This window comes from Streptomyces sp. NBC_01089, from assembly GCF_045162975.1.
Lineage (GTDB): Bacteria > Actinomycetota > Actinomycetes > Streptomycetales > Streptomycetaceae > Streptomyces.
In genome coordinates this window covers 7,184,419-7,241,925 of sequence record NZ_CP108660.1, presented here as the reverse complement: position 1 = coordinate 7,241,925, position 57,507 = coordinate 7,184,419, and the positions used below count along the sequence as shown (strand labels likewise).

At 72.3% G+C, this 57,507-nt stretch carries 46 protein-coding genes (2 of these 46 cut by a window edge); 21 read left to right on the top strand and 25 right to left on the bottom strand.

Annotation, left to right across the window (positions count from 1 at the left end; all coding sequences use genetic code 11):
* Positions 1-1,153, bottom strand: the 5' portion of a protein-coding gene (locus OG510_RS32580; RefSeq protein ID WP_406141511.1) for a nitrate- and nitrite sensing domain-containing protein. Its footprint begins 1,688 nt before the window's first position; only the first 1,153 of its 2,841 coding nucleotides appear in the window; the start codon lies at positions 1,151-1,153; its stop codon lies off the left edge, out of view.
* A 377-nt stretch (positions 1,154-1,530) separates the two neighbouring features.
* Between OG510_RS32580 and OG510_RS32575 the strand changes: the two genes are divergently transcribed.
* Entirely contained in the window at positions 1,531-1,956 is a 426-nt protein-coding gene (locus OG510_RS32575) for a hypothetical protein (protein WP_406141509.1), read from the top strand.
* Between the two features lie 66 nt (positions 1,957-2,022).
* On the opposite strand, the gene OG510_RS32570 is transcribed toward OG510_RS32575, so the two are convergent.
* The 4 genes from OG510_RS32570 to OG510_RS32555 form a co-directional block, all read right to left on the bottom strand.
* Positions 2,023-6,996: a hypothetical protein gene (locus OG510_RS32570; RefSeq protein WP_406141507.1), complete on the bottom strand. Its 4,974-nt coding sequence runs from the start codon at positions 6,994-6,996 to the stop codon at positions 2,023-2,025.
* 101 nt (positions 6,997-7,097) lie between these two features.
* Positions 7,098-7,997: a hypothetical protein gene (locus OG510_RS32565; protein WP_406141505.1), complete on the bottom strand. Its 900-nt coding sequence runs from the start codon at positions 7,995-7,997 to the stop codon at positions 7,098-7,100.
* Positions 7,994-8,122: a hypothetical protein gene (locus tag OG510_RS32560; RefSeq protein WP_406141503.1), complete on the bottom strand. Its 129-nt coding sequence runs from the start codon at positions 8,120-8,122 to the stop codon at positions 7,994-7,996. The genes OG510_RS32565 and OG510_RS32560 overlap by 4 nt, the downstream gene beginning before the upstream one ends.
* Entirely contained in the window at positions 8,119-9,645 is a 1,527-nt protein-coding gene (locus OG510_RS32555) for a hypothetical protein (protein WP_406141501.1), read from the bottom strand. Before OG510_RS32555 ends, OG510_RS32560 begins: the two co-directional genes overlap by 4 nt.
* A gap of 325 nt (positions 9,646-9,970) precedes the next feature.
* Here OG510_RS32555 and OG510_RS32550 point away from each other — a divergent pair, with 325 nt between their 5' ends.
* From OG510_RS32550 to OG510_RS32540, 3 genes are read left to right on the top strand one after another with little or no spacing between them, the layout of a single operon-like run.
* A complete protein-coding gene (locus OG510_RS32550; RefSeq protein WP_406141499.1) occupies positions 9,971-10,774 on the top strand; it encodes a LamB/YcsF family protein in 804 nt (267 codons plus the stop codon).
* Between the two features lie 49 nt (positions 10,775-10,823).
* The gene (locus OG510_RS32545) at positions 10,824-11,468 is read left to right on the top strand and encodes an allophanate hydrolase subunit 1 (protein WP_406141497.1); all 645 of its coding nucleotides are present in this window, start codon (positions 10,824-10,826) and stop codon (positions 11,466-11,468) included.
* Entirely contained in the window at positions 11,465-12,376 is a 912-nt protein-coding gene (locus OG510_RS32540) for a biotin-dependent carboxyltransferase family protein (protein ID WP_406141495.1), read from the top strand. The genes OG510_RS32545 and OG510_RS32540 overlap by 4 nt, the downstream gene beginning before the upstream one ends.
* A gap of 102 nt (positions 12,377-12,478) precedes the next feature.
* Here OG510_RS32540 and OG510_RS32535 read toward each other — a convergent pair whose 3' ends face one another.
* Complete coding sequence (locus tag OG510_RS32535; protein WP_406141493.1) at positions 12,479-13,897, bottom strand: HEAT repeat domain-containing protein; 1,419 nt, start codon at positions 13,895-13,897, stop codon at positions 12,479-12,481.
* Between the two features lie 200 nt (positions 13,898-14,097).
* Positions 14,098-14,490 carry an ankyrin repeat domain-containing protein gene (locus OG510_RS32530; protein ID WP_406141491.1) on the bottom strand — a complete coding sequence of 131 codons (393 nt, stop codon included), beginning with the start codon at positions 14,488-14,490 and terminating at the stop codon, positions 14,098-14,100.
* Between the two features lie 228 nt (positions 14,491-14,718).
* Between OG510_RS32530 and OG510_RS32525 the strand changes: the two genes are divergently transcribed.
* Positions 14,719-14,913 carry a hypothetical protein gene (locus OG510_RS32525; RefSeq protein WP_164267853.1) on the top strand — a complete coding sequence of 65 codons (195 nt, stop codon included), beginning with the start codon at positions 14,719-14,721 and terminating at the stop codon, positions 14,911-14,913.
* Positions 14,914-14,952: 39 nt separating this feature from the next.
* Positions 14,953-16,608, top strand: a complete 1,656-nt coding sequence (locus tag OG510_RS32520) for a hypothetical protein (protein ID WP_406141489.1) — start codon at positions 14,953-14,955, stop codon at positions 16,606-16,608.
* Positions 16,609-16,837: 229 nt separating this feature from the next.
* Here the strand turns inward: OG510_RS32520 and OG510_RS32515 are convergent, their stop codons facing one another.
* Positions 16,838-18,337 carry a PLP-dependent aminotransferase family protein gene (locus OG510_RS32515; protein WP_406141487.1) on the bottom strand — a complete coding sequence of 500 codons (1,500 nt, stop codon included), beginning with the start codon at positions 18,335-18,337 and terminating at the stop codon, positions 16,838-16,840.
* 30 nt (positions 18,338-18,367) lie between these two features.
* Between OG510_RS32515 and OG510_RS32510 the strand changes: the two genes are divergently transcribed.
* The 4 genes from OG510_RS32510 to OG510_RS32495 all read left to right on the top strand — a co-directional run bounded on the left by OG510_RS32510 (position 18,368) and on the right by OG510_RS32495 (position 21,881).
* Positions 18,368-19,090: a YitT family protein gene (locus OG510_RS32510; RefSeq protein ID WP_406142675.1), complete on the top strand. Its 723-nt coding sequence runs from the start codon at positions 18,368-18,370 to the stop codon at positions 19,088-19,090.
* The gene (locus OG510_RS32505) at positions 19,087-19,851 is read left to right on the top strand and encodes a glycerophosphodiester phosphodiesterase (protein WP_406141486.1); all 765 of its coding nucleotides are present in this window, start codon (positions 19,087-19,089) and stop codon (positions 19,849-19,851) included. The genes OG510_RS32510 and OG510_RS32505 overlap by 4 nt, the downstream gene beginning before the upstream one ends.
* Positions 19,852-19,868: 17 nt before the next feature.
* On the top strand, positions 19,869-21,251 hold the full coding sequence (locus OG510_RS32500; protein WP_406141484.1) for an MFS transporter: 1,383 nt from the start codon (positions 19,869-19,871) through the stop codon (positions 21,249-21,251).
* A gap of 255 nt (positions 21,252-21,506) precedes the next feature.
* Entirely contained in the window at positions 21,507-21,881 is a 375-nt protein-coding gene (locus tag OG510_RS32495; RefSeq protein WP_161311542.1) for an RNA polymerase-binding protein RbpA, read from the top strand.
* A 186-nt stretch (positions 21,882-22,067) separates the two neighbouring features.
* On the opposite strand, the gene fxsA is transcribed toward OG510_RS32495, so the two are convergent.
* The 4 genes from fxsA to OG510_RS32475 all read right to left on the bottom strand — a co-directional run bounded on the left by fxsA (position 22,068) and on the right by OG510_RS32475 (position 26,144).
* Positions 22,068-22,640, bottom strand: a complete 573-nt coding sequence (fxsA, locus tag OG510_RS32490; protein WP_406141483.1) for an FxsA family membrane protein — start codon at positions 22,638-22,640, stop codon at positions 22,068-22,070.
* Positions 22,641-22,686: 46 nt separating this feature from the next.
* Positions 22,687-23,454 (bottom strand): polyprenol monophosphomannose synthase, encoded by a 768-nt coding sequence (locus OG510_RS32485; RefSeq protein ID WP_406141481.1) that lies wholly within the window; start codon positions 23,452-23,454, stop codon positions 22,687-22,689.
* 540 nt (positions 23,455-23,994) lie between these two features.
* Positions 23,995-25,635, bottom strand: coding sequence for an amidohydrolase (locus tag OG510_RS32480; protein ID WP_406141479.1), 1,641 nt, complete (start codon positions 25,633-25,635; stop codon positions 23,995-23,997).
* A 68-nt stretch (positions 25,636-25,703) separates the two neighbouring features.
* Complete coding sequence (locus OG510_RS32475; RefSeq protein ID WP_164266613.1) at positions 25,704-26,144, bottom strand: Lrp/AsnC family transcriptional regulator; 441 nt, start codon at positions 26,142-26,144, stop codon at positions 25,704-25,706.
* A 203-nt stretch (positions 26,145-26,347) separates the two neighbouring features.
* Here OG510_RS32475 and OG510_RS32470 point away from each other — a divergent pair, with 203 nt between their 5' ends.
* Complete coding sequence (locus OG510_RS32470; protein ID WP_406141478.1) at positions 26,348-26,749, top strand: hypothetical protein; 402 nt, start codon at positions 26,348-26,350, stop codon at positions 26,747-26,749.
* Here the strand turns inward: OG510_RS32470 and OG510_RS32465 are convergent.
* The 3 genes from OG510_RS32465 to OG510_RS32455 all read right to left on the bottom strand — a co-directional run bounded on the left by OG510_RS32465 (position 26,705) and on the right by OG510_RS32455 (position 30,683).
* Positions 26,705-27,898, bottom strand: a complete 1,194-nt coding sequence (locus OG510_RS32465) for a phosphotransferase family protein (RefSeq protein ID WP_406141476.1) — start codon at positions 27,896-27,898, stop codon at positions 26,705-26,707. The genes OG510_RS32470 and OG510_RS32465 overlap by 45 nt on opposite strands.
* Positions 27,899-27,928: 30 nt before the next feature.
* Positions 27,929-29,053: a hypothetical protein gene (locus OG510_RS32460; RefSeq protein ID WP_406141475.1), complete on the bottom strand. Its 1,125-nt coding sequence runs from the start codon at positions 29,051-29,053 to the stop codon at positions 27,929-27,931.
* A 457-nt stretch (positions 29,054-29,510) separates the two neighbouring features.
* Positions 29,511-30,683 (bottom strand): acyl-CoA dehydrogenase family protein, encoded by a 1,173-nt coding sequence (locus OG510_RS32455; RefSeq protein WP_406141473.1) that lies wholly within the window; start codon positions 30,681-30,683, stop codon positions 29,511-29,513.
* Between the two features lie 299 nt (positions 30,684-30,982).
* On the opposite strand from OG510_RS32455, the gene OG510_RS32450 reads away from it, so the two are divergent.
* Positions 30,983-32,260: a glycoside hydrolase family 18 protein gene (locus OG510_RS32450; RefSeq protein ID WP_406141472.1), complete on the top strand. Its 1,278-nt coding sequence runs from the start codon at positions 30,983-30,985 to the stop codon at positions 32,258-32,260.
* A 64-nt stretch (positions 32,261-32,324) separates the two neighbouring features.
* On the opposite strand, the gene OG510_RS32445 is transcribed toward OG510_RS32450, so the two are convergent.
* Positions 32,325-32,963 (bottom strand): TetR/AcrR family transcriptional regulator, encoded by a 639-nt coding sequence (locus OG510_RS32445; protein WP_406141470.1) that lies wholly within the window; start codon positions 32,961-32,963, stop codon positions 32,325-32,327.
* A gap of 322 nt (positions 32,964-33,285) precedes the next feature.
* Between OG510_RS32445 and OG510_RS32440 the strand changes: the two genes are divergently transcribed.
* The 3 genes from OG510_RS32440 to OG510_RS32430 all read left to right on the top strand — a co-directional run bounded on the left by OG510_RS32440 (position 33,286) and on the right by OG510_RS32430 (position 36,963).
* A complete protein-coding gene (locus OG510_RS32440) occupies positions 33,286-35,193 on the top strand; it encodes a serine/threonine-protein kinase (RefSeq protein WP_406141468.1) in 1,908 nt (635 codons plus the stop codon).
* Positions 35,194-35,312: 119 nt separating this feature from the next.
* A complete protein-coding gene (locus tag OG510_RS32435; RefSeq protein ID WP_406141466.1) occupies positions 35,313-36,026 on the top strand; it encodes an FHA domain-containing protein in 714 nt (237 codons plus the stop codon).
* Between the two features lie 73 nt (positions 36,027-36,099).
* Positions 36,100-36,963 carry a right-handed parallel beta-helix repeat-containing protein gene (locus OG510_RS32430; RefSeq protein WP_406141464.1) on the top strand — a complete coding sequence of 288 codons (864 nt, stop codon included), beginning with the start codon at positions 36,100-36,102 and terminating at the stop codon, positions 36,961-36,963.
* An 83-nt stretch (positions 36,964-37,046) separates the two neighbouring features.
* Here the strand turns inward: OG510_RS32430 and OG510_RS32425 are convergent, their stop codons facing one another.
* The 3 genes from OG510_RS32425 to OG510_RS32415 are packed head-to-tail and all read right to left on the bottom strand — an operon-like array spanning position 37,047 to position 40,653.
* Complete coding sequence (locus tag OG510_RS32425; protein ID WP_406141462.1) at positions 37,047-37,937, bottom strand: ABC transporter ATP-binding protein; 891 nt, start codon at positions 37,935-37,937, stop codon at positions 37,047-37,049.
* Entirely contained in the window at positions 37,934-39,715 is a 1,782-nt protein-coding gene (locus OG510_RS32420; RefSeq protein ID WP_406141460.1) for a dipeptide/oligopeptide/nickel ABC transporter permease/ATP-binding protein, read from the bottom strand. Before OG510_RS32420 ends, OG510_RS32425 begins: the two co-directional genes overlap by 4 nt.
* Positions 39,712-40,653, bottom strand: coding sequence for an ABC transporter permease (locus tag OG510_RS32415; RefSeq protein WP_406141459.1), 942 nt, complete (start codon positions 40,651-40,653; stop codon positions 39,712-39,714). Before OG510_RS32415 ends, OG510_RS32420 begins: the two co-directional genes overlap by 4 nt.
* A gap of 326 nt (positions 40,654-40,979) precedes the next feature.
* Here OG510_RS32415 and OG510_RS32410 point away from each other — a divergent pair, with 326 nt between their 5' ends.
* Entirely contained in the window at positions 40,980-41,624 is a 645-nt protein-coding gene (locus tag OG510_RS32410) for a TetR/AcrR family transcriptional regulator (RefSeq protein ID WP_406141457.1), read from the top strand.
* On the opposite strand, the gene OG510_RS32405 is transcribed toward OG510_RS32410, so the two are convergent.
* A complete protein-coding gene (locus OG510_RS32405) occupies positions 41,614-42,561 on the bottom strand; it encodes an SGNH/GDSL hydrolase family protein (protein WP_406141455.1) in 948 nt (315 codons plus the stop codon). The two genes, OG510_RS32410 and OG510_RS32405, sit on opposite strands and share 11 nt — an antisense overlap.
* Before the next feature lie 298 nt (positions 42,562-42,859).
* Between OG510_RS32405 and OG510_RS32400 the strand changes: the two genes are divergently transcribed.
* Positions 42,860-45,316, top strand: coding sequence for a glycoside hydrolase family 3 C-terminal domain-containing protein (locus OG510_RS32400; RefSeq protein WP_406141453.1), 2,457 nt, complete (start codon positions 42,860-42,862; stop codon positions 45,314-45,316).
* Between the two features lie 245 nt (positions 45,317-45,561).
* On the opposite strand, the gene OG510_RS32395 is transcribed toward OG510_RS32400, so the two are convergent.
* Positions 45,562-46,143, bottom strand: a complete 582-nt coding sequence (locus OG510_RS32395) for a TetR/AcrR family transcriptional regulator (RefSeq protein ID WP_406141451.1) — start codon at positions 46,141-46,143, stop codon at positions 45,562-45,564.
* 10 nt (positions 46,144-46,153) lie between these two features.
* On the bottom strand, positions 46,154-47,437 hold the full coding sequence (locus OG510_RS32390) for a glycoside hydrolase family 1 protein (protein ID WP_406141449.1): 1,284 nt from the start codon (positions 47,435-47,437) through the stop codon (positions 46,154-46,156).
* A 189-nt stretch (positions 47,438-47,626) separates the two neighbouring features.
* Here OG510_RS32390 and OG510_RS32385 point away from each other — a divergent pair, with 189 nt between their 5' ends.
* Positions 47,627-49,249, top strand: a complete 1,623-nt coding sequence (locus OG510_RS32385; protein WP_406141447.1) for a family 20 glycosylhydrolase — start codon at positions 47,627-47,629, stop codon at positions 49,247-49,249.
* Between the two features lie 96 nt (positions 49,250-49,345).
* Here the strand turns inward: OG510_RS32385 and OG510_RS32380 are convergent, their stop codons facing one another.
* The gene (locus OG510_RS32380) at positions 49,346-50,830 is read right to left on the bottom strand and encodes an ABC transporter substrate-binding protein (protein ID WP_406141445.1); all 1,485 of its coding nucleotides are present in this window, start codon (positions 50,828-50,830) and stop codon (positions 49,346-49,348) included.
* A gap of 379 nt (positions 50,831-51,209) precedes the next feature.
* On the opposite strand from OG510_RS32380, the gene OG510_RS32375 reads away from it, so the two are divergent.
* The gene (locus OG510_RS32375; protein ID WP_406141444.1) at positions 51,210-52,757 is read left to right on the top strand and encodes a sulfatase-like hydrolase/transferase; all 1,548 of its coding nucleotides are present in this window, start codon (positions 51,210-51,212) and stop codon (positions 52,755-52,757) included.
* A gap of 128 nt (positions 52,758-52,885) precedes the next feature.
* On the opposite strand, the gene OG510_RS32370 is transcribed toward OG510_RS32375, so the two are convergent.
* On the bottom strand, positions 52,886-54,286 hold the full coding sequence (locus OG510_RS32370) for a peptidase C39 family protein (RefSeq protein WP_406141442.1): 1,401 nt from the start codon (positions 54,284-54,286) through the stop codon (positions 52,886-52,888).
* A gap of 172 nt (positions 54,287-54,458) precedes the next feature.
* Between OG510_RS32370 and OG510_RS32365 the strand changes: the two genes are divergently transcribed.
* Positions 54,459-55,040: a uridine kinase gene (locus OG510_RS32365; RefSeq protein ID WP_406141440.1), complete on the top strand. Its 582-nt coding sequence runs from the start codon at positions 54,459-54,461 to the stop codon at positions 55,038-55,040.
* A 430-nt stretch (positions 55,041-55,470) separates the two neighbouring features.
* A complete protein-coding gene (locus OG510_RS32360) occupies positions 55,471-57,372 on the top strand; it encodes an AAA family ATPase (protein WP_406141438.1) in 1,902 nt (633 codons plus the stop codon).
* Between the two features lie 82 nt (positions 57,373-57,454).
* On the opposite strand, the gene OG510_RS32355 is transcribed toward OG510_RS32360, so the two are convergent.
* On the bottom strand, positions 57,455-57,507 hold the 3' portion of the coding sequence (locus OG510_RS32355) for a hemolysin family protein (RefSeq protein ID WP_406141437.1). It continues 1,048 nt past the right edge of the window; only the last 53 of its 1,101 coding nucleotides appear in the window; the start codon falls outside the window, past its right edge — the gene reads right to left on this strand; its stop codon occupies positions 57,455-57,457.

Genomic DNA, 57,507 nt, shown 5'->3' with positions numbered 1-57,507 from the left:
CGTCCTTCGCGTACTCCAGGCGCGGCGCCTCGGTCTCTATGTCGACCTGTTCCCCGGCCGCGAGCCGGCGCATCACAGCGGGCAGCCGCACGCCGGAGACCTCGTGGGCCTCCTTGCGCAGCCGGCTGAGGTCGCGGATGAGTTCGCGCCCGATGCGTACGGACACCACCAGGGACACCAGCAGTCCGCCGATGCCGAGCAGCGCGGCGATCCCCGCCTTGGCGAAGACGCCGACGACGGCCGGCTTCACCCGGCCCTGGAAGTCCTCGCGGGCCTGGGTGTCCAGCGTGTCGAGATGGCTGAGGGTGCGGCCTGCGTCGGTGCTCCAGCGGGAGGCGGAGCCGGTGATGGTGGAGCTGCCGGGGTTCTTGCTGATCGCCGTCGACTCGGCGGTGCGTACCGGGATGGTCGCGGGGCCGCTCCAGTACGCGTCGAACGCGTCACCGCCCTGGCCAGGCAGCGAGGGCAGGCTGACGGTGTAGTACATCTTGCGGGCGGTGACGAGGTCCGAGATGTCGCGCAGGTCGTGGGGGTCGAGCCGGCCCGATGTGAGGGCGGAGCCGAGGAGAGCGTCCTCGCGTGAGAGGGACTCGCGGGCCCTGGTGATACCGACGAGGCCGCGGGCCTCCTTGTCGAGCCCGGAGTTCTGCAGGGTGGGCAGGTCGGCGAGGAAGTCGAGGACCTGGTCGCAGAGCCGGTTGTACTGGTCGTACGCCTCGCGGCGGGTCACCTCGTGGTTCCCGGCGTTCTGGCGCAGCGAGCCGAGGCCGGCGAACCCGTCGAGGACGGCGCTCAGCTGGCGTTCGGACTTCCCGCCCAGCGCGGAACGGGCGTCGCTCCGGCCGGAGCTGCCGCGCAGCCCGGCCACGGCCGCGTCGGTCTTCTCGCGCTGGGCCCGCAGTGCGGACTGGATGTCGGACGCGCCGGGATCGACCAGCTGCCGCAGCGTCAGGGAACGTTCCTGCTGGACCTCCCGGAGGGAGTCGACCAGCGGATGCGCCACACTCTTGTAGACGGTTCCCGTGCGCATCAGTTGCAGGGCGTCCCGGCCGGTGAGATAGACGGAGAACGTCCAGATCGCCGTCAACGCGACAAGTGGGACCAGCAACAGCGCCACGATCTTCCTGCGGATGGACTTCCCGCGAAAGCGCATGGCCTCCCCCAGCTCAACCCCGCCCCGCGGGGGTGGTGTTCCGTCAACAAACGGCGTGAGCCTACTACTGCCGCACAGGCAACTCGAAGGGACGTCCGGACTATTTTCAGCCTCTCACAGGGGAGTTGATCATGCGATGTCCCGGTATCCCAGCAGATCGTCTTCCCTGATCCGGTGAGATAACCCCGGCAGGACGGCACTTTCCACCCCTACGCAGATGGCTGGAATTCTATGGACGGCGGGAATCTTCGACGGGAGTTGTTCGTCATTGCGTACGAGGGGCGCACCACGGGCGGGGACGCTTGAACCGACCCAAGCCGGGCATCCGTTCTGGAGTCGGACAGCGCCGAGGCGTGAAGGTCGAGGGTGAAGTGAGCATGGCCATCGAAGAGGGCGAGGCCCCCCTGCGGACGTTGTGGGTCGAGGAGCCGGTCGGGCGGTACCGGCTGCCGGATCCGGTGCGTGGGAGCGCGGTGCGCGCCGTGCTCATCGTGTCCGTGACGCTGATACAGGCGGTGACGGCTTTCCTGTCCACGGTGGCGGGCTCCTGGCTGGCCTTCCCGATGGTGCTGAGCAGTGTGGCGAGTACGGTCGTCGCGACCTGGGCGGTGCTGGACGTCTGGATCACCCGCCAGGTGTGGAACCAGCGGCACGGCGTGACGTCCTCCCCCAGCAGCACGGCCCGCCGGCTCCGCAAGGAGCGGCGGGCGGCACGGCGTGCGGCCCGCCGCCAGGAGCACGACCACGAAGCCGAGCGAATACCCGCCGCCCACCGCACCACCCGGCTCTCGCCCCAGCCCTGAGCGGCTCGGACCAGCCTCTCGGGCCAGGGGCCCTCGGACCAGCCCCTCGGACCAACCCTGAGCGGCTCAGACGGACCGGTCGCCCTCGACCGTCTCGGCGCCCTGAGCCGGTACGTCACCCCGGGCCCGCTCGGCGCTCTGGGCGGGCCCGGCGCTCTGGGCCGGTAGGTTGCCCCGGTTCGGCTCGGCGCCCCGGGCCGGCTCGGCGGTCTGTGTCTCGGTGATCTGCGTCGGCTCGGCTCGTTTGAACATCCGGGTCGCCGTGATCTCGCCGTGCACCTGCTCCCCGCCCGGGTCCTGCTGCGGGAGGCCCGGCCGCAGATGCTCCTCCACGCTGATGTACTTCAGCCCGGCCCTGAGGTCCGCGTCATTGCGCAACCTGATGACCAGGGGGAATTCGGCGAGCGCCGTGGTGTCGAACAGGCCCGTCGTATAGAGCAGCTGGACGCCGAGAGCGTCCGAGACCGCACGCTGGAGCTCCAGCAGATAGGTGGCGTTGGCCCGGCCGATCGGGTTGTCCAGGAAGAGCGTGCCCGCGTGCCGGTGCTTGTCGCGGCCCCGGTCGTTGCTGCGCAGGGCGGCCATCGTGCAGTAGAGGGCGATCGCCGCGGTGAGCAGCTGTCCGCCGGAGAAGACGTCGCCCATCTGCCCGACGGGGACCCGCTCGGCCCGCAGCACGGCGTCCGGCTTGAGGATCTCGACGGCCACCCCCTTGGGTTCGAGCGCCGCGTGCACGGCGCGCAGCAGCAGCGACATCCCGTCCCTGCGCAGATCCGAGTTCTTCTTCAGGGCCGCGCTCGTCGCCTCGTCGATGACATCGCCGAGCCGTTCTGCGAGGGTGGCCTGGTCCGGCTCGTCGAAGCGGATCCGCAGGAACTCCTGGCCCGACCACTCTCCGAGCCCTTCGGGCAGCCGGGAGAGCCGCTGGGCGGAGCGCAGTGTGGTGAGCGCGGACTCCACGAGACCGCGCAGCCGGTCGACGATCGAGTCGCGGTTGCGCTCCAGCTGCTCCAGCTCGTCGGTGAGCACCCGCAGCCGGGGTGCGAAGGCCGCGGCCCACTTCTCGGCGTGCTCGGGCAGCGCGGCGGCGGGCAGTTCGCGGATCTGCTGGCGTGCCGGGGTGCGGACCTGCTCGAAGCGGGTGGCGTTGGCATGCCGTACGAGGATGTCGCTCGCCTCCCGGACGGCCGACTCGGCGGCCGACAGGTCACCGGCGCAGCCGCGCAGGGAGCGGCGGGCCTCGGCGGCCGACTCGCGCGCCTCCTCCTGGCTGCCGGGGTACGGCTCGGGCGGCCCGGAATCGGTGCCCTCGTCGTCCTGGTGCGGGTCACGGAGCAGGTCCCGCAGCAGGGCCGCCGATTCGTCGAAGCCGCCTGCCGCCTCCTCCGAGGCCCGGTGGGCGCGGAGCAGTTCGGCGTGGACGGCGCGGGAGGTCTCCAACGCGTCGGTGCGGGAGCCCAGTTCGGCGGTGGCGGTGCGCAGCAGGGCCTGTGCGGCGTCCGCGTCGGCCGGGGCCAGTTCGGCGGGCAGTTCGGTATGGGCGTCCGCTCCGTCGGCGGGGGCCAGCCGCTCGGCCTCGCCGCGCAGCCTGCCGAGCTGTTCGCTGGCGGCCGACGCCCGTGTCTCCAGCATCTGGACGAGCGACTCCGCCCGGGCTGCGGCTGCCTGCCGGGACGGGCCGTCCGCGCCGTCGGTGGATTCGAGCAGCTGGGCGGCGCGGGTACGGACCTTGTTGGAGAGCCGGTCGAGCTCGGCGCGGGCCGCGCTCTCGTCGCTCTCGGCCCTGGCCTGCTCGGCCCGGAGGTCGGCTCCGACGCCGACCTTCTCGTACAGCTGCGAAGCGGCCCGGTACGCCTCGCGCAGGGCGGGCAGGGCGGAGCGCTGCGCGCCCGCTTCCGGTTCGGGCAGGTCCTCGGGGACTCCGGCGATCTCGGACCGTTCGGCCCGCAGCGCGCGGGCGGTGCGCCGTGCGTCGTCCGCGGCTCGCTGGGCGGCCCTGCGGTCCTCGTCGGCGGCCCTTGCCCGCTCCAGCCAGGTCGCGGCCCGGGACTCCGACTCGGCGGCCTCGTCGCCCAGTTCGCGCAGGGTGACCTGCCAGCCCGCCCGTTCGCGGAGCCGGAAGGCGAGTCCGGAGAGCGCGTCGGCCACTCGCCGGGCGCGCTGGGCCGCGTCCTGCCGTTCGTCGCGTACCCGGGCGGTGTCGGCGGCGGCCTCGTCGGCCTCGGCCCTGGCCGTACGGGCTTCCTCCAGGGCCGCGGTGGCGGTCCCGGCCGCCTCCCTGGCGCTGCCGGCGGCCGCCGCGAGCTCGTCGAGCATGCCGGGCGGGCAGGCGGCCCGCCAGGAGCCGAGCCGGGCGGCGAGCGTACGGTCGCCGCCGAGCCGGGCGGCGAGGGTACGGATGTCCTCGTCTCGCCGGGCGGCCCGGGAGCGCAGTGCCTGTCGCTCCTCGTCGGCCGCGTGCTCGTCGTGCATGGCCGGGTTCGGCGGTACGAGGAACACGTCGCCGTCCGCGGTACCGGACGGGCCGGGCCTCGGTACCGGCGCGAGCAGCGCGGACGCGGTGCCGACGGCGACCGCGGAACGCGGCAGCAGGGCGGCCCCGCCGAGGACGGCACGGGCCCTGCTGTGTGCCGCCGGGTCGGTGATCACCACACCGTCGACCAGTTCGGGCCTGGCGGCCAGCACCGCCGCGTGGTCGGCGGGGTCCACCGCCTGGGCGAGATAGCGCCAGCCGGGCAGCGCGGGGATGCCGTGTTCGCCCAGGAACTCGACGGTGGCCAGCACATCGGGCCCCGGCGGCAGCAGCCCGCCGTCGCCGAGCGCGCCGAGGATGCGGGAGTCGTCGGCGGCGGCGGTGCGCAGTTCGAAGAGCTGCCGTTCGGCCGACGCGACGCTCCCGTCGAGCAGTTCCTGGAGCTCTTCCGCGTTGCGGTCAAGTTCGGCAGCGGTGAGCGGGCCGCGCGTCAGGGTGCGTGCGCCGCTCTCCGGCTCGCGGGCCACGGAGCCGTCTGCGACCGATCCGATCTGCGGTCCGGCGGTTCCTGGGCCGGTGGTTCCTGGCCCGGCTGTCTCCGCGTCGTCGGCCGTGCCCGAGGCGCCCGCCGGATCCGCAGCGCCCGAGCCCCGCGGCCGGTCGGCCTCCTGGGGCGCCGTTCCGTTGCGCGGCTGTGGCAGCCCCGCGACGGTGGGCGGCGCCGACGGCAGGCTGAGCAGTTCGGCGAGCCGGGTCTCGGCGGCGATGGACCGGGCGGTGCCCAGCTCCGCCTCGTACGCGCGCTCGGCGGCCCGCGCCGCGTCGGCGGCCCGGGCGGCGGCGAGGTCGGCCCGGCTCTCCCGGGAAGCGGCGTCCTTGGCCTCGTCCGCCGTGCTGCGCGCCTGCTCGCGGGCCGTGTCCCAGGCGGCGACCACGGTCTTCTCCGCGTCGCTGGCCGCCAGCGCGGCGCGCGCCGGGTCCGCGTCGGGCGCGGTGTCGTCAAGCCAGCCCGCGCGGACGGCCTCGGCGGTCTCCTGGCCGACCTCGGTCAGGCGCTGGCGCAGATGTCCGGCCTCGCTGCGGGCGCGCTGTGCCTCGGTCGCCGCCGCGGTGGCGTCGCGGTGCGCGGCTTCGCCCGCCGTCTGGAGGGCGGCCGCGCGCTCCTCCTCCTCGTTGGCGAGCTGCTCGCCGCTCTCGGCGGCCGAGTGGAGTGCGCGGACCAGATCGGCCGCCGCGGTGGCGCGGGCGGCCAGCGCCGGGGCCGCGTCCCGCTCGGCCTCCCGGATGGCCACGGCGACCCGGGCCGACCGGTCGGCCGCCGCCCGGTGGCGCAGCACCGCCTCGGCCGCCTGCCACGCCGAGTGGAACGTCCGCGCGTCGGCCAGCTCCCGGCGCTGCGCCGCCGCGGCCTTCTCGGCGGCGGTCAGCGCCAACGAGGCGTGCCGGTAAGCCAGTTCGGCGGCGATCAGGGCGCTGCGGCCGCGGGCCTCGTCGGCCTGGGCGACGGTGTGGGCGGCGGACGTGACCTGCTGGGCGAGGTCGGAGGCGCGGCCCCGCTCGTCGGCGGCGCGGGCGGAGAGCCTGCGGGCGAGGGTGCGCGTACGGCGCTCGGCGCCCGCGTGGACGTCCCTGGCCCGCGAGCGCGCCGCCGCGGCGTCGACGATACGGCCGAGCAGATCGACCGAGCCCGCGGTGAAGTCCCGCTCGGCGGTGAGTTCGGCGCGGCGGCCGAGCTTGCTGCCGAAGCTGCCGACGAGGTCGGCCAGGCCGTCCGTGTCACGGGTGTCGGTGACCGCCCGCAGCAGCAGGTCGGTGAAGTCGGAGTCCTTCTTGACCGCGAAGAGACCGGCCGCCTCGCCCTCGTCGGCGTTCATCTCCCGCTGGTAGCGGAAGAGTTCGGGGTCGAGGCCCAGATCGCCGAGGTGTTCGTTCCAGCGGTCGTGGATCTCCTCCCAGTACACGTCCAGATGGGGGTAGAACTTCCCGGCCTCGGTGATCGCGTCACGGAAGCCCTTCATGGTGCGGCGCCTGCCCCGCGCCCCGGACACCCCTTCCACCGGCGGCCGTACGGTGGTGGCTTCGGCGACCGGCAGGGAGTCGAGGCTCAGCCCGGGGCCCGGCCGGAACGAATACCACGCCTCGGCGAACTTCCGCGGGTCGTTGGAGACCTGCCGGCCACGCCACTCGCTGGCCTTGCCGACCACGACGAGCTCACCGGTGAGGGTGTGCTGCCACTCCAGGGCGACATGGCCGCAGTCGTCGGCGAGCAGGAACTTGCGCAGCACACCTGAGCTGGCGCCGCCGAGCGTATTGCGGTGGCCGGGCAGCATCACCGAGAAGATCAGCTTCAGCAGGACCGACTTGCCCCCGCCGTTCTCCAGGAAGAGGACACCCGCGGGCGCGGGACGGCGCGGCGGGCCGACCGGCTCCTCCTCGAAGAACTCCGCCTGGGCCGGAGCCGGGTTGGGCACGGGGGCGCCCACTCCCCGCAGATCGAGCACGGTGTCGGCGTAGCGCGCACCGGCAGGTCCGATGGAGTAGAGGCGGACCCGGGACAGCTCGTACATGGCGGCGGACTCTCGTCGTTGTGGTGCGGGATCTGGCTCGGGGCGGTTCTGACTGCTCGGGGCGGGGCTGTTCAGGGCGGGGCTGTTCGGGACGGGGCTGTTCAGGAGTGGAAGGGCAGCCCCGCGTCGGCGGTCAGTTCGAGGTCGTCCGTCCCGGAGGGCGGCAGCAGGGTGGCCGATCCGTCGGTCACCGGCACGACGCCCAGGTCGAGCAGCTCGGCCAGGGCGGCGCTGCCCGCCATGTCGCGTACCTGGAGCTGGTAGCGGGCGGTGGTGCGGTACGCGCCTCCGGCGTCGTCGCCGGTGCGCTGCAGGAACCCCGACTCGGTGAGGAAGGCGACGGCCTTGGCGACGATCCCCGTGGTGGAACCGGCGAGCCGCCTGGCGTCCTTGGTGGCCCCGGTGGAGGTGCGCCGCGCGTAGATACGCCAGGCCGCTTCGAGCCCGGGGGCGTCGGTGGCCGGGTCGCTGTTCTCCCCCTGCTCGTCGGCCCGCTCCTCCAGGCGGCGGCATGCCTGGCGGACGAACGCGTCCACGCCGTTGACCGTGATCCGGCCGATGTACCCGTCGTCGGCCAGGTCTTCGGGGCGCGGGAAGGACATGGCGGCGACGGCGAGATGCGCCAGCCCGTGCAGGAAGCGGTCCGCCGAGTCGGCGGCGGCGCGGCGCGCGTAATCACCCATCCGTACGGCGAAGACGGAGTCCTCCCCCGCGGCGACCGCCATGCCCGCCCGGGTCGACACCTCAAGGACGACCAGGCCGAGCCCGGTGGCGACCGCGTCGGCGAGCCGGGCGAAGGCGGGCGCCTCGCGGTAGCGGCGCAGCAGCTCCGCGTACTCGGCGTCGCGGGCGGGCAGCAGCTTCGGCTGGAGGCCGAAGGCGACGAGCCGCGCGGCATCGGCGGCGTCGGCCGGAGTCACCGCCGAGCCGGCCGGGGGCACGGTGGTGCCCGCCTGGTCGGGCTCGCTCCACGCGGTGTGCTCGGCGTGGGTCTCGCTCACAGCTGCTGCTCCTCGGTCGGTGTCGTTCGGCGCTGCTCCCCGGGGCCCGGCCGCCGGGACTCCGGCGCGCGGGGCGTCCCGGCCCGGGCGCCCGGAGCGGTCGGGATGTCCTGTCGGGGGTTCATACGGACTCCGTGCGGCCCGCGGCCATTCCGACGGTGTCCAGGAGGGCCGTCCCCACGATCAGGTCGGCGCCGCCGAACTCGTCGTCGTCCAGCTCGGTGCCGTCGTCCACGGCGAACAGCAGGCGCTCCTCACCCTGCCGGTACGCGGTGCCGACCGGCGGGCTGGCCGCGTGAATGGCCAGCAGGGCGACCAGATAGGGCAGTTCCCGGTCGCGCAGCCGGGCCTCGGCCAGCAGACCGGAGAGCCGGCGCGGCGCGTCGTGCTCCAGGTCGAGCAGCTCCATCGCGGACGCCAGCTGCTCCTCGCTGAACCGGCTGTCGTCCGGCGTGGCGATGAGGTCGGGCTCGGGCATCTCGGCGCCCAGATGCTCCCGCTCGGCCGGCGGGGTCAGCAGAATGTCGACCAGGTCCCCGACCCGTACGGAGACGGGTGTGCGCAGGCCGGTGCCCCGTGCGAAGAACGCGTCGGTGACCCGGATGGCCTGCTCCAGCGGGAGCGGCAGCACGGGGGCGACCAGCTGTCCGTACAGATCGAGTCCGGACGTCGCCGCCGGCGGGGCGAACGCCTGCCGGTCCTGCTCGGCGCGGAAGAGCGGTCCCGCTTCGAGCAGCCGCGACTGGAGCTGGGTGTGGCGGCGGATGCAGTCCTTGACGATGTCGACCAGCTCGGCCGCGCGCCGCTTGTGCTCGGGCTCCTCCGTCTCGTCCCTGGCCTTGCGGATGTTGGTGAGGATCGCGTTCTCATGGCGGTAGCGGTCGGCCACGTGGTCGAGGGCTTCGTCGATCATGTCGGGCACGGTCCTGAGCCAGTCGACCGCGCGGACGTTGCGGCGGGTCGCCTCCAGGGTCCTGCGCAGCGTCTCGGCGTACTGCACGGTCCGGTACCGGGCCTGCTCGGCCGCGAGCTGGGCGTCGGCGAGCCTGCCCCGGCTGATCAGCACCTCCAGCTTCACCTCGGCGGCGATCTGCGCGCTGGTGACGTCCGTGTCGAGGGCGCCCACCAGGACGTTGACCGCTTCGTCGGTGGTGCGCAGATAGACCGTGCCGCCGTGCCCCGGTACTTCCTCGACCAGCTTGAAGTCGTAGTCCCGGCGGACGTACTCCCCGTCGGGGCCGAACGTGCCGTAGACCGCGCGGAAACCGCGGTCCACACTGCCGACATTGATCAGGTTCTCCAGCACCCAGCGGGCCACCCGCTCGTGCTCGTCCGCAGGGCGGCGCGGGGCCTGGGCCGCGACGCGCGGCAGCAGTCTGGCCACTATCTGGTCGTGGTCGGCCCCGGTGTCGAAGTCCATGTTGAGCGTGACCAGGTCGATCGCGGCGAGGGCCACTTCGGCCATCGCGTAGACCGTGTACTCGCCGGCCAGATTGGCCTTGCGTACATCCAGGTCGTGCAGCGGGGCCGTGCACGCGAGCGCGCGCAGCCGCCGCGCCAGCCCTTCGTCGGCGGCCGGGCCCGGTGCGGGGCGCGGCCCCGCGCTGAGCTGGGGCGGAACGAATTCCGTCGGGGCAGGCGAAGTCACGCTGCACAGATTAGGTCCTCGCACTGACAACGGTCGAAACGGCGCGGATGGGGCGCCTGTCCACCGGGCCCGTACGGCCTGCGAGGAGAGCTAAGGGCTGTCCCGCAATTCCCGGCGGGCGCGCGGCGTCAGCCACGGCACCTCGCCGCGTTGTCGGAACGTCCACATACATCCAGTATGCGGACGTCCCTCCGCCTTGCGATGCACCGCATCTGACGCCGCGCGCTGATCCACCAGGAATTGCGGGACAGCCCTTAGGCTTTGTGCTCCCCGTTCCACGCCGTCACCCGCCCTGCGATCCCGTCCCGCTCCCGGAGGGAGCCGTATGAGCACGACCGGCCCGACCGCCGCCGAACCGACCGCCACCGACCCGGCCGTGGTCGATCTCAACGCCGACCTCGGCGAGGGGTTCGGCCGCTGGACGCTCACCGACGACGAGGCGCTGCTCTCCGTCGTCACCAGCGCCAACGTCGCCTGCGGCTTCCACGCGGGCGACCCGTCGACCATGCGCCGGGTCTGCGAACTGGCCGCCGCGGGCGGGGTACGGATCGGCGCCCAGGTCTCGTACCGCGACCTGGCCGGTTTCGGGCGGCGGGCGATGGATGTCCCCGCCGCCGAGCTGGCCGACGAAGTCGCCTACCAGATCGGGGCGTTGGAACTCTTCGCGCGGGCGGCGGGCAGCCGGGTGTCGTACGTCAAACCGCACGGCGCCCTCTACAACCGCACCGTCCACGACGAGGAGCAGGCGGGCGCGGTCGTCGCCGGCGTACGGCTGGCCGGGGGCGCCCTGCCGGTGCTCGGGCTGCCCGGCTCCCGGCTGCTGGCGGCGGCCGCCGACGCCGGGCTCCCCGCGGTGCCCGAGGCGTTCGCGGATCGCGCGTACACCGCACAGGCCACTCTCGTTCCCCGCAGCAGGCCCGACGCGGTGGTGCACGACCCGGACGCGGTGGTCGCCCGCGCGCTGGCCATGGTGCGCGACCGCTCGGTCGCCGCGGTCACCGGCGAACCGGTCGCCGTCGGCGCGCGGTCGCTCTGTCTGCACGGTGACACCCCGGGGGCCGCGGAGACCGCCCGGCGGGTACGCCATGAGCTGCTCGCCGCCGGTGTGGTCCTGGAGCCCTTCGCATGAGCGCCCGGTCGGGCGGCAGCGCCCGCCGGCCGGCCGGCGGGCCGCGCCGGTGAGGGTGCTGCCGGTGGGCGAACACGCCCTGCTCGTCGAGCTGGGGTCGGCGCCGGAGACCGAAGCCTTCCACGCGGAGCTGCTGCGCCGACGCGACGCCGGGGACCTTCCCCCGGTGACGGAGATCGTGCCCGCCGCCCGGACGGTGCTGCTGGACGGGCTGGCCCGCCCGCTGGAGCTGGCCGGCCGGCTCACCACCTGGACCGTGGAGCCGTCCGCCGTGACGGGCGGCCCGGAGACCGAGATCGCCGTGCGCTACGACGGCCCCGATCTGGCGGAGGTGGCGCGCTGTTGGCGGGTCGCGCCCGAGGACGTGCCCGGCATCGTGGGCGGGCTCACGTTCCGGGTCGCCTTCTGCGGGTTCGTTCCCGGCTTCGGCTATCTGTCCGGTCTCCCCGACCGGCTCCGGGTGCCGCGCCGGGCCACACCCCGTACGGCGGTGCCCGCGGGTTCGGTCGCTCTCGCCGACACCTATGCGGGCGTCTATCCCCGCTCGTCGCCCGGTGGCTGGCAGCTGATCGGTACCACCGACGCGGTCCTGTGGGACCAGGACCGCGACCCGGCGGCGCTGCTGGCCCCCGGCGTACGGGTCCGGTTCACCCCCGCGGAACCGGTGGCGGAGACGGCGGAGGAGCAGACATGAGACCGGCGGTCCCGGAGGCTCTCGAGGTCGTACGCGCCGGGGCGCTCACCACCGTGCAGGACCTCGGGCGTCCGGGCCACGCGCATCTCGGAGTTCCGCGCTCGGGAGCCCTGGACCCGGCCGCGCACCGGCTGGCGAATCTCCTCGCCGGGAACACCGCGGACGCCGCCACCCTGGAGACCACGGTCGACGGCACCGCGGTACGGGCCCTCAGGGACGTCACGGCTGCGGTGACCGGTGCGCCCTGTCCGGTACGGATCGACGGCAGCCCTGCGGCCTGGGGCGCCCCGGTACGGGTGCCGGCAGGTGCGGTGCTCGATGTGGGCGGGGCCGTCGAGGGGCTGCGCAGCTATGTGGCGTTCGGCGGTGGCGTCGCCGTACGGCCGGTGCTCGGCAGCCGGGCCACCGATCTGCTCTCCGGTCTCGGCCCCGCGCCGCTGGACGCGGGGCAGTTGCTGCCGCTCGGTGTCCCGGGTGAACCGCAGGACGCGGTGGACGCCGTACCGCTGCCCGCTCCCCCGGCCGAACTGGTGCTGCCGCTCGTCCTCGGCCCCCGTGCGGACCTGTTCACGGATGCGGCGCTGCGGGCCCTGCCGGAGGCCGTCTACCGGGTGGCGGCCGCGAGCAACCGCATCGGCATGCGTACCGATGGACCGCCCATCGACCGTCCGGACGGGGCCGAACTGCCCAGTGAGGGAATGGTGCTGGGCGCGGTGCAGGTGCCGCCCGACGGACTGCCGGTGCTCTTCCTCGCCGATCATCCGGTGACCGGGGGCTATCCGGTGATCGGCGTCGTCCCCGCTGACCGGCTCGGAGCCGCCGCGCAGGCCGTACCGGGGACTCCGGTGGTGTTCGTTCCCGTACACGGCCGCCCGGGGCCCGGCAGCTCGGGTCCGCGGACCCACTGACCGGGCCGCCGCGTCTGCGGACCTGTCAGGATCCCCAGGCACCCCAGGCACCCGGGCACCCAGGCGCTCATCAAGCACGCGTCAGGCACTCGACCGGCCGTGTCAGACCGCGGTTCCCTCGGTGTCGATCCGGTTGCGGACCGCGGTCTGCACCTCGGCCTCCTCCGCGGGATCGGCGGCCAGCCGCCGCAGCCGGTCGACCACCCGGGTGTCGCCGGTCGCGGCGTGCAGGGCGGCCACCTCCCGGGTGCTCTCCTCGCAGTCCCACAGGCATTCGACGGCGAACCCCGCCGCGAACGACGGGTCGGTGGCGGCGAGTGCGCGGGCCGCGCTGCCGCGCAGATGGGAGGAAGCCGTCTCGCGGTACACATGGCGCAGGACCGGCGCCGCACAGGCGATGCCGAGCCGGCCGGCCCCGTCGACGAGGGTCCAGAGCAAGGCCGCGTCGGGGCCGTCGGCCCGGACGGTCTCGCGCAGCGCGCCGAGGACCAGATGCGCGTCCTGCGCCCCGCCGCGACCGGCGAGGACACCGGCCGCCGAAGCGCCCAGCGCGTCGGGCCGCCGCACCCAGCGGCGCGCCCGGCCCACCGCGTCCTCACCGCACATGCGCTCGAAAGCGGCCACGGCCGTCTCCGCGACGGTACGGGAGGGGCTGTCCACGGCCGCCTCGATCAGGTCGAGCACGGCGGGGTCGCGGGCCTCGGCGAGATAGTGGAGCGCCGCGCAACGGGCCCCGTCCGTACCGCTGCGGGCGGCCTCGGCGATCGCGGCGCGGTCGCCGGGACCGGCCACAGCGGTGAGGCAGCGGGCGGCGGCCATATGCAGTGCGCTGCCGCGCTCCAGTCCTTGCTGCGCCCAGTCGAATACGGCCTGCACGCTCCAGCCCGGCCGGGGTCCTGTCGGCCGCATCTGCCGCTGCCAGCGGTCGAAGGACCCCTGCTCGGCGGCGGCCCTGACCCGGGCGGCGACCTGCTCGCGCGGGTCGTCGGCCCACAGCCGCCAGGGCCGGGGCTCGAAGGCGTCGCGCACGGCGACGGCCAGTTCGGCCGCGCCCTGCGGGGTGGCGGGGAAGCGGCCGAGCACGGGCAGGGCCAGGGCGCGCAGCCCGGCGTCGTCGTCGCGCAGGGCGAGTTCGTCGAGCGCCCAGGCCCAGTTGGCGCCGGTCGCCGCGTACCGCCGCAGCAGCGCGAGCGCGTCGGCCCGGTCGTACGAGGCGAGGTGCCCCAGCACGGCGAGGGCGAGCCCGGTCCTGCTGTCGTCGGTGACGATGTGGTCGTCGGGGAGGAAGAGGTGCCGTTCGATCTCTTCGAGCCCGCCGTCGAGGTCGAGGTAGAGGCGCGCGTAGTAGAGCGAGCGGTTCTCGACCTGCCAGTCGTGGCGGGGGTCGCTCAGGACGCAGTGGTTCAGGGCGGCCAGGGCTTCCTCGCGCGGCGCGGCGAGCGCGTGCAGCGTGCCGTCGCCGCGGCCCCGCTGGAGGAGGCCGAGCAGCGTGCCGCTCGGCGCTATGACTGGATCGATCATGGAAGAAGCCTCACATCAAGCTGTAGACGCAACCGGGATACGTGGACTACCTGGCCGCGCAACAACATGTCCGGCCGCCCGTTGCCATCTGCTTGGTGCAGTTCATCTTCCTCTGCCTCTCGTCGGTGGTCCGATGTGGACCCGCGACGTCATGATGACCCAGCCAAATCGCCACCGCGACCACATTTACGACAGGCCGGTCAGCGTGCGCCGAAGAGCTCCACCAGCTCCGTCTTCCCAAACATCCGCGCGGTATCCACGGCGGACGGAGTCCCGGCCTCCGGATCGGCCCCGCCGGCGAGCAGGGCGCGGATCACCGCGTCCTCGCCCTTGAAGACCGCTCCGGCCAGCGGGGTCTGCCCCCGGTCGTTGGCGCGGTCGGCCTCGGCGCCGCGGGCGACGAGGGCCTCCACCGTCGCCGCGTGACCGTGGTAGGCGGCGAGCATCACGAGGGTGTCCCCGCGGTCGTTGGTGAGGTTCGCCGGGACGCCGGCGTCGACATACGCGGCGAGCGCGGCGGTCTCCCCCTGCCGGGCGAGGTCGAAGACCTTCGTCGCCAGTTCGACCACCTCGGGGTCCGGAGCCTCGCTCATCGCGCGTACCGCCTTTCATGCCGTGACCTCGGCGTACGGCGTGTCGGCCGTACGAGTGAACCGACAGGTTACTGCCCGCCGGGCGCCCCCGGCACGAGCCGGGCACCCACGTCGGCCAGTCGAGTGAATTAGACGCTATTTCACCCATTTGCACCTTTTATCGTATAGATACTTTCTGTGAACCTGGAAGAACTCATGGTGACTGTCCCCCCAACCAGGAGAACACTCATGATCCTTTCCATCTCAGGCGTCGTACTGCTGGGAGTCATCGCCTTCCTCTTCTTCAAGAAGGACGGGCTCAAGGCGTCCCACGGGCTCGTCTGCGCCCTCTTCGGCTTCTATGTCGCGGGCACCGCCATCGCTCCGAGCATCACGGCCGGCGGCGCGAGCCTCGCCAGCATGCTGGGCGGAATCAAGTTCTGACCCTCGGCAACCGTTTTCCACTCACCCCAGGAGACAGACGTGGCCCGGCGTCCACTTCCCCGCATTCTGAGCAGCAGCAGCGCATCGATCACCCGCAGCCGCGAGATCGCGCGGACGGCCGCCGACAGCGCCACCGATGTCCTCCATCCGTTGATCATGATCGGCCGCGGCCTGCGCAAGATGGCCTCGGCCGGGCGGCAGCGGTGGGCCGCGACACCCAAGGACCGGCGCGGTCCCGCGCTGTTCCTCGTCGCGGCCTGCGTTCTGGTGGTCGCGCTCATCCCGTACGGGCCGCTGCTCGCCCTGATCACGGTGATGGCCGCGGCCGCCTGGAAGGGGCACGAGCGGACCGTGGCGAAGACCGGGCCCGACGAGGCGGAGACCGCCCGGCTCCAGGCGCTGTACGAGGCCCTGGTGCCGTACTTCTCCGTCCCCGACGACCCGGCCCCGCTGTTCAGCCACGGAGGCGCGTGGGACGAGGTGTTCAGCGACTTCACGTTCGACGGCGACGGACGGCTCACCGCGCTGCACGTCGCGTACCCGGCCCACTTCACCGACGGCGAGGCCGAGTGCCGCACCCGGATCGAGCAGCTCCTGCACGCCAAGTCGGGGCGCGGGCGCGAGTACCGCTTCGACTGGGACGAGGAGGGCAACCGGCTCGCGATGAGCGTGCTGCCCGCCCTGTCCACCACCATCGCGGCGCAGCCCTTCATCACCGGTCCGGGCGAGACCGTGCTCGGCTTCACCGACCCGGACGCGGTACGGCGCACGGTGCCGGTGCAGGACGGCGACGAGCAGAGCGACGCGCCGCCGGTGGTCTGGCGGACCGGCCCGCGCTCGACCGAGCCGCATCTGCTGGTCGTGGGCGAGCCCGGCAGCGGGACCACCACACTGCTGCGCTCGATCGCGCTCCAGGCCCTGCGGTACGGCGATGTGGTGATCATCGAGGGCAGCGGGACCGGGGAGTACGCGTGCCTCACCGGGCGCTCCGGCGTGCTGGCCGTCGAGTGCGGGCTCTCCGGGGCCCTGAGCACCCTGGAATGGGCGGCGCACGAGACCGAGCGGCGGCTGATCGCGGCCAACCGCGCCAGGCAGTCCGGGCACCCCACGCCCGATGACACCAGGCGCCCGCTGTGGATCCTGCTCGACCGGCCCAGCGTCTTCGGGCATCTGGCGGCGGCCGACGGCCGCACCGACCCCCAGGAGCTGCTGCAGGTCCCCCTGCGGCACGGCAGGGCGGCGAGCGTCACGGTGGTGGTGGCCGACCAGTTCGACATGGTGGACGCGCTGAGCGACGCCGTCCGGCACCACACCCGCGCCCGCGTCGTGCTCGGATCGGCGCCGGACGGCCAGCTCGGGGCACTGCTCGGCGCGCCGCCCCACACCACGCCGACGCCCGGCACCCCGCCGGGGCGCGGCTATGCGCGGCTCGGGTCGGGTCCCGTACTGCGGCTCCAGGTCCCGGCCACCCCCGACCCGTACGACGACGCGACCAGCGACGCGCACCGCAAGGCGGTCCTGGATCTGCTCCCCGGCCGGCCGGGCGCGGCCGACCCGGTGCCCGCACCGCAGCAGACCGCGGTGGAATCCGCCCCGGTGGAGGCCGCGCCGGTCGAGGCGGCCCCCGTGGAGGCGGCTCCGCCGCATGCCGGGCCGCGCCCCATGGAGGCGGCACCGGTGGCGGCCGAGGGCTGACGGGAACCGGCCCCGACCGACCGGAGTTGGCCCCGCTCCGCCGTCCGGAGCGGGGCCGCGGCCGTGCCGGGCGGTCGGACCACGAGCGGCCGGGCGGCCGGGCGGCCGGGCGGCCGGGCGGCCGGGCGGCCGGGCGGCCGGGCGGCCGGGCAGTCGACCAGCCAGGCGGTCAGGCAGCCCGCCGTCAGGCAGTCGAACAATCAGCCAGCCAGGCAGTTCAGCCAGGCAGTCAGGCCACAAATGTGCGCGGGGCGTCCGTGCCCGTGCTCGCGCCCGTCTCCACCAGCCGTGCGGCGGCCGCCAGCCGCTGCGCGGCCTCGTCGGCCACCCGGCCGCCGACCGTGAACGGCAGCCGCACATACCCCTCGAAGGCGCCGTCGACCCCGAACCGGGGCCCGGAGGGGACCCGGACCCCGACCCGCTCACCGACCTCGGCGAGCCGCGAGCCGGAGAGCCCGCCCGTCCGCACCCAGAGCGTCAGTCCGCCGTGCGGTACGTCGAACTCCCAGTCGGGCAGCTCCCTGCGGACCGCGCCGACCAGCGCGTCCCGGTTCTCCCTGGCCTGCGCGCGGCGGATACCGACGGCCTCCTCCCAGCCTCCGGTGCTCATCAGCCAGTTGACGGCCAGCTGTTCGAGGACGGGGGTGCCGAGGTCGGCGTAGGCCCGTGCCGAGACCAGGCTGCGGATCACATCGGGCGCGGCGCGCACCCAGCCGATCCGCATCCCCGCCCAGAACGCCTTGCTCGCCGAGCCCACCGTCAGCACCGTGCTGCCCGCCGGGTCGAAGGCACAGACCGGGCGCGGCATCTCGGTCTCCTCGTCGAGGAGCAGCTCGGACATGGTCTCGTCGACGACCAGGACCGTGCCGGCCGAGCGCGCCGCGTCCACCAGGCCGCGCCGCTGGTCCTCGTCGGCGAGCGCGCCGGTCGGATTGTGGAAGTCGGCCACCACATAGGCGATACGCGGCGCGGCGTCGCGCAGCACCTGCCGCCACCGGGGCAGGTCCCAGCCGCTGAGCCCGTCGGCCATCGCGACCGGCACCAGCCGGGCGCCGGCCTCGCGCATCAGCTGGAGGATGTTGGCGTACGAGGGCGACTCGACGGCGATGCGCTCGCCGCGCCCGGCGAAGAGATGGCAGATGGCGTCCATGGCGCCCATCGCCCCGGTGGTCACCATGATCTGCTCGGGCATGGTCGGGATGCCCTGCTCGGTGTAGCGGTCGGCGAGCTTCTGGCGCAGCGCCGGGAGTCCGGCCGGGTAGTCGCCGTGGGTGTGCGCGTACGGCGCCAGTTCTTCGAGCGCCCCCTGCACGGAGCGGGTGAGCCAGGGTTCCGGGGCGGGCAGGGCCGCGGTGCCGAGGTCGATCATGGAGCCGAGGGTCTCGGGCGGCAGCGGCTCAAGACCGCGGGCGGGCAGCGGCTTGCCGGCCGGGACCGCGGTCCAGCTGCCCGCGCCTCGGCGGGATTCCAGGAACCCCTCGGTGCGCAGCGCCTCGTAGGCGGCGGCCACCGTGGTGCGGCTCACCGCGAGGGCGACCGCCAGTTCCCGCTCGGCGGGCAGCCGGGCCGCCACCGGGACGCGGCCTTCGAGGACGAGCACCCTGATGCCGTCGGCGAGCGCCCGGTAGGCGGGTGGCTTGCGGGTGCCGGGCCCGGCCGGCCGTGACTGCTGGCTGCTGAGCTGCCGGGCCAGCTGGGCCGCGCCGACCGCCGAAGTCCACTGCGTCATGGAATTCAGTCCACCTTCCCCGAATTGGCCATGGTTGGCCTCGGATTCCAAGCCACAGAGTGGCACGTATCAGTCCACTACCGCTACCCACCACCACGGAGGGCCATATTGTCCAGGAATGTCATACGAAGGCTTGTGCAGCTCTACGTCGGCCTGACGCTGTACGGCGTCAGCTCCGCCCTGCTCGTCGACGCGGGCCTCGGTCTTGAGCCCTGGGGGGTGCTGCACCAGGGCCTTGCCCGGCTCACCGGCCTGATGATCGGCACCGTCTCGATCATCGTCGGGGCCGCCGTGCTGCTGCTGTGGATCCCCCTCAGGCAGCGGCCGGGGCTCGGCACGGTCTCCAACGTCTTCGTCATCGGCATCGCCATGGACGCGGCCCTCGATCTCATTCCCGCCGTCCACGGGCTGCCCGGCCGGATCCCGCTGATGGCGGCGGGCATCCTGCTCAACGGCGCGGCCACGGGCCTGTACATCTCCGCCCGCTTCGGGCCGGGCCCGCGGGACGGCCTGATGACCGGCCTGCACCGGCTCACCGGTCTGTCGATCCGGCTGTCGCGCACCGCCATCGAGATCGCCGTGGTGGCCACCGGCTTCGCCCTGGGCGGGACCGTCGGGGTGGGCACTGTCGTGTACGCGCTCTCCATCGGGCCGCTCGCCCAGATCTTCCTGCGGATCTTCGCGCTGCCCGAGCCGGCCGCCGAGCAGGCGCCGCCGGTCCCCGCCACCGCGCAGGCGATACTGCCGGAGTGACGAGGACGCGACACCCCTACCTGGACCATCAGGGCCCGATCCCGTTCGCCCACCGGGGCGGCTCCGCGGACGGCCTGGAGAACACGGCGGCCGCCTTCCGGCGGGCGGACCTGGCCGGCTACCGGTACTTCGAGACCGATGTGCACGCCACGGCCGACGGCCGGCTCGTCGCCTTCCACGACGCGACCCTGGACCGGGTGACCGACGCGCGGGGCGCCATCGCCTCCCTGCCGTGGAGCGAGGTCGGGCGCGCGCGGGTGGCGGGTACCGAACCGCTGCCGCTGTTCGCGGACCTCCTGGAGGAGTTCCCCGACGCCCGCTGGAACATCGACATCAAGGCGGGGCCCGCGCTGGCCCCGCTGATCGCCTTGATCCGCCGCACCCATGCCTGGGACCGGGTCTGCGTCGGCTCGTTCTCGGAGCGGCGCGTGGCGGCGGCGGCCCGGCTGGCGGGCCCGCGTCTGGCCACCTCGTACGGCATGAGCGGTATCGCGGCGCTGCGGCTGCGCTCCCTCGGTCTCCCGGCCGCCCCGCGCGCGGGCGGCGTCTGCGCCCAGGTGCCGGAGTTCCACGGCCGGATCCGGGTGGTCGACCGGCGCTTCGTACGGTCCGCACACGCCCGCGGACTCCAGGTGCACGTCTGGACGGTCAACGACCCCGGGCGGATGGCCGCCCTTCTCGACCTGGGCGTGGATGGCATCATGACCGATCATCTGGAGTCGCTGCGCACGGTTCTCACCGCGCGGGGGGCGTGGAACTGACGATCAGGGGGCGCGGTTTGAGCGCTGGCACCGCGAACGGCAACGCCGGATCGGCCGCCGCCGACCCGGCCACCGCGGCCACCGCGGCCGAGCGGAGACGCGAGCAGCACGGCTGGTACTTCTACGACTTCGCGTCCTCGGTCTACTCGACCAGCGTGCTCACGGTGTTCCTCGGCCCGTATCTGACCTCGGTCGCCAAGGCGGCGGCGGACGGCGGAGGCTATGTCCATCCGCTCGGCATCCCCCTGCGGGCCGGGTCCGTGTTCGCGTACACCGTCTCGGTCTCGGTGGTCGTCGCGGTGCTGCTCATGCCGCTCGCGGGGGCCGTCGCCGACCGGACCGGGCGGAAGAAGCCGCTGCTGGCTGGGGCCGCGTACCTCGGTGCGGGGGCCACGGCCGGGATGTTCTTCCTGGGCGGCGACCGCTATCTGCTGGGCTCGCTGCTGCTGATCGTGGCCAACTCCTCGCTGGCCGTCTCGATGGTGCTCTACAACGCCTATCTCCCGCAGATCGCGGAGCCCGAGGAACGCGACACCGTCTCGTCGCGCGGCTGGGCCTTCGGATACACGTCGGGCGCCTTCGTCCTCGTACTCGACCTGGTGCTCTACTCGGGCCACGGGAGTTTCGGGGTGTCGCAGTCCACCGCCGTACGGATCTGTCTGGCGACGGCCGGTGTGTGGTGGGGCGCGTTCACACTGATACCGCTGCGCAGGCTGCGCGACCGGCGGGCGGGTCCGGCCGGCGGGCGCGGCACGGTCGGCGCGGGGTGGCGGCAGCTCATCGGGACGCTGCGGGACATGCGCCGCTATCCGCTGACGCTCTCGTTCCTGCTCGCGTACCTCGTCTACAACGACGGCATCCAGACGGTGATCTCGCAGGCGTCCGTGTACGGGTCCGAGGAACTGGGGCTCGGCCAGACCACTCTGATCACCGCGATTCTGCTGGTGCAGGTACTGGCGGTGGCGGGCGCGCTCGGCATGGGCCGGCTGGCGCGGACGTACGGCGCGAAGCACACCGTCCTCGGCTCGCTCGCCGTGTGGACCCTGATCCTCTGCGCCGGGTACTTCCTGCCCGCCGGGGCGCCGGTCTGGTTCTTCGTGCTGGCGGCCGCGATCGGCGCGGTGCTCGGCGGCAGCCAGGCGCTCTCACGTTCGCTCTTCTCCCATCTGGTGCCGGCGGGCAAGGAGGCCGAGTACTTCTCGGCGTACGAGATGAGCGACCGCGGGCTGAGCTGGCTCGGCCCGCTGGTGTTCGGGCTCGCTTACCAGCTCACCGGCAGTTATCGTGCCGCCATCATCTCTCTGGTGATCTTCTTCGTACTGGGTTTCTTCCTGCTGGCACGGGTACCTGTGAGGGAGGCCGTGGCAGCGGCGGGAAACGCGGCACCGCAGCGGGTTTAGGCATTGAAGTGAAAGGCCGGTAGTGTACGCCTTTGGCTCACCAGGCGGACCGTTACTGCGGGATCATCAGCCGAAATCGCAGGGTGACATCTCTGAGCAGATGTGACAAAGAGGGCACTGGTGGGTACAACAAGGGGCGGCACGACGGGCGACGTATGACCCGCAACGGGAATCTTTACCGCCGACCGGACGTTGACCGGATGACGACGACAGCGACACCTGTCCTGTGGGCGACAAGCCCGGGAGGCACGATTCATGAGTGAGCGAGCTCTTCGCGGCACGCGCCTCGTGGTGACCAGCTACGAGACCGACCGCGGCATCGACCTGGCTCCGCGCCAGGCGGTGGAGTACGCATGCGAGAACGGACATCGCTTTGAGATGCCGTTCTCTGTAGAGGCGGACATTCCGCCGGAGTGGGAGTGCAAGGCGTGCGGCGCCCAAGCACTCCTGGTAGACGGGGACGGCCCTGAGGAGAAGAAGGGCAAGCCCGCGCGCACGCACTGGGACATGCTCATGGAGCGGCGCACCCGCGAGGAGCTGGAGGAGGTGCTGGCCGAGAGGCTGGCCGTCCTTCGTTCCGGCGCCATGAACATTGCCGTGCATCCGCGGGACAGCCGCAAGTCCGCGTAACGCCCAGGCGTTCACGGACCGCACGACCCGCACGACATCAGGGGCTGAGGGCCCCGGCACACTTCAGGGTGTGCCGGGGCCCTCAGCTCTTTGCTCTGCCGTTTTCTTCACCGGTTTCTTCACCGGTTTCTTGCCCGGCTTCTTTATCCGGAGGGACCGTTTTCCGGCCGGGCGCCGGAGGCCGGGTCAGGGCGTCAGTGGCGGGCGCGGGCCCTCGTCGTCCTTCCGGGGATCGGGCCGTTCGTCGTTCTTGATGACCTCGCCCTGGACGACCTTGCCGTCAGGACGGTGCATCCGCGCCTGCTGGAAGGCATCGCCGACGGTGCCGGGAGCGGATTTGCTCATCCGGCGCTCCAGGGTCCGCTCGGTGTACCGGCTCAGCGCCGACCGCAGCGGCGGCACCAGCAGGAAGAGCCCCACCACATCGGTGATCAGCCCGGGCAGCATGATCAGCAGCCCCGAGAGCATCAGGAAACCGTTCCCGCCCTCGCGCTCCTGAGCCGGCTCCGCTCCCGTCTGCTGCCGCTGGACCGTCTCCGTCAGATTGCGGAAGGCCCGCCGCCCGGCCCGCTTGACGACGGCGGCACCCAGTACGAGACCGCCGACGAGCAGGAAGAGAACGGTGAGCCCGCCCGCCACGTCGGCCACCAGGATCAGCAGCCAGATCTCGAGGATCACCCAGACGGCGATGCCCAGCGGTACGAAGGTGCGCGCCCTGGAGCGTCTGGGAGCGGTCGGGGGCTGTGTGCCGGTCGTCATGCTCCCAGTGTGCCTGCAGGCGCGCACGGATGACGTGCTGGGGAGGTCAGGAGGGCTCCCTGCCCAGCAGCCGGCCCGCCCGCGAGCCGACCCCCCAGGCCGTCACCCGCCACAGCGCCTCGACCACGATGTCCTTGCTCATCTTGGAGTCGCCGATCTCGCGCTCGACGAAGGTGATCGGAACCTCCACCACATGGCAGCCCGCCTCGACGGCCCGCCGGGCGAGGTCCACCTGGAAGCAGTAGCCCTGCGACGACACCTCGTCGAGGCCGAGCTCTTCCAGGGTCTCCTTGCGGAACGCCCGGAAACCACCGGTGACATCGCGGATCGGTACGCCGAGGAGCAGTCGCGAGTACGTGCTGCCGCCCCGCGAGAGCAGTTCCCGGGACTTGGGCCAGTTGACGACCCGTCCGCCCGGCATCCACCGCGAGCCGAGCACCAGGTCGGCGCCCTTCAACGCGGTGAGCAGCCGGGGCAGTTCCTCGGGCTGGTGCGAGCCGTCGGCGTCCATCTCGACCAGGACGCCGTACCCGTGCTCGATGCCCCAGCGGAAGCCCGCGAGGTACGCGGCGCCGAGTCCTTCCTTGCCCTCCCGGTGCAGTACCTGGACCTGCGGGTCGTCCTCCGCCATCTCGTCGACGATCTTCCCGGTACCGTCCGGGCTGTTGTCGTCGGCGACCAGAATGTCCGCCTCCGGCACCGCGGCGCGAACCCGGGCAACGATCGGCTTGATGTTCTCGGCCTCGTTATAGGTCGGAATGATGACCAAGACCTTGCCGAGCGGACCGAATCGCCGCTCACCGCCGTCGTTCACTACTGCCCCTCACTGTGTCCCTACGCCGAGCCAACACCTTATCCAGCGCCGGAGTGGCGGAACGCAGCCGCGTCGGTGGGCCCGACTCCCGAGAGGGGAAGGGGAACTTCGGATCGGGGCCCGGCGTCCTTCGGGCCGACCTGGGGCCCGCTGGCTGCGGGTCGACCGAGAGCCGTTGTCTACTGAACGTCCGGGCCCCACCCGGGTCGCACCTGCCCGCGAACTCCTGAGGAGCAGGGCGGACCCCCTTCCGGCTGAAACCTCCCTCGCCCCCGAGGCGCGGGCGCTGAACCTGGCTCCCAGTGGTGGCACACCTGCCGGCGTGCCGCCCCATGACCCAGCGGCGTTCGACGACTGCGTGGAGGTTTGCCGGTCGGACGTCCTGTGGTGGACTCGGCCGAACCTACCCGCCGGTGGCCGCTTCCTGTCAACACTCGGCCGACCTGCGGTGTTCTGATGAATGACCAGGTCAGTGCGGAAGAGCCGCAGGTGACGGGAGAGACTTTCCGGCATCGATCGGCCGCACGAAATACCGCGATGTCACTCGTTCGGCCTCACGAAGACTGTCTGTCCGAAGACCACCGTCCGCAGGCAGACCGGGAGTTCGGCCCCAGGGGTGAGATCCGGCAGGCCCGGGGTGCCGGAGCGCGGGTCGGTCGACCAGCGGGCCACCCGGTCGTCCGGGGCCTGCACCACCAGGTCGTCGGTGCGCCAGACCGCGTAGTCGGCGGGGGCGCCGGGCACCAGCACCCCGGCGTCGTCCCGGCCGATGGACCGCCAGCCGCCCCTGGTGTGGGCGGTGAACGCGGCGCGTACCGAGATCCGGTGCTCGGGGGTCCGGTGGAAGGCGGCGGCCCGTACGGTCCCCCAGGGGTCGAGCGGGGTGACCGGGCTGTCGGAGCCGAAGGCGAGCGGCACTCCGGCCCGCAGCATGGCCGCGTACGGGTTGAGGGTGGCGGCCCGCCCGGCGCCGAGCCGCTGGGCGTACATCCCGTGCTCGCCGCCCCACGCGGCGTCGAAGGCGGGCTGCACGGAGGCGGTGAGCCCCAGTTCGGCGAAGGCGGCGACGGTTTCCGGGGTGAGCATCTCGGCGTGCTCGACGCGGTGGCGGGCGGCGCGGATCCTGGCCAGGCCGAGCTTCTCCGCGGCGGCCCGCACCCCGTCGACGACCGCGGTGAGGGCCGCGTCCCCGATGGCGTGGAAGCCGGCCTGGAGCCCGGCCTCGGTGCACGCGGCGACATGGGCGGCGATGCCGGAGGAGTCCAGATGGGCGGCGCCGGTGTGCGGCTCGTCCGCGTACGGCTCGTGCAGGCAGGCGGTGTGCGAGCCGAGCGAGCCGTCGACGAAGAGGTCACCGGCCGCGCCGATCGCGCCCAGCTCCCGGATGCGCCGGGCGTCCTTGCCGTCGGCGACGCGCTCGGCCCAGTAGCCGAAGACCCGCGGCCCCTGCTCCTGCGCGGCGAGCCGGAGCAGACCGGTGAAGTCGTCCTCGTCGGAGATGTCGGGACCGGCGCACTCGTGGAGCGAGCCGATCCCGAGCGACGCGGCGTGCGCGCGGGCCGCACGCTGCGCCTCGGTGCGCTGCGCGGGCGTGATCCGGGCGTGGGCGGCGGCGCGTACGGCGTGGTGTGCCGCGCCGGTCAGGGGGGCGTCCGCCCGGTAGCCGGGCAGCGAGGTGACCCCCGGGACCAGGTCGAGCAGGGCGGTGGAGGCCACGGCCGAGTGGACGTCGACGCGGGGCAGATAGACCGGCCGGCCGGCGGCCGCCTCGTCGAGCGCGGTGCGGGACAGCGGCTGTCCGTCCGGCCGGGCCGAGGGGTCCCAGCCGTGGCCGAGCAGCACCCGGTCGTCGGGGCGGGCCGCCGCGTGCTCCCGTACGAGCCCGAGGGCCTCCTGCGCGGTCCGTGCGGCCGACAGGTCGAGGCCGGTGAGGGCGAGCCCCGTGGAGGTCATATGGACGTGCGCGTCGGTGAACGCCGGGGTCACCAGGGCGCCTTCGAGGTCGACGGTCTCGTCGACACCCTTGGCGAAGGCGTCGGCCGCCCCCTCGGAGCCCACCCAGGCGACGTGCCCGCGTTCCACGACCATGGCGGTGGCGAAGGGGTCGGCGGGGCTGTGGATGTCCCCACCGCGCAGCAGTACGGTGCGGTGGTCTGCCTGGGGGGCGGTGCTCTCGGTCATGGAGAACAGTCTCCCGCCTGCGGGGCACCGGTCGGGCGCAGGGGTCCCCGCGCCGGGGCGGGGACCGCTCAGATCTCCGGGGGCCGCGCCTCGTACGGGGTGGAGAGCACGACGGTGGTACGGGTGGAGACCCCGGCCAGTGAGCGGATCCTGGTCAGCAGGTTCTCCAGGGCCAGCGGTGTCGGCACACGCACCTTGAGGATGTAGTTCTCGTCGCCCGCCACGCTGTGGCACGCCTCGATCTCGGGGACCCCGGCGAGCCGCTCGGCGATGTCGTCCGGCGCGCTCGGGTCGAAGGGTTTCACCGAGATGAACGCGGTCAGCGGCAGCCCGACGGCCTCCGGGTCGACCACGGCGGCGTACCCGCGGATGACTCCCCGCTGTTCGAGACGGCGTACGCGCTGATGCACCGCCGATGTGGACAGGCCGGTGGCCTTGCCCAGGTCGGTGTAGCTCATCCGCCCGTCCTTGACGAGCAACTCCACGATGCGGCGATCCAGCTCCTCCATACGGATCAACCTATGGCCCCGACCCCCTCCGGCACAGCTGGAGAGGGCCGGTAAGGGTCCCCTGACGCATTCATGTGACGAAGGCCACAGGGCTGGAGCCGTGTCCGCGGGGAACGCGCGATTACCGCGGACACCGGGCGGGAAGTGCTTGCTGTGGTCGAGACCACAGTTACTGGTCGGCCCACCCGAGGGGGAGAATCTCCATGCACAAGCTGAAGAGCGTCGATTCCATCGAGCCCGCGGAACTCGCGGCCATCGAGAACGATCCGGGTCTCGCGGCCTACGACACCTTTGAGATGTACCGGGTGATCTGCCCGGACTGCGCGCAGCCGATCGCCCTCCTCGCCGGTGAGGTCGTACTGCCGGAGCACGCGCTCTGCGCCAGCCCGTGGAATCCGTTCGGGCTGACGGCGTGCGCGGGCACCGGGCGTGCGGCGTCCGACGCCAGGCCCGCCGACGCGTCCCTGGAGGCCCAGGCGCAGGACACCGCGCTGCTGCTGACGCTCCCTCAGGGCCTGGACTGGCGCAAGCAGCCGTTCTCGCACGTCGGCGGGCCGGGCTCACGCCCCGTCAAGGCCGCCGGGCCGGGCCGCGAAGCCGCCTGACCAGTCGTACGTACCCCGCACCAGGGCCTCCAGCGAAGCCCGGTGCAGGATCATGGCATCCGGGTCCGCGGGGACCCGGACCTCGCCGAAGTGCACCTGCCGGTAGGCGATGCGCAGCATGACGATCGCGTGCCGCAGGGCCGCGTAGAGCAGATGGAAGTCCATGTCGCGCGGTGTGTGGCCGGTGAGTTCGGCGTACCGCCGCTCGGCGTTCTCGCGGCGCAGCAGGCCGGGCAGGCCCGGCAGCCCGGACCCCTCGGTGAGGTCCTGGAAGAAGCGGTGCAGATAGACGGTCCAGCCGAGGTCCAGTTCGCACGGGCCGTAGGCCGCCATCTCCCAGTCGAGTACGGCGGCGGGCTCGAACCCGTCGTACACGATGTTGCCGATCCTGGCGTCTCCCCAGCAGAGCACGGCGGGCCCCTCGTCCTCGGGCCAGAGCGCCTCAAGCCGCTCGAAGGCGCTCTCGATCAGCGGTGAGCGCGGGAGTCCGTCCACCACCCAGGCGTAGTAGGCCCGTTGGTCGTCCACATGGCGGCGCAGCGGGCTGCCTTCCCCGGCGGGCTGCAGGAACTCGGCCTGCTCCGCGGGGAACTGACGGTGCAGCCCGGCCACGACGCGCAGGGTCGCCTCCTCCAGTGCGGCGCGTTCGGCCTCGGTCGCGGAGTGGAGCCAATTCCCCTCGTACGTATAGGGCATGACGTCGGGAGGGACCCTGCCGTGCGCCTGCTCCATCACGAAGAACGGGGCGCCCAGCGGCCCCGGATCCGTTTCGAGCCACAGGACGCGCGGCACCGGGATGTCGGTGTGGTCGGCGACCAGGCTCATCACCCGGTACTGCCGCTCCATGTCGTAGGCGGGGAAGACGGTGTACGCGGCGGGGTCGGCGGCGAGCCGCAGTGCGCACGAGGCCACGGGGGCGGGTGGGACGGCGGGGTGGGGTGTGTCGGCGGGGTCGGCAGGACCGGCGGGGCCCGGTGTATCCGTGAGGATGTCGAAGAGCAGGGTCTCGCTCGACATGCCGTTCGACGCCGGGGTGCTGAGGCCGCCGATGCGGGTGCCGGGCTGCCGGGTGGTGAGCCAGGCGGAGAGCCTGCGGCCCAGCTCCTGCGGGTCCCGGGTGGTGGTGCGGGGGCGTGGTGCCGTGGCCATGGCGGTGCTCCTTGATCGGTCGGGCCGGGGTCAGGGCGCCACCGATGTGTATCCGGTGAATCCGCTGGGGTCGTGGCGGCCGAAGCTGCCGTGCTCGAAGATGCCGTGGCCGACCTGGCCGTCGAGGGTGAAGCGGGCGGCGTGGTCGGTGACGCCGTAGGCGGCGGCCGGGTGGGCCGCCGGGTCGCTCATGTCGTAGCTGCGCCGGTCGGTCCAGCCCCGCCCCTGCCAGGTGCCGTGCTGCCAGTCGGTGGCCGGCGGATAGCCCGCGCCGAGCGCCAGCGGTGACGAGCAGAGCGTTTCGGCGGTCAGCTCCATCGGGCGGCCGTCCGGGGCCACGAGATGGACGACGGCCCGTTCCGGGTGGCGGGTGCCCGGCCGGTACTCGATCTCCGTGCGCGGCCAGCCGAGTTGGACGTCGGGACCGCCGTCGCGTACCAGCAGCGCCTCGTTGAGCGTCCGGTGGCCGTCGGCGTCCTCCTGGGCGATCACCATGACGAAGCGGTCGTCGAAGCGGACCGGGATCCAGAGCCAGTGGAACCCCTCGGGCCGGTGCTCGGCCTCGGCGCGCCCGCCCTCCTCGCCGGGGATGGGCCGCACGCCCCAGCTCCGGTCCCGGGTGCCGGTCCACTCCCCCGCCACGACCGGTATCTCATCGCCGCCCGCGCGTATGACCCCGGAGCAGCTGCCCGCCTGCACGAAGCGGCGGCCCTCCAGCATCAGCCGCTCGCCGCGCCGCTGCACATGGTGCGGCTCCCAGACGGCCGGGAAGGCCGCGGTCCACTCGATGTCGTACGAGAGGGAGTCCGGGTCGGCGGGGTCGGCCGCGCAGTGCAGCGTCAGCCGTTGGAGCGGGACGTCGACGGTGATGCGCAGGGGGCCCACGGAGAGGTTCATCCGGTCGTCGGTGAGGGCGTCCGACGCGCGTACGGCGTGCAGCCGGTCACCGGTGCGCAGGGTCGCGTAGGCGTCGATCACCCCCACGTTCGGGTAGACGCCGAGTCCCACGATGAGCAGCGCCCTGCCCCGGTGGTCGAAGACGTGGAAGATGCAGCGGTCATAGGCGTTGCGGTCGCCCGTCGCGACGTGCTTCATCGACAGCGGCACCTGGTGGACGGGGTATTCGTCGAGCGCGATGGGTCGGTCGTCGGCCACGGCATCCTCCTGCTGACAGGGAAGGTGACGGTACGTCAGAAACGGTGCGGACCGCCAGACCCGGATCGCGCCAGACCTTAAACCGCGCCACACCTGAACCGCTCCGCCCGCCGCCCAGCTCGGCCCCGCCCCGCCCGGCCCGGCCGCCCGGACCAAGCCGCGCACACCGCGCCTTGACCGCGCGAACAGACGCCCGACGGCGCGGGGCGGTGACCGCGCGCCGCCGGGCGGCGTTGACCGTGTATGACTCTTCTGCACTACGGGACCGGGACGGGAACGGGGGCCAGGCTGCGCCGGCTCACCGCGCCCGCCCCTGAAGAATCGCTTCCGCAGACCACGGACGCACCGATCTACCAGGCCCTGGTCCGCCAGTGGGGACGGGCGGGACGGACCCTGCCGGGCCGCAGCGACCAGGAGTGGGCACACCTCACAGCGACGACCGTCCAGCCGGGTCAGTTCAGCGCGACTCAGGACCAGCGAGGTGGCGGGCGATGACCATCCGCTGGATCTGGTTGGTGCCCTCGACGATCTGCAGCACCTTGGCCTCCCGCATGAACCGCTCGACCGGGAAGTCCGCGGTGTAGCCGTAACCGCCGAGCACCTGGACCGCGTCGGTGGTGGCCCGCATCGCCGCGTCCGTGCAGAAGAGCTTGGCCATGGCGGCCTGCCGGGAGAAGGGGCGCCCGGCGTCCCGCAGCCGCGCGGCCGCGAGATAGAGGGAGCGGCCCGCCTCGATCTGGGTGGCCATGTCGGCGAGCATGAAGCGCAGTCCCTGGAAGTCGGCGATGGGGTGGCCGAACTGCTGCCGCTCCGTGGCGTACAGCACCGCCTCGTCCAGCGCCGCCTGGGCAACTCCGATGGCACAGGCGGCGATTCCCAGCCGCCCCGAGTCGAGCGCGGAGAGTGCGATGGCGAAGCCCTGGCCCTCGTCCCCGATCAGCCGCTCGCCGGACACCCGCACGCCGTCGAAGTGCAGCTGACTGGTGGGTGAGCCCTTCATCCCCATCTTCTTCTCGGGGACGGCGGCGGTCAGCCCTTCGGCGTCACCCGGTACCAGGAACGCCGAGATCCCGCGCGCCCCTTCGCCTCCGGTGCGCGCGAGCACCGTGTAGAAATCGGCGACCCCGCCGTGCGTGATCCATGCCTTGGTGCCGGTGACGACCCAGTCGTCGCCCTCCCGTACGGCCTTCGTACGGAGCGAAGCGGCGTCGGAGCCCGAGGTGGGCTCGGAGAGGCAGTACGCCCCGAGCAGCCCGCCGCCGAGCATCGCGGGCAGGTGCGCGGCCCGCAGTTCCTTGCTGCCGTATCCGGCGAGGGCGTGGCAGGCGAGCGAGTGGACGCTGACACCGAGACCGACGGTCAGCCGCGCCGCCGCCAGCTCTTCGAGGACCTGGAGGTAGACCTCGTACGGCTGGTCGCCGCCGCCGTACGCGGAGTCGTAGGGGAGGCCGAGCAGTCCGGCTTCCGAGAGCAGGGTGAAGACCTCACGGGGGAACCGGCCGGCTTCCTCTTCGGCGGCGGCACCGGGGACGATCTCCCGCTGGACGATGTCGCGCACCAGCGCGAGCAGGTCCCGGGACTCCTCGGTGGGCAACTGGCGGTCCACCAACTGCGGGGCGCGGTCGGGCATGGCGACGCTCTCCTCCCTGTCGGGCGCTGCGGCGTACGCGTGGCCAGGGTGTGGCGACGCTGCCGGATCTCACCTTCAGCCGATGCTGCCCTCCCGGATCGCGGAAGAGGCTGACCAGAGGCTGTGGCGGCTTGAGTATGCCCGATCGGCGGACTTCCGTCACGGGGCGAAATTGGTCCGAACCATTGACCGCACTGGTCTAGTCCATCTACCTTCCAGCTGTTGGCTTTTCGCGTTCATGCCAAAACGCACACCAGACAGCCCTCATCTTCCGTCCCCCCTCCCCACGAGGAGACAGCATGTTCGGACGATTCCACCCACGGGCCCGGGTCCGGGCCCTGCTCGCAGCCGCCTGTACGGCGGCCCTCGGCGTCTCACTGCTCGCCGGCGCCGGTACGGCGGCCGCGGGCGAGCACCACGCCGCCGCGGCCGCCACGAAGGCCACGAGCACCCAGGCGGGCACCAAGACGGCCGCGGGCAGCAAAGTCGTCGGCTACTACGCGGACTGGGATGTCTACCAGCGCAACTACCAGGTCAAGAACATCCAGACCTCGGGCTCCGCGGACAAACTCACCCACATCAACTACGCGTTCGGCAACGTCACCGGCGGCAAGTGCGCCATCGGCGACGCCTACGCGGACTACCAGAAGACCTACGACGCGTCCTCCAGCGTGGACGGCACCGCCGACACCTGGGACCAGCCGGTGGCGGGCAACTTCAACCAGCTGCGTGAGCTGAAGAAGCTGCACCCCAACCTCAAGATCATCTGGTCCTTCGGCGGCTGGACCTGGTCCGGCGGCTTCGCCGAGGCCGCGAAGGACCCGGCCGCGTTCGCCCAGTCCTGCTACGACCTGGTCAAGGACTCGCGGTGGGCCGACGTCTTCGACGGCATCGACATCGACTGGGAGTACCCCAACGACTGCGGCCTCTCCTGTGACGCCAGCGGACCTGAGGCGTTCAAGAACGTGATGGCCGCGCTGCGCGCCAAGTTCGGCTCGTCGTCGCTGGTCACCGCCGCGATCACGGCTGACGCCTCGGACGGCGGCAAGATGGACTCCGCCGACTACGCGGGAGCCGCCCAGTACGTCGACTGGTACAACCCGATGACGTACGACTACTTCGGCGCCTGGGACGCGCAGGGGCCGACCGCCCCGCACTCCCCGCTCACCTCGTACACCGGTATCCCGAAGGCGGGCTTCAACACCGACGCCACGATCACCAAACTCAAGGGCCTGGGCGTGCCCGCGGACAAGCTGCTCCTGGGTATCGGCTTCTACGGCCGCGGCTGGACCGGCGTGACCCAGGACGCCCCCGGCGGCACGGCGACCGGACCGGCTCCCGGCACCTATGAGCAGGGCATCGAGGACTACAAGGTCCTCAAGACCAGCTGCCCGGCCACCGGCACCGTCGGCGGCACCGCGTACGCCAAGTGCGGCTCGAACTGGTGGAGTTACGACACCCCGGCCACCATCGCCGGGAAGATGGCCTACAAGAACGAGCAGGGCCTCGGCGGCACCTTCCTCTGGGAGCTCAGCGGCGACACCTCCAACGGCGAACTGATCCACGCCATCAGCTAGCACCACGCGTACGAACCACGGGGTGGAGGCCGGCCGGCCTCCACCCCGTGGCGCGCTCCCGGTCTCACTCCGCAGGCGGCGACGGGCACTCATCGACGAACTCGCCGATGGTGTCCAGGGTGTTGCGCAACATCCGCACCAGCAGCTCCCGGATCTCCGCCCGGTCGAGTTCCTGGTGGCCGAGCCAGTCGAGCGTGATGCCCTCCACCGCACTCAGCCAGCCCAGCAGCGCGAGCCTGGCCAGGAGCGGGATGTCCCGGCGGCCGTAGGCGCCATCGGCGATGGTGGCGATGAGCTCCTCGCGGACCGCGCCGCGCAGCGCCTGCACCTGGGTGTCGAAGCCGACGCCACCGGTCACGATGGTGCGGAAGGCCGCCCTGTTGTGCTGGGCGTAGAGCAGATATCCCTCGACGGTGCGGTGCACCCGCTCGGCCCGTGGCAGCTCGGTGTCGCTGGCCGCGCGGGCGACCAGGTCGGACACCGACTCCTCGACGACGGCCAGGTAGTAGCCGCGTTTGCTCTTGAAGTAGTAGTAGATGAGCCCTTTCGCGACCCCCGCGTGCCGGGCGATGTCGTCCATCGACAGCGCGTCGTAGGACGTGTCGGCGAACAGCCTCCGTCCGGTGGCGATGAGGTCCGTGCGACGGAGCTGGGAGCGCTCGGTCGGGGTGCGCTGATGTATGTACGGTCCGCTCTGGTTCACGTCCGGCCCTGTTCCGCCACTGCCTCAGGAGGCTGCCACTGCCTCGGAAGCCCGAAGTATGGCAGACCCCGAAGAGCCAAGTATTCCCGGCCGCACCGCTGTTGACCTGGTACGGCCGGTCCGCCCGCCCGGACATCCGCCGACTGTGCGCCAACCGCTGCCGCTTACGGAACCGTTGGGCGTACGGGGAGGTAACCGCCGGGCCCTGGGAGGATCTTGTGCCGGTCGGCGCGAAGCCCTGCCGGAGCCGTCACCGCCGAGTACACTCCGTGATCGTCGCAGCACATGGGGTGTCCTGTGGCACGAGGGGTGAGGACGGGCGGTGCTGGTGACGCCGGAGGCAGGAACCAAGGTCGCAGGCCGGTATCTGTTACAGGAAACCATCGGCAAGGGCGGCATGGGCGTCGTCTGGCGGGCCTGGGACGAGCGGCTGGAGCGGCAGGTCGCGGTCAAGTTCTCCCACCCGGACGACGACCGGGCCACACAGCAGCTCATGAAAGAGGCACGGAACGCCGGGCGGCTGCACCACGCGAACATCGTGGGTGTCTTCGACTGCGACCACGACGCCGACACCTGCTGGATCGTCATGGAGTACGTCCCCGCGCGGAGCCTGGCGCAACTCGTCACCGAGCGCGGTCCGCTGCCGCCCGCGGAGGCCGGGGCGATCGGCGGCCAGATCGCGGCCGCGCTCGCGAAGTCGCACAGCGAGGGCGTGGTGCACGGCGATGTGACCCCGGAGAACATCCTGGTCACCGGCGAAGGCATCGCCAGGCTCACCGACTTCGGGATCTCCCGGGCGCTGTGGAGCGAGGCCACCAGGACGACGACCGGTGTCGTACGGGGCAAGCCCCGCTATCTGGCGCCCGAACTGGTCAAGGGGAAACCTGCGGACGAGAAGTCCGATGTGTTCTCCCTGGGCGCGACCCTGTACGCGGCGGTCGAGGGCCAGTCGCCGTACGGGCAGGCCGAGCACCCCATGGCGTACGTGGCCCGGGCCATCGAGGGGCACATCGAACCCATGGTGCGGGCCGGTCTGCTCACGGGCCCGCTGGCCGCGCTGCTGGAGCTGGAGCCCAGGAACCGGCCCGACGCCACCGGGGCGTACCGGCTGCTGACGCGTGCCGCCCCTCCCCCGCCGGAGATCGCGGCGAAGTTGCACGACGGCGTCACCCTGCCGCTCAGCCCCCTCCTCTCCGTCACGCGCCGGCTGCCACGGGCCGTACGCCGTCGGCGCCGGCCGCTCACGATCACGGCGGGGGCGCTCGTCGCGGCGGCCGCGATCACGGCCGCCGTCCTGCACCCGTGGACCTCGGGGAGCGGCAGCGGGACACGCACGGACGCCGCGCCCTCGGCCGCCGCGCCCGCGGGCCGGGCCGGGACCATCGGCGACGCCGCTACGGCCGCCCCCTGCGGTCTGCTCGACGCCGCTTCGCTGAGCCGGTTCGGTTCGACCCGGCTCGACCCGGCCTACGGAGAGTTCAACCGCTGCGACGTCGTGGTGGAGACCGGCAACGGGGACGAACTCGCGGACCTGGAGCTGGCCTTCGACAGGACGCGGGCCCGGTTCGAGGACGACGTGCCCACCAGACGGGTCGGCAACGTCACCGTCGGGTCGTACGCACGCGACGGTGACGAGTGCGAGCGGCACATCGCGACCGCCGACCACCAGCAGGTCGTACTCGTGGCGAAGCGGCGCGTGGCGGGGGCGCCCGATCCGTGCGAACTGGCCGACGCGGGCACCGATGTGGCCGTGGGCGTACTGGACCGCGGGGCAGTCCCGCGGCGCTCCTCCCCCGCCGCCGCGGCTTCCCTGGCCCGTCGCGACGCGTGCTCGGTACTGGACGCGTCCGCCCTCGGGAAGGTGCCGGGCGTCGAGGCCGGGGCCCCGGACCGGGGCTTCGGCGGCTGGCGGTGCGAGTGGTCGTCCTCCACCGGCGACACGGGCGTGGACGTCCTGTTCAACCGGGACAACGAACTGTCGGACAACGGAAAGCCGGTCCGCGTCGCCGGACGGAAGAGCTATGCGTCACCGGGGGAATCCGGCGACCACAGCTGTGTCGTGCGCACCCCGCACCGTACGTACACGACCGCCGTCGGCGACGACATCGTGGAGTTCGTGGAGCTGACCGTCTACGCGCCGCAGCCGGCCGGACGGCTCTGCGACACCGCGGAGAACCTGTCGGCCACCGTGGTGCACGAGCTCGCGAAGCAGCAGCCGGGGAGCGAGTGACCGTGCGCCCCGCTCCGGTACGTCCCACACCGGTACACCGCGCGACAGTATGCCCCTCTCCTGACGGGCAGCCCCTGCCCGCCGGCCACGGCAGCCTGGCCAGGGGTGCCTCCGGCCCGGTGCCCGGGACGCTCTACGCGCTGGCGCTCGCCGGGGGCCTGGCGCTGGGCCCGGGCGAGGGCCGTGCGGTGCTGTTCGGCCGCAACCGGCCCGACGTGCACATCTGCGTGGGCGAGGACGATGCCCGGGTCAGCCGGCACCAGGGCACGTTCACCCACCGGGGCGGGCGGTGGTGGGTGTGCAACGAGGGGCGGCTGCCGATCCGCTGCGCCGGGTCCCGGCTGCTGTTCAGGGGCGAGGAGCCGCTTCCCCTCGCCACCGGCTACACCCCGCTGTTCGCCGGTGGTTCGCGGGGCCGCGAGCACCTGCTGGAGGTCTTCGTCACCGGCCCCGACGACGAGCGGCCGGTGCCGCGCCACGGTGATGTCACCCGGCCGCCCCGGGTGTGGCAGCTCAGTGAGCAGGAGAAGCCGGTCCTCGTCGTGCTGGGACGGCGGTACCTGCTGCACGAGCCCCGCCCGCAGCCGCTGACGTGGAAGCAGACAGCCGCCCTGCTCGCCGAGTTGCGGCCCGGGGCGGGCTGGACGGACAAGCGCGTCGAGCACACCGTCAACGCGGTGCGTCAGCGGCTCTCCCGTGACGGAGTGGCCGGGCTGACCCGTGAGGAGGTGGGCGAGCCGGTCGGCAACGCGCTCAACGACCGTCTGATCCGCGCCCTGATGGCCTCGACCAGCCTCGTACCGATGGATCTGACGCTGATCGACGCCGCCTGAAGCCCAGCTGGGGAGAGGGCCCGGCCGCCGTCCCCGGGACCCCTCCCGGGGACAGCTCCTACGCTCCCGCACCATGACGACCACGACCCGCACTCCGAAGGGCGTCCGCGGCCGGCTCATCGTCGGCGCCGCCCTGCTGGCGACGCTCACGGCCGCGACCGCACAACGCCCGTCCCCGCCCCTGCCCCTGCCCCTGCCCCTGAGCCCGGCCACCACCGCGCGCTCCGCGTCGTCGCGATCAGCCCTACGGCTTGTCATCACGGAAGGGGGCACCGCCAAGCACCCGGCGGTCCACCACGGCAACGGCCGCACCGTCGACGGCATCACCGTCGAGGCCGACCATGTCGTCGTCGAGGGCTACCACGTCGACACCCCGCGGGCCCCCGGTATCGAGATCACCGGAAACGACATCACCGTACGGAACAACACCGTCACCCGCCCGCACGGCGGCGACGGTGACGGCCTGCGCTTCTTCGGCAACGACCTGAAGATCCAGCACAACACCGTGACCGGCGCCTCCAACCGTTACGGCCACGCGGACTGCATGCAGACCTTCGCCAGCGACACCCCGCCCAGCCACCACGTCCTGATCGAGGGCAACCGCTGCGAGCGGATCGACAACATGTGCCTGATGGCCGAGGGCCCCCACGACGGCGAGGGCGACGGCCGCGGCCACACGTACGACATCACCGTCAGGAACAACTACTGCGAGACCCTGAAGGCTTCACAGACCTTGATGTTCGAGGACGTACAGCACGCCACGATCACCGGCAACGTCTTCGCCGCCTCCCCCGACCACGCCATCGGCCTGGCCATCCGTTCCACGGACGCCCACGTCAGCGGCAACAGGGCCGGCTCCCGCATCCGCTACGAAGTCGGCATCGACCGGTCGTCCCGGCCGGGCTACCGGGGGCCGCGGCCGGGCGGCGCGCCATGACCTGGCTCATCCCACCCAGCCGCGTCCTGGCCGCCCCGCCGGGGAGTCAGCCCGCGGCGCGACGTCAGTCGCCCCCTGCGCCGTCAGCCCGCGCTCGCCGCACGGGCCGCCGCCCGCTGTTCCCTGCGCCTGCGCTGTTCGGCCACATCCGCGACGGGTGCCGACAGCAGCAGGGCGCGGGTGTAAGGGTGTTGAGGAGAGCCGGTGATCTGCCCGGTATCGCCCGACTCCACGATCTCCCCCTGATGGATCACGGCGACGCGGTGGCTCATGCAGCGGACCACGGACAGGTCGTGGGAGACGAAGAGGTAGGCCACCCCGGTCTCCTCCTGGATTTCCAGGAGGAGGTCGAGGACCGTCCGCTGGGTGGTGAGGTCGAGCGCGGAAACCGGTTCGTCGCAGACGACCAGGCGGGGCCGGAGCGCGAGGGCCCTGGCGATGGCAACCCGCTGGCGCTGACCGCCGGAGAACTCCCGGGGCAGGCGTCGGGCCGCATCCGCGGGCAGGTGGACCCGGTCGAGGAGGTCCCCGACGCGGCCGCGGGCCTCTTGGGCGTCGGCGCCCTGCCCGATCAGCGGCTCGGCCAGGGTGTCCCCGATGGTCAGCGACGGGTTCAGCGAGGTGTACGGGTCCTGGAAGATCACCTGAAGGTCGCGGCTGAGGGCGCGGCGACGGGCGGTGGCCGCCGTATCGATGCGCTCACCGTCGAAGGTGACGGTGCCGGACGCGACCGGGACCAGCCCGAGAACCGCGCGGCCCAGCGTGGTCTTGCCGGAGCCCGACTCGCCCACCAGACCGAGGGTTTCACCGGCCCTGATGTCCAGGTCCACACCTCTGAGCACCTCGGTGCGCCGGGCACGCCGGCCTTTGCCGGGGTACGAGACACACAGCTCCCGTATGGTCAGCAGGGCCGCGTCCTCCGGGTGTGTACCGGGGGTGCCCGCTCCGGCGGTGGTTGTCGTCCGGGGGTTCATGCGGGGGTGCTCCTCGCCTCTCGGGGCTGCCAGGGCGCACGCGTCGGCGCCGTGTCCAGGACGGCGTCGAGCAGGGTGCGGGTGTAGGGGTCCTTCGGGTCGTGCAGGACCTGGCCGGTGCTGCCCGTCTCCACGATGCTGCCCGCTCTCATCACCGCGACACGGTCGCAGACATCCGCGACGACGCCCAGGTTGTGGGTGACCAGGAGCACCCCGAGGCCCCGCTCCCGCTGGAGCCGGCGCAGCAGGTCGAGGACCTCGGCCTGGACGCGTACGTCGAGGGCGGTGGTCGGTTCGTCGGCGATGAGGAGGTCCGGTTCGCAGGACATGGCACCCGCGATGAGGACCCGCTGGGCCATGCCGCCGGATATCTCGTGCGGGTAGCGGCGGACGATCTGCTCCGGGAAGGGGATCTCCACGAGGCGCAGCAGCTCGACGGCGCGTGCGGCCGCCTCCGTCCGGGACAGGCCGAGGACGCAGCGCAGTGGTTCAGCCAACTGGCTGCCGATGGTGAAGGCCGGGTCGAGATTACTCATCGGCTCCTGCGGTACGTACGCCACCGTGCGTCCGCGCAGTGTGCGGTGCGCGCGCTCGTGCAGTCCCGCTGTCTCCTGTCCCGCCACCAGGACGCTGCCGCGGCTGATGCGGCCTCCCTCGGGGAGGATGCCGAGGACGGAGAAGGCGGTCTGGGTCTTTCCTGAGCCCGATTCGCCGACCAGGCCGACGATTTCACCGGGCCGCACGTCGAGGTCGACGCGGTGCACGACCTCTTTGGCGGTGCCGTCCGGCTGGGCGTACTCGACGGCGAGACCGTGGACGGACAGCAGCGCCGCGCGCTCCCCGCCGCCGGGCGCCGGAGCCTCGGCCGCGGTGTCCCCGCCGGGCCTTCGGCGGCGGGGCGGCCGGTCGCTGTGGCTCTCCAGGACGTCCCGCAGGGCGGTGGCGATCAGGACCAGAGCGCCGTTGGTGAGCCCGAGCGCCAGGCCCGGCCACAGCAGCAGCACCGGGCGGCGCTGGATGTTCTGGAACGCCTCGTTGAGCATGGCGCCCCAGGTGGCGGTGGATCCGCTGCCGACGCCGAGGAATTCCAGCCCGGCCTGCAGCCCGATGGCGATGCCCGCGACGAGTGCGACCTGGATGATGATGGGGCCGCGCACCACGATGAGGACGTGCCGGGCCACGATGCGGACGTCGGAGAGCCCGGAGACCTTCGCGGCGTCCACGTACAGCTCACCGCGGACGTTGGCCACGATCCCGCGCACCAGCCGGAAGAAGCTCGGGGCGGCCAGGACCCCGAGGACGATCATCAGGACCCAGACCTTGGGGCCGAGGATGGCGCGGGACGCGAGGAGTACGACCATGGCGGGGAGTGCCATGACGAGGTTGACGAACCAGCTGACGACAGCGTCGAACCGGCCCGCGTAGTAACCGGCGAACAGGCCCGACGGCACCCCGGCTGCGAGGGCCACGCCGAGCGCGATGAGGGCGCCGCCCAGGGTGTTGCGCCCGCCGTAGAGGATGCGGGAGAGGATGTCGCGCCCGGCCGAGTCCATGCCCAGCGGGTGGGCGCCGCTGGGGCCTGCGAAGGCGTCGCGCAGTGCGGAGGTGCCCGGGGCCTGCGGTGCGAGCAGCGGTGCCAGGAGCACCGCGGCCACGAGGATCACCAGGATGGCGAGGGAGACGGCGCCCAGCGGGTTGCGCACCAGCCGCCGCAGTACGGCGTGTGGCCGCGGCCCCGCCGGGGCGGCTGCCGTGCCGGCCGGGAGGTTGTCGCTCATGCGACCCTCGCCTTCGGGTTCAGCCAGCCGATCAGGATGTCGACCAGGAGGTTGATCAGGACGACGCCGATCACGGTGAGCATGACGAGCGCCATGATCACGGGGATGTCGCCGCGGGTGGTGTACGAAACGGTCATGCTGCCGATTCCCGGGAGCCCGAATATCTGCTCCACGAGCACCGCGCCGCCGAGCAGACCGACGAACTGCATGCCGAGGACGGACAGTGCGGGCGCAGACGCGTTGCGCAGCACGTGTCTGAGGACGATGCGGGACTGGGGCAGCCCGCGCGCCCGCAGGGTCCGGATGTAGTCCTGGCGCAGGACGTCGACCACGGCACCGCGCACCTGCTGGGAGACGCCCGCGACGGAGGCCACCGACAGGGCGAGCACCGGCAGCGTCACGGTCGAGAACCAGCCGCCGGGCGACTCGGTGAACGGGGTGTAGCCGATGGCCGGGAACCAGCCGAGCCGGACCGCGAAGACCAGGACGAGCACCAGCGTCACCAGGAACCCGGGCAGCGCGTAACCGATGACGCCGAGCACCTGTACGAAGCGGTCGGCCGCGCCCCGGCGGACCCCCGCCCACACACCGAGCAGGAAGGACACCACGGCGGTCACGAGCGTGACGCCGAGCATCAGGCTCACCGTGACGGGCAGTCGGTTGGCGATGGCCTGGGTGACGTCCTCGCTGGTGAACCAGGAGATACCGAGGTCCCCGCGGACGGCGTGGGAGAGCCAGTCTCCGTACTGGACGAGGACTGGCCGGTCCAGGCCGAGGGACGCGTTCTTGGCGTCGATGGCGTGCTGCGACGCGCCCTGGCCGAGGAGCTGGCGTCCCACGTCCGTGTCCGGGATGGACAGGAGCAGGTAGGAGAGCAGGGAGATGACGAGCAGGAGCAGCGCTCCTGCGGCGATTCTGCGGGCGATGAAGGTCAGCATGTGTCTCGGTATCCGTGACCGGCGGCCGGATCGGCCGGCGTGAGCCGCGCTCGGTGCGGGCACCCCCGTGGACGGGGCGGCACTCGGCGCATGGGTGTTCGGTGCCGTGTGGGCGGCGGGGAACGAGGGCGACCCTACTCTCAGAACTAACCAGTCGGTAGGTTTCCTGGTGAGGAATTGACCAACTGGTAGATTCGGCACGGCCGTCGACGCGCGCGGCGGTCTCCGTCCAGGTGACACACGTACCGCGCCGGCCCACGCAGCGGCTGTACGTACCGGACCCGCCACCTGCTGCATTCACTGAATCCACCGGAAGGAACCTCCCGTTGAGCAAGGAGCCCCGGACGAAGGGCGAGCGCACGCGCGCCCGCATCCTCGACTCTGCGGCCGAGCTGTTCTCCCGCTCGGGGTTCAACGCCGTGTCGCTGCGCGAGATCGCCGCCTGTGCCGGCCTCACCCACGCCGGGCTCCTCCACCACTTCCCGGGGAAGGAGCAGCTGCTGCTCGAGGTCCTCAGCAGGCGCGACGAGACCGACGCCGCCTGGCTCTTCCCGCGCATCCTGGAACCCGCGGCGCCGGAGCCGCCACCCGCCGAGCGGCTGCGGCGGGTCGTGGAACTGGTCGGGCGCAACAGCCGAACGCCCGGCCTGGTCGGCCTGTACGCGAAGCTGTCCGCCGAGGCTTCGGGGCCCGACCACCCCGCCCACCACTATTTCGTCGAACGCTACCGGCGACTGCGCGCCGAGCTCGGCGCGCTCCTGGGGGCACTGTTCGCTGCGGCCGATCCGCCTGTCAGGGCCGAACCGCAGGCCGTGGCCGTCCAGTTGCTCGCGCTTCTGGACGGTCTGCAGACACAGTGGCTCCTGGAGCCGGGCGCCGTCTCGATGGAGGATTCGGTCCGTGACTTCCTCGGCCGCTACGGCCTGCCCGTGGAGCGGGAGACCGCCCGCGGGGGCCGGCTCACCGGCTGATCGCCCCGAGGACCGCACCGGCCATGCTCCGGTGTCCGGCCGCGTTGGGGTGGAAACCGGCGGCGGCCGCCGACTCCTTGGGCTCGATCCACCGCACGCCGTCCGCCTTGCAGGCGTCGTGGCCCACCGATGGGGTGTAGGTGTCGACGTAGGCCGCGTCGTACACCGCGGCCTGCTCGGCGAGCATGGAGTTGAGCGCCTTCTCCTCGTCGCGGAACCAGGCGAAGTCGCCCTTGGCGAAGGGGATCGTGTCGCGGCAGGCCGAACCGTCGTCGGGGACGATCGCGGGATAGCCGACCAGGACCACCTTCGCCTGCGGGGAACGGGTGTGGATCTCCTTGAGTACCGCTTCGATCTTCGGGCCGGTGGCGTTGATGCGCGAGCGGATCTCGTCGGTGCCGAGGAGGGTGTAACTGCTCTTGCAGGGTGCGCCGTTCGGCGCGAGGTTCGCGAGCAGGACACAGCGCGTGATGACCCCGGTCAGATCAAGGTCGTTGCCTCCGATGCCCAGAGTGACCAGTGTCGTGTCCGGACGCAGGGCGTCCAGCTGGGGCGGGGCCGAGCCCTGCCGCTGGGTCATATCGGTGGTGTCGGCGCCCGAGCAGGTCACATCGGTGACCTGCGCCGCGCCGATGGTCTTGGCGGTCAGCGACGGGTAGTTCTGGTTGGAGCGGGCGCAGTTCACGTCCACCTGGTCGGGGATGCCCGCGCCGGCGCTGTACGAGTCGCCCAGCGCCACGTAGTGCGCTCCTGCGGCTTTCGCCCTCGCGTGGCCGGCCGGGACGGGGGCTGCCGGACGGGCCGTGGCGGGCGTCGCGAGAGCCAGGGCCGCCAGCCCGGCCGCCGCCAGAGGGACACCGGCTCTCGCGAGAGGGCGGCGGACGGCTGCGGCGGGCGGGAGCCCGGTGGGACGGGGCACGGAACGGTGCAGCGGCATTGCTGTCCCTCATCTCGTGAGTGGCCCGGACGTGCGGGGCCCTACCGAGGCGGGGTGCCCCGGGCTCGAAAACCGTAAGGTGATCGGTTTATGGTCGTCAATATGCCGGAGCCCGGCAGTTTCACTGCCGGTGAGGCGGCGAACGAGACCCGCGCCGCCGCGTCCACGGGGCCTTGACAGTGAAACCCGATCAATTTACGGTTTTTGCGACCGCGGCAGAGCTCTGCCGCGCCCGGCCGGCGCCCCTCCGATGGACACGGCACCGGCCGACGCCGCATCAACCGACCGGGCAGGCCATATGACCCAGCAGAAACCGCCCCCCGCGCCCGGCACCCCCGACGGGCTGCCCGAGCTGACGCTCGCCCAGAAGGCTTCGCTGACCAGCGGCGCGGGAGACTTCGTCACCGAGGCGGTGCCGGGGATACCGGCCGTGTCCCTCTCCGACGGGCCGCACGGCCTGCGACTGCCCAGGGAACAGGGCGACGGCGGCCAGCTCGATCTGCACAGCGCGGCCCCCGCCACCTGTTTTCCCCCGGCGGTCGCCCTCGGCAGCAGCTGGGATCCGGGACTCGCGGCGCGTGTCGCCGCCGCCATCGCCACCGAGGCGCGGGCGCACGGCGTACAGGTGGTGCTCGGTCCTGGTATCAACATCAAACGGTCGCCGCTGTGCGGGCGCAACTTCGAGTACTTCTCGGAAGACCCGCTCCTGACGGCCGAGATGGGCGGGGCGATGGTACGGGGGCTGCAAGAGGCCGGAGTGGGGGCCGCGTTGAAACACTACGCGGCCAACAACCAGGAGACCGACCGTATGCGGATCAGCGCCGACATCGACGAGCGCCCCCTGCGCGAGATCTACCTCAGGGCCTTCGAGCGCATCGTCCGCCGCGACCGCCCGTGGTCCGTCATGGCCTCCTACAACGCGCTCAACGGCGTACCGCTGAGCGAGAACCACCGGCTGCTGACCGCGATCCTGCGCACCGAGTGGGGCTTCGACGGCGTGGTGATGTCCGACTGGGGCGCGGTGCGCGACCGGGTCGCCGCCCTGCGCGCCGGACTCGACCTGCAGATGCCGGGCACCGGCGGGCGGACCGACCGTGAGGTGGTCGCCGCGGTCGAGTCCGGGGCCCTGGGCCCGGAGGTGCTGGACCGGTCGGCCGAGCGGCTGGCACGCTTCGCCCGGCGCGCGAAGGCATCCGGCGGACAGGAACGGGGCGAAATCCCGTACGACGCACACCATCTGCTGGCGCGGGAGGCCGCGGAGCGGTGCGTCGTCCTGCTCAAGAACCACCCCGCGCTGCTCCCCCTGGACCCGGGCACCGGCAGCGTCGCCGTGATCGGTGAACTCGCGCGCACCCCGCGCTTCCAGGGCGCGGGCAGCTCCCAGGTGACCCCGGCCCGCCTCGACGTACCGCTCGACTGCCTGCGGGCGGCGGCCGACGGAGCGCGGGTGGAGTTCGCGGCGGGGTACGCCCTGCCCGACGGCGGCACGTATCCGGCCGGGAACTGCGAGCCCGGCCACGGAGACCGGGGGGCGGGAAACGCGGCCGTGGGCGATACGGCAGCCGAAGGTCCGGCTCCGGGGGATCCGGCCATGGGAACCACAGCAGCCGGGGCGCCCGGGACCCTGGCCGCGGAATCCGCGGCCCTCGCCCTGGAGGCCGAGCGGCTCGCTGCCCGCAGCGACACCGTGCTGCTGTTCCTCGGACTGCCCGCGCAGGACGAATCGGAAGGGTTCGACCGCGACCACATCGATCTGCCCGAGGCCCAACTGCGTCTCCTGGAGCGGGTCGTCTCCGTCAACCCCCGGGTCGCGGTGGTCCTCTCCAACGGCGGTGTGGTCCGCACCGCACCCTGGCACGAACGGGTACCGGCCCTCATAGAGGGCTGGCTGCTGGGCCAGGCGGGGGGAGCCGCGCTCGCGCGGGTCCTGTTCGGCGCGGTCAGCCCGTCCGGGCGGCTCGCCGAGACCGTTCCGCTGCGCCTGGAGGACTCGCCCTCGTATCTTTCCTTCCCGGGCGATGAGGGTCATGTCCGTTACGGCGAGGGCGTGTTCGTGGGATACCGGGGATACGACGCACGCCGCAGCGACGTCGCCTTCCCCTTCGGCCACGGTCTCTCCTACACCTCGTTCGCGTACTCCGGTCTCACCGTCAGGACCGGCCACGGCGATTCGCGGCTGACCGTACGGGTCGGCGTGACCAATACCGGGCGGCGCGCGGGGCGCGAGATCGTGCAGATCTACAGCGCGGGCCCCGAGGAGAGCCGGACCGCCCGCCCGGAGCGTGAACTGCGCGGTTTCACGGCAGTGGATCTGGAACCCGGCGAACACCGCGAAGTCGTCGTGGAGCTGGACCGCACCGATCTCGCCCACTACAGCGAACGCGAGGGCGGGTGGCGGGTGGCGGGGGGCACCTACCGTATCGAGGCGGCGGCCTCCTCCCGGGACATCAGGCTGGCGGTGCAGGTGAACGTCGAGGGAGACCCGTCACGGATCCGGCTGACAGGCCGTCATACCCTGGCGGAGTGGTTCGCGCATCCGGTCGGCGGGCCGCTGCTGCTGGAGCGGTTCGCCCGTGGCGGCACCCCGGGCGGCTCGGCCGCCCTGGCCGACCCGGTGATGCGGCGCTTCCTGGCCGGGATTCCGCTGGATGTGATCGCCGAATTCCCGCAGAGCCCGGTCTCCTCCCAGGACCTGACGGAACTGGCTGCCCGCGCCGCGGCGGAGACGCCCGCCGGAGGGATCGGGGCGGGGTAGCGGACACGACTGCCCCGACCCCGCTCGTACGCACTGCCCCGCCCCCGCGCACGCCCCGGGGGTGCTGGAGGAGGCCACTGTCCCCAGCACCCCGCCACGGCGGCCGGCCCCCGGAGCCGCGGCCCGGGGGCCGACCGACTGGCTGCCACCGCCACCCACTTCGGCGACCGGCTGCCACTGCGCCCCGCTTCAGGGGCTGTCCAACACCGCACCCCGGTTCGTCGCCGTTTCGGGGGGGCCGCCCGTCACCGCTCGCCCGGCTCCAGGGACAGCAGGCTCATCACGTCGTCGATCGGCTGCTCCATGTCCGTCGACCTGTCGATCAGCCACTGCAGCTGGATGCCGTCGGCCACCGCGATGAGCAGGGCCGCGAGCCGCTCGGGTGGGATGTCCGTGCGCATCGCGCCCTGTTCCATCCGCTCCCGCAGATACACGGCCACCCGCTCGCGCAGCATCGGGTAGCGCTCGGCGAAGAGCGCGTGCGCCGGGTGCGCCGGGTCGCTGGCGGCTGCGGTCATGGAGACGAACAGCTCCACGAGGCCCGGTGTACGGGCGCCCTCCCGGATGACCTCTCGGTAGCCGTCCGGATCGGTGCGCTCCTGCTGCCGCAGCCGCGCCGTCTCGTCGCGCATCCGCAGGACCTGAGTCAGCAGGTCCTCCTTCGAGTCGAAGTAGTGCATGAGACCGGGCAGGCTGAGATTGCACTTCGCCGCCACCTTGCGCAGCGACGTACCCCGGTATCCCTCCGTGGCGAAGATCTCCAGTGCCGCGTGGAGGATCTCGCCGCGCTTCGCTTCGCCCTTCTCGTACGGGCCCCGTTTCGCCATGCCGATCACCCTAACGTGCAGTCGGTGCGCCGGCCCGGGCCTGCGCGGGGGCCTGCGGGATGCGCCCGGCGCGGGCCAGTGCGCCGAGCCACCGGGCCGACTCCCTGGGCGTACGGGCGAAGGTCCGCGGGTCGACCGCGGCGAGCCCGAACGTGGGCCGGTAGGTGCCCCATTCGTAATTGTCGACGGCGCTCCAGTGGAAGTAGCCCCGTACGTCGGCACCGTCGCCCATGGCGCCCGCGAGGCTCGCCAGCGCCCGCTCCGTGTAGGCGATCCGCCGCTCGTCGTCGCCGGTCGCGATGCCGTTCTCCGTGACGATGACCGGGACACCGGGGCCGGTGACCCGGACGGTGTGCCGGACGGCCTCGCCCAGTGCCTCCGGGTAGAACTCCCAGCCGGTCAGTGTGGTCTCGGCACCCTCGGGGACCGGCAGCGGGCCGTCCGGGCCGATGCGGTGGCGGGTGTACGCCTGCACACCGATCCAGTCGTCCTCGCGGGCGGCCTCCAGGAAGACATCCTCGCGCGGCCGTGCGTAGGCCACTGCCACGTCCCTGGCGCCCGGTTCGGCCTGGTACACCTGGTTGGCCACGGTCCAGCCGACCCGGAGCCCCAGGTCGGCGCTCCTGAGAACAGTCGTCGCGGCCCGGTGGGCGCGCACCAGCGCCTCGGTGATGTCGGCGGCGGGCTCGACCGAGGCCGGGCCGCCGGCCGCTGCGCCGGTCTCGTCCCTGCTGGTGACGGCGCCCCAGCCGTGTTCGGCGGCGTAGCGGCGGATGCCGTACATCAGAGCCACCATGTTGGGCTCGTTGATGGTCGCCACGTACCGCACCCCCGCACGCAGGATCTCCGTCGCCGTCCGGGCGTACGCCGCGAACAGTTCGGCGGAGTCCGGAGCCGCCCAGCCGCCGCGCTCGGTGAACCAGCGGGGCGAGGTGAAGTGATGCAGCGTCACCACCGGGGTCAGGCCGCGCTCGATTGCGCCGCGCACCATCGCGCGGTAGTGCGCGACGGCGGCTCGGGAGACTCGGCCGCGCTCAGGCTCGATGCGGGCCCATTCGATGCTGAAGCGGTACGCGTTGAAGCCCAGCCCGCACAGCAGGTCCATGTCTTCGGGCCAGCGGTGGAAGCTGTCCGCCGCGTCCCCGCTCGGCTCGGCGACGAAGGTGTCCTCCTGGTTCTCCAGGGCCCACCAGTCGCTGGAGACGTTGTTGCCCTCGGTCTGGTGGGCGGAGGTGGCTGCCCCCATCAAGAAGTGCTCCGGAAGCACCAGTGCGGACCCTGCTGAGGACGTCATGCGGCCACCTCTAAAAAGCGTTCGTTGATCGGTTTTCGTGTTAGCGTACAGGCGGCGCCGGCCCCGGAGGAAGAGGCGCCCGGGCGAAACACGCGGCCCGGACCCGGCCGGCCCGGGGGCGCCGAAGCGCCGTACCCGACGAATCGGCCGTCCGGGCTCCCGGGCCCCCGGACGGCCGGTGGAGGCTCCATGAACGCCGTCATTCCCCGCCCCGCGGAGCGGTCCGCCGCAGTGGAGGCCGGTTCCCTTCCGGCCGCCGGCCCCTGGCGTATCCGTGCCGGTGAACGCCTGGCACCGGTCGCCGAAGCGGTGCGCGCCCTGCTGGCACCGCACCTGGGTGAGCGCCTGCTGCCGGGTGACGCACCGGCGGGGCCCGCGACCGATATCGTCCTGTCGCTCGACGCGGCCGGCGTACCGCCCGGCCGTACCGTGGGTGTCGCGCCCGGCGGCGGAGCCGAGCCGGCCGACGAGGCATACCGCCTGACGGTCGGCCCCCGGTCCGTCATCTGCCGGGCGCGCACCTCCGAGGGCGTCTTCCGTGCGGCGACCACGGCCGCCCAACTGATCCTGACCGCACCGCCCGACGGCCTGATCGGTCATCAGGAGCTGTACGACGCCCCGCGCTTCGCCTGGCGCGGGCTGCTGATCGACCCGGCCCGCTGCTTCGTCACGGCCGATGAGGTGCGGCAGATCATCGATGTCGCCGCCCTGTACAAGTTCAACGTGCTGCACCTGCATCTCACGGACAACGAGGGCTGGCGCCTCGAAATACCCTCGGTCCCGGCCCTGACCTCCCCGCCCCCGACCGCTCAGCAGGACGGACCCGGGGAGCGGCGCTACTACACCACGGAGGAGTACCGGGACCTCCAGGTGTACGCGGCGCGGCGCCACATCACGGTCGTTCCCGAGATAGACCTTCCGGGGCACTGTGCCGCGCTGCGCACGGCCCTTCCGGAGCTGCCTCCCTCACCCGCGCCCCCCGGACTCGCTGGGCGCTTCCCCTTCGTACCGCCGCTCGACCTCACCGATGCGGACACCCACGCGGCGGTCTCCGCCGTCCTCGCCGACGTCTGCGCCCTGACCGACGGCCCGTTCGTCCATATCGGCGCCGACGAGGCGGTCGGCATCACCGATGAGAGCTTCGCAGCCGGGGTACGCGAACTGCGCGACCTCACAAGGAAGTCCGGCAAACGTCCGGTGGCCTGGCAGGAGTCCTCCCGGGCCGGGACCGGGCCCGATGACATCGCCCAGTTCTGGGTCGACGTCCCGATGATGGACCTGCCCGACACCGCCGAGGAACTCGCCGAGCGGCCCCGACTTGTCGCGGCGGGCATGACCGTGGAGTTCATCCGGGCCCTCAAGAAGTTCTTCGCCCCGTCCGACCATGATGTCGAGCGGATCATCGACGGAGGCGGCCGGCTGCTGCTGTCGCCGCAGTCCCATCTCTACCTGGACCGCGGCTACGCGTCCGAAGGGATGTCCGCGGACCAGGCCGCCGGCACGGAGCGCCTCGGCTTCCCCGGCTACCGCCCGCGCAGCGTCCGCCACACAGCCTCGTGGGATCCGGCCTCGTACGGCATCCCCGAGGAGCAGCTGGCGGGCGTCGAAGCGACGCTCTTCGCCCATACCCTGCGCGGAATGGACGACTTGACCACCCTGCTCCTGCCGCGCATCGGTTCGCTGGCCGAGGCCGCCTGGTCGGGGCGGGCGCCCGAGTGGGACGAGTACCGCAGCCGCATCGCCCGGCACGCGCGGATGTGGAGCGAACGGGGCCTGGTCCACTTCGCCGCACCGGAGGTGCCTTGGCCATGAGCGCGCGGGAGGGCGCCTCCACCGCGGTGCGGTGGAGGCGCCCTCCGAAGTGGCCCGCGGTGGTGCGCCGGCCCGATGCGGGCCGCGGGCAGCCGCCTACCCGGCCGGCGTGTAGTCGTAAATCGACGGCACACCCATCCCGGACTGCGGCTCTGCCTTCACGTCCTTGCCGGACACGAGCAGGAACGACGACCGGTAGAAGGGGACGAACCAGCCCTGCTGGACGAGATGCCTGTTCAGGGCGCGCGCCGCCGTGCCGGCCTGCGGGCCGCCCGCCTGAATGCGCGGAAGCAGTTGCCTGACGGTCGCGTCGGTGGAGCCGAACAGATTGAACGTGCCCGGCGCGACCAGGTCCTGGACGGTGACCCAGTCGATCGGCGACTGACCGATGTTCATGACCATGGCGGAGTAGGCCCGGTCCTTGTAGATCCGCTGGACGGCGCTGTTGCCGTCGAGCTGGTCCCAGACCACTTTGATCCCCACTGCCTTGAGATCCGTCTCGATCGATGCCGCGAGAGCGTCGTTGACGATGGCGGAGATCCTCGGCAGCTTCAGGGTGAACCCCTTGGCATAGCCGGCCTGGGCCAGCAGCTTCCTCGCCTTCGCCGGGTCGTGGTCGTAGTACGTGTCCAGGCTCTTGTCGTACGCCTTCGTGCCCGTTCCGAAGACCTGGTCGGTGGTCTGCCCGCCGCCCCGGCGGATCTTGTCGAGCATCGTGCCGCGGTCCAGCGCGTAGTTGAGCGCCTGCCGCACCTTCACCTCCCGCAGCGCCGGGGTCCGCACGCCCGCCCGGTCGAAGAGGAGCAGACCCTGGAAGTCGAAGGTGTGCTCGGCCGTCCGGAGCTGGGTGTCGGACTTGACGGCCTCCTGCTGGTTGGCGTCCTGGAGGACGGCCGTGTCTATCTGGCCCGTCCTGAGGCCGTTGACGATGGCCGTCTCGTTGTCGAAGACGCTGATCGTCAGTGTGCGGTAAGGGAGTTGACTGCCCCAGTAGCCCTTCCTGCGCTCGAAGACGTACTTGTCCCCGACCGCTGTCCTGGCCTTGTCGAGTGTGTACGGACCTGTGCCGTCCGGATCGGTCTTGAGGCTGCCGCCCGCCAGCTTCGCCGGGCTCGCCATCAGCCCGGCCGCGTCGCTCAGATAGAAGAGCATCGCGGGGTCGGGGGCCGACAGCCGGAGCGTCACATGTGTGGCGTCCCGCACCTCGACTGCCTGCAGGGCGCCGAGATCCTTGGCCGCACCACCGCCGCCCTTCTTGAAGTGCTCCATGTTGGCCTTGACGGCCTGTGCGTCGAACGCGCTCCCGTCGGTGAACTTCACCCCTTGGCGCAGGGTCAGCGACAGGCGCGTCCGGTCCTTGTCGTACGACCACTTGGTGGCCAGCATCGGCCGGAAGCTGCCGTCCGGGGCCCGCTTGAGCAGGGTGTCGTAAACCGCCTGGAAATACGGCAGTGCGCTGCCGAGCGCGTCGGCCGGATCGAGGCTCTGAGCGCTCGTAAGGGTGGCGATGTCGAGTTCAGCGGACCCGCCCCCGGCGGAACCGCCGCCTCCTCCGCAGCCCGCGAGTACCAAGGACGTCACAGTGGCGCAGGCCGTCAAAGCCGCGGTTCGGGCGGAATGCCTCATCATGTTCTCTCCGTCTGGGTGGCCGGGAACAGGAGTGTCCCGGCGGAACGACAGGGGGCAGCCGGACAGCACGCCCAGCCGGAAGGCTCGCCAACTTCGAAAAACATATTCTGATCGGTTTCTAGGCGTCAATGCGCCAGCCGGAGAAGCCGGAACCGGACAGTGGCGCAGCCGACACCCCCTCCCCCGGCACCCGGAGGCGGCAGCCCCGGGCTGCCGCGCGCGACCCTTGACGGACAAAAACAGTGCACCGTATGGTTTTTGAGTAGGGGTACCAGCACGTACACAGAGCCGGCGCCCGGCCGGGGCCGGACACCGTGAAGGAGCGCCACTCATGTCAGGCAAGCGGCCGAACTTCGTCTTCTTCATCCCGGACCAGTTGCGCGCCGACGCGCTCGGCGCCTTCGGGAACCCGCACATCAGCACGCCCCATCTGGACGCCCTGGCCGCCCTCGGAACCCGCTTCGACAACGCCTACGTGCAGCACCCCGTCTGCTCGCCCAGCCGGGCGTCGTTCCTGACCGGCTGGTACCCGCACACCCAGGGGCACCGAACCCTCACCCATCTGCTCAAGCCGTGGGAGCCCAATCTGCTGCGCTGCCTCAAGGAGGCCGGGTACCACGTCGCCTGGCCTGGCATGCGGGGCGACACGTTCGCGCCGGGTGCCACCGAACTCAGTGTCGACGAGTACGGCTTCGGGGTCCCGCCGACAGCGTTCGGTGGCCCCGCAGCCCCCGGCGACTGGCCGGGCGGCGAGGAGTGGGCGCGCCTCCACTACCGCGGACGGCTGCCGGACGACAGCGAGCGCGTCAGCGCCGACGAAGCCACCATCCGTACCGCGGTGCGCTGGCTCGAACAGCCCCCGGAAGGCCCGTGGGCGCTGTTCGTGCCACTGATCGCGCCGCACTGCCCGTTCGAGGCCGAGGAGCCGTGGTTCTCCCTGTACGACCGTGCCACCCTGCCCGCCCCCGTGCCGCCCGCCGGTGCCGAAGGGCCCGAACCCGCCTACATGCAGGCCGTCAGGGAACGCTTCGGAATCGAAGACACCACGCCGGAGATGTGGCGCGAGGTGAAGGCCACGTACTACGGGATGATCTCCCGGATGGACGAGCAGCTCGGGCGGCTGATGGCAGCGGTCGACGGGAGTGGAGCGGGCGAGAGCACCGTCACGCTGTTCTTCGCCGACCACGGTGAATACCTGGGCGACTACGGCCTGGTCGAGAAGTGGCCATCCGCGCTCCACCCGTGCATCACCCGCGACCCGCTCGTCATCTCCGGCGGGGGGCTCCCCCGGGGCGGGCGCACCGACGCGATGGTGGAACTCATCGATGTGCTTCCGACGGTCCTGGAACTGGCCGGCGTCGAGGCTCCGCACCGCCACTTCGGCCACAGCCTGGTGCCCCTCATCCATGACACCGGCAGGGAACACCGTGAGTACGCCTTCACCGAGGGCGGCTTCTCCACGGCGGAGGAACCGCGGTTCGAACGGGCCGGATTCCCGTACGACCTGAAGGCGGCCCTCCAACACGAGCGCCCCGAACTCGTCGGCCGGGCCGTCGCGGTGCGGGACCGGGAGTGGACGTATGTGTGGCGGCTGTACGAACCGGCCGAGCTGTACCACCGGCCGACCGACCCGGACGAACGGGTCAGCCTGGCGGGCAGTCCCGTCCACGCGCACGTCGAACAGCGCATGAACCAGGCCCTGTTGCGCTGGCTGGCCGACACGGCGGACGTCATCCCGGCCGACGAGGATCCCCGCTACCCCAGCGTCGACCTGCCGGTGCCCGCGGGCCGGGCCGGCCCGGACGGAACCGTGGAGCGCGCATCGCAGCAGCTCGCCCGCGCACTGGCCCGCTGGAAGGCAGCCGCCGGAGCCCGGTAGAGGTGAAGCCGCGTACGGCGGACCGATCGGACATCGCTCCGCCGACGTCACGGTGGACGAGTACGGCCACCTCATCCAGGCCGGCCGGGAACGCTGCTGTCAGCTGGTCGAGGCAGCGCCCCACACGCTCACAGCAGGCCGAACGACTTCAGCACCCGCTGCCGGCCGGGTGCCGGGTCGGCGGGCCAGTAGATGTAGCAGACCCCGCCCGTACCGCTGACGACCTTGCCGTTCGCGTCGTACCGCTTGGTGCGGAGCCAGATGTTCTCCCACTCCGCGCGCCGGTACACATGGCGCACCGCGTCGTCGTCCGCCGACGCGGGGTCGTTGGCGATGACGTCGCCGTCGGCCGTGAAGCCGATCACCGTCATCAGATGGCCCGACGTGCCGTAACCGGCGCCCGTCAGCTCCCCCTTGAGGAAGGACTGCGAGGTGATGACCGGGATACCCGCACCCACGAGGGTTTCGAGATCGGTGAGCGAACCGAGCCGGGTGACGGTGGCGCTCATGTCCTTGTACGTCGCCGCGTAGGCCGCGTTGAAGGGCCAGTTGCCGCAGCCCTCGTACTGGTAGTCGTAGGTGTAGCGGGCCGCCTGGCAGACCTCGGGGTCCGCGTACGACGGGTCGATCCAGGCCAGGTCGGCCGGGGTGGGCCCGCGCCCCCAGTACTTGATGATCATCGAGGACGAGGTGGGGCTGCACCACGCCTCGCCGCCGTTGTCGTACTGCGGGTACTGGCCCGCGTGGATGTCCTGCGAGAAGCGCGGGACCTTCAGCTCGCGGGAGATCCGCGGGACCGACGGCGGGACGGTGAACCGGTCCGGGATGTCCGACGTCATCGCCCCGACCCGGTGGACCGTGGGCGTCAGCCTGGTGCCCGGGGTGCGGTACAGCGTCAACCGCAGCCGGTACGACACCAGGCGCAGCCCGCTCGCGGCGTTGTCGACGGCGAAGGTGTCCGTCGAGATGGAGCTCTTGCCGTCGCTCTGGCCGTCGAGGGAGGTCCGCCGGATGTCAGCGTCGCCCGAGGCCCAGCGGCCCATCACGTACCAGGGGGTCTCGGTGCCGTCCGAGTAGCTGCCCCGCAGCTCGACCAGGATCCAGGTGCCCGCCGGGGTCTGCGCGTTCCAGGACGCGACGGCCTCGGTGGCCGGGACCCGTGAGGGGTGGACCGGTGAGGTCCAGGTCGCGTACTCCCAGGTGGCGGTCTTCCCGGTGTGCGGATCGGTGTAGTCGGTGCGGCCCGCGGGGGCCCCGATGACCAGGCCCGAGCGGGGGCCGGGAAGGGCTGTGGTGCCGTCGGCCGCACCGGAGCGCCAGGCGGCGTACGAGGCCCAGACACTGTTGTCCACGAGCGGGGTCACGGGCCCTCCCCCGGTGGGCTGCGGGGTGTGTGCGGTGGCCGGCGGACCGTCCGGCGCGGGGGCCGGGGCGGCGACGGCGGGGACGGCTGCGGCCGCACCCGCGGCAGCGGCCGCAGCGGCGACCGCCGCGGCGAGAATGGTCCTGCGCGGAGTGGTACTGGTCACGTTGGTGGACCCCCAGTCGGATACGGATGGGGCGGCGAGCGCATGACAGTGGAGCAACTATCCCGGCTTCCGACGCGTTTCTGCCAGTGATTCGCCACGCGTCCTGCCACCAATATTGGTATCGACCACTGGCGTGACCTGCGAAGGCGCCGACTTCTCCTAGGCTGGCCCCATGGCAGACCTCGACCACATCGCCACCGCGATCCGTGCACGGCCCGTCTCCTGCGGGCCAGTTCGGCTGATCGCGGTCGACGGCCACGCGGGCTCGGGGAAGAGCACATTCTCGGCCAGGCTCGCCGCGGCGCTGGACGGGGCGCCCGTACTCCATCTGGACGATCTGGCCACCCACCAGGAGCTGTTCGACTGGACCGGACGGCTGCACGCCCAGGTCATCGAGCCGTTCACCCGCGGCGAGGCCGCCCGGTACGCGCCCTACGACTGGACGCTGCGCCGCTTCGGCCCCGAGCGGACCATCGACACCACTGACGTCGTCATTGTCGAAGGGGTGGGCGCGGGCCGCCGGGCGCTGCGCCCGTATCTCGCCCGGCTGCTCTGGATGGACCGGAGCGCCGCCGGCTCCTGGGAACGGGGCCGCCACCGCGACGGGCCGGCCCTGCGGGAGTTCTGGGACGGCTGGACGGCGGCGGAGGCCCGGCACTTCGCCGGGGACCCTTCCCGGCCATTCGCGGATCTGCTGGTACGTGAGTGCCGCGAGGGCTACGAGTGGTTTCCGGGTCCGCGAGTGACCGCGTGAGCGATCCATTCGGTCACATACAGTCATGACCTCTCCGCAGGACTGCCACCCGGCGGAAAACCGCCCTTCCAGTGCCTCAACTCCGCTTGACCCAGGGCCCGTACAGGTCTTACGTTCTCAATGTGCGGCTTTTCGAAGCCGCCGCAGACGCGAAGCCCCCGGTTGTTCCCCCGTGATCGGGGGCTTCGTTCTGCCCACTCCCTCCCCAACCGGACAACTGATCTCTCCGCTTGCTCACCCTCGGTCACCGTGAGCGAGCCGTCCCCCCATGGCACCGAGTGCTCCTGCACCCTTCGGTACCGGGCCTCTGCGCAGGTACGATGCCCTTCGGGCGGCACCGGTCAATTCCCGTCCGCTGCACTGCGGTTCACAGGTCGCCGGGCGCTGAGTCCGGTGGCACGGTACGGGGGCACGGTCTGTGGGGGACGTGATGGATTTCGGCACGCAGGGCTCGCACGCCCCGGCCGATCTCGCCTGGCTGCGGGGCGTGGACGCCTACACGATGGGGGCGTATCCGCAGGCCGAGGAGGAGTTCAGGGCCGCGGTGCGGCTCGATCCGGGGATGGCGGACGGCTGGCTCGGACTGCACGCGCTGCGGGTGGACACCACCACCGCTTTACTGCGGATGTTCCGGCACCGGGAGCGGTTCGGCGAACAGCGCGGCAGGCTGCGCCGCACTCTCAACTCCTGGTACTGGCTGGGCTGGTGGGTGCAGCCGGTGCTGGAGAGCCCGCGTGATCTGCTGCTCGCGCACGCCTCGCACTGGCTGGACGGGCGCCATGTGCCGGAGCTGGACCGGGCGCTGGCGGGGCTGCCGCCGGTCGACACCGATCCGCAGGTGCGGTTCCTGCACGCGTGCCGCGCCTATCTCGCCAAGGACTGGGAGCGGCTGGTGCGTTACACCGCCTCGCTGGTCGACGATCCGGTGCTGGGGATCGAGGCGGGGCTGTTCGGCGGGATGGCGCGGGTGCGGCTGGACATGTACGGGCAGGCGGAGCCGCTGCTCTCCGCTGCGCTGATGCGCTGCCGCAGTGAGCAGCCGCAGCGCAAGGAGCTGCGCTACTGGCTGGCGCGCGCCCACGAGGGGACCGGGCGCAGCGCGGCGGCCCTGCCGCTGTACCGGGCGGTGCACCGGGTGGACCCCGCGTTCATGGACACCGCGGCCCGGCTCGCCGCGATCTCCGAGGGCGACGGATACGACGACGCGGTGGACTACGCCGCGGTCTCGCTGGCCGGGTTCGGGCAGGACGCGGTGGACGGGCAGGCCGACGGCGTCTTCGTGGAGAGCGATCCCGCGGAGGGCCGGGACCCGCGGCCCGGGAGCCCGGGGAGCCCCGGCGGCGATCCACTGGGCGGCTCGGCTCCGCCGCCCGGCGCCGTACGGGACAGGGATCCCGCGCCTGCCGAGCAGTTCCCGCCGGACCTGCCGGCCGGGCCCACCGATCCCGAGCTGCTGGCGTGCGCACTGGACGAGCTGGAGCGCATGGTCGGCCTGGAGCCGGTGAAGCGCCAGGTCAAAGCGCTGTCGGCACAGCTCAACATGGCCCGGCTGCGGGCCGCCCAGGGGCTGCCGGTGCAGCCGCCGAAGCGGCACTTCGTCTTCTCCGGCCCTTCGGGCACCGGCAAGACGACGGTGGCCCGCATCCTGGGCCGGGTGTTCTACGCACTGGGGCTGCTGGGCGGCGACCATCTGATCGAGGCCCAGCGCGCCGATCTGGTGGGCGAGTTCCTGGGACAGACGGCGGTGAAGGCGAACGAGCTGATCGACTCGGCGCTCGGCGGGGTGCTCTTCGTGGACGAGGCGTACAGCCTCTCCAACTCCGGTTACAGCAAGGGCGACGCGTACGGCGACGAGGCGCTCCAGGTGCTGCTGAAGCGGGCCGAGGACAACCGTGACCACCTGGTGGTCATCCTGGCCGGCTACCCCGAGGGCATGGACCGCCTGCTGGCCACCAATCCGGGGCTCTCCTCGCGCTTCACGTCCCGGGTCGACTTCCCGAGCTACCGGCCGCTGGAGCTGACCGCGATCGGCGAGGTGCTGGCGACGGAGAACGGCGACGTGTGGGACGAGGAGTCGCTGGACGAGCTGCGCTCGATCGCCGGCCATGTGGTGGACCAGGGCTGGATCGACGAGCTGGGCAACGGCCGGTTTCTGCGCACCCTGTACGAGAAGAGCTGCGCGTACCGGGATCTGCGGCTGAGCGGATACGCCACCACACCCGGCCGGGACGATCTGTCGACGCTGCGGCTGCCGGATCTGATGCAGGCGTACGGGGAGGTGCTCTCGGGCCGGGGACCGGTCGGCCGCGGACAGCAGGAGCCGCCGCTCTGACCGGTCCCCGACGCCGGGGCGGTCCCCGGAAGCGGGAGCACCGCCCCGGCGTCGGGAGCCGCCCGGAGACCCGGGACCGGGACTACCCGGCCAGCGCCTGTTCGGTGCGGTCCGTGCGCGGCTCCGACACCCGGG

Bases quoted from the DNA above. Each gene is read 5' to 3' on its own strand.
- OG510_RS32550 (WP_406141499.1), top strand. From the start codon at position 9,971: ATGAGCACGACCGGCCCGACCGCCGCCGAACCGACCGCCACCGACCCG.
- OG510_RS32535 (WP_406141493.1), bottom strand. From the start codon at position 13,897: ATGATCGATCCAGTCATAGCGCCGAGCGGCACGCTGCTCGGCCTCCTC.
- OG510_RS32395 (WP_406141451.1), bottom strand. From the start codon at position 46,143: ATGGCGAAACGGGGCCCGTACGAGAAGGGCGAAGCGAAGCGCGGCGAG.
- OG510_RS32470 (WP_406141478.1), top strand. From the start codon at position 26,348: ATGCACAAGCTGAAGAGCGTCGATTCCATCGAGCCCGCGGAACTCGCG.
- OG510_RS32575 (WP_406141509.1), top strand. From the start codon at position 1,531: ATGGCCATCGAAGAGGGCGAGGCCCCCCTGCGGACGTTGTGGGTCGAG.
- OG510_RS32495 (WP_161311542.1), top strand. From the start codon at position 21,507: ATGAGTGAGCGAGCTCTTCGCGGCACGCGCCTCGTGGTGACCAGCTAC.
- OG510_RS32385 (WP_406141447.1), top strand. From the start codon at position 47,627: ATGAACGCCGTCATTCCCCGCCCCGCGGAGCGGTCCGCCGCAGTGGAG.
- OG510_RS32475 (WP_164266613.1), bottom strand. From the start codon at position 26,144: ATGGAGGAGCTGGATCGCCGCATCGTGGAGTTGCTCGTCAAGGACGGG.
- OG510_RS32420 (WP_406141460.1), bottom strand. From the start codon at position 39,715: ATGAGCGACAACCTCCCGGCCGGCACGGCAGCCGCCCCGGCGGGGCCG.
- OG510_RS32375 (WP_406141444.1), top strand. From the start codon at position 51,210: ATGTCAGGCAAGCGGCCGAACTTCGTCTTCTTCATCCCGGACCAGTTG.
- OG510_RS32540 (WP_406141495.1), top strand. From the start codon at position 11,465: ATGAGACCGGCGGTCCCGGAGGCTCTCGAGGTCGTACGCGCCGGGGCG.
- OG510_RS32415 (WP_406141459.1), bottom strand. From the start codon at position 40,653: ATGCTGACCTTCATCGCCCGCAGAATCGCCGCAGGAGCGCTGCTCCTG.
- OG510_RS32510 (WP_406142675.1), top strand. From the start codon at position 18,368: ATGGTTGGCCTCGGATTCCAAGCCACAGAGTGGCACGTATCAGTCCAC.
- OG510_RS32405 (WP_406141455.1), bottom strand. From the start codon at position 42,561: ATGCCGCTGCACCGTTCCGTGCCCCGTCCCACCGGGCTCCCGCCCGCC.
- OG510_RS32360 (WP_406141438.1), top strand. From the start codon at position 55,471: ATGGATTTCGGCACGCAGGGCTCGCACGCCCCGGCCGATCTCGCCTGG.
- OG510_RS32515 (WP_406141487.1), bottom strand. From the start codon at position 18,337: ATGACGCAGTGGACTTCGGCGGTCGGCGCGGCCCAGCTGGCCCGGCAG.
- OG510_RS32570 (WP_406141507.1), bottom strand. From the start codon at position 6,996: ATGTACGAGCTGTCCCGGGTCCGCCTCTACTCCATCGGACCTGCCGGT.
- OG510_RS32465 (WP_406141476.1), bottom strand. From the start codon at position 27,898: ATGGCCACGGCACCACGCCCCCGCACCACCACCCGGGACCCGCAGGAG.
- OG510_RS32365 (WP_406141440.1), top strand. From the start codon at position 54,459: ATGGCAGACCTCGACCACATCGCCACCGCGATCCGTGCACGGCCCGTC.
- OG510_RS32425 (WP_406141462.1), bottom strand. From the start codon at position 37,937: ATGAACCCCCGGACGACAACCACCGCCGGAGCGGGCACCCCCGGTACA.
- OG510_RS32455 (WP_406141473.1), bottom strand. From the start codon at position 30,683: ATGCCCGACCGCGCCCCGCAGTTGGTGGACCGCCAGTTGCCCACCGAG.
- OG510_RS32400 (WP_406141453.1), top strand. From the start codon at position 42,860: ATGACCCAGCAGAAACCGCCCCCCGCGCCCGGCACCCCCGACGGGCTG.
- fxsA (WP_406141483.1), bottom strand. From the start codon at position 22,640: ATGACGACCGGCACACAGCCCCCGACCGCTCCCAGACGCTCCAGGGCG.
- OG510_RS32430 (WP_406141464.1), top strand. From the start codon at position 36,100: ATGACGACCACGACCCGCACTCCGAAGGGCGTCCGCGGCCGGCTCATC.
- OG510_RS32390 (WP_406141449.1), bottom strand. From the start codon at position 47,437: ATGACGTCCTCAGCAGGGTCCGCACTGGTGCTTCCGGAGCACTTCTTG.
- OG510_RS32560 (WP_406141503.1), bottom strand. From the start codon at position 8,122: ATGAACCCCCGACAGGACATCCCGACCGCTCCGGGCGCCCGGGCCGGG.
- OG510_RS32480 (WP_406141479.1), bottom strand. From the start codon at position 25,635: ATGACCGAGAGCACCGCCCCCCAGGCAGACCACCGCACCGTACTGCTG.
- OG510_RS32525 (WP_164267853.1), top strand. From the start codon at position 14,719: ATGATCCTTTCCATCTCAGGCGTCGTACTGCTGGGAGTCATCGCCTTC.
- OG510_RS32450 (WP_406141472.1), top strand. From the start codon at position 30,983: ATGTTCGGACGATTCCACCCACGGGCCCGGGTCCGGGCCCTGCTCGCA.
- OG510_RS32530 (WP_406141491.1), bottom strand. From the start codon at position 14,490: ATGAGCGAGGCTCCGGACCCCGAGGTGGTCGAACTGGCGACGAAGGTC.